The following is a 54,643-nucleotide window of genomic DNA, read 5'->3' on the forward strand; positions in this document are numbered from 1 at the left end:
CATCGCCGCCGGCCGCACCTACCTGCAGACGGCCCGCCACATGGGACTCTCCAAGCACACCGTCGACGCCTACCTCCGCCGCATCCGCGCCAAGCTGGGAATCAACAACACCGCCGAGCTCACCCGACTGGCCATCTCCATGGGTCTGTGACCCCCGACCGCCACCCGCTCGTACGGACTGGCCTAAGGGCTGTCCCGCAATCCCCGGCGGGCGCACGACGTCGGCTACGCCGCCTCGCCGCGTTGTCGGAACGCCCGAATACGCCCAGTATGCGGACGCTCCTCCGCCTTGCGATGCACCGCATCCGACGCCGCGCGCTGTCCGTGCCCGGCCGGCAGCGCTTCCGCCCGGGACGGCGGACCGACGGGCTGGGGGGCGCCGGTCGCGGTGGCGACGCGCAGGGCCGCGACGAATTCCAGGCAGGAGTCGTAGCGGTCCTCGGGGATTTTCGCCAGAGCCTTGGCCAGGACTTCGTCGACGGCGGGCGGGACTCCCGGCCGCCGCTCGGTCAGGGGAGGCGGGGGGTCGTACTGGTGCGCCCACAGCAGCGCGGCATCCTCGTCGCGCTCGAAGGGCGGCCCGCCCGCGAAGGTCTCGTACACGACGCAGGCGAGGCTGTAGAGATCGCACCTGCCGTCCAGCGGCCGGCCGGAGATCTGCTCCGGGGCCATGTAGCCGAGCGTGCCGAGGAACTCGCCGGTGGTGGTGATCCCGGTGGCCGACCGTGCGTTCTTCGTCAGTCCGAAGTCCGTGAGGTAGACGTGTTCGGGGTGCTCGCTGTCGGTGCCCGCGGCGATCAGGATGTTGCCGGGCTTGACGTCCCGGTGCACCAGATCGTGCTCGTGCGCAGCGTCGAGGGCCGAGGCCACCTGGGCGGCGATGCGGACGGCGGTCGGCACGGGGAGCGGACCGTCCCGGTCCAGCATGGCCCGCAGGTCCAGGCCGGAGACGTAGCGCATGGCGAGGTACAGGACGCCGTCGGTCTCACCGGCCTCGAAGATCGGCACGATGTGCGGGTGGTCGATCGACGCGGCGACACGCGATTCCCGGGTGAAGCGGCGCCGGAAGGTTTCGTCGCGGGCGCGTTCCGGGGCGATCAGCTTGAGCGCCACCATGCGGTCCAGATTCAGGTCCCGCGCGCAGTAGACGACGGCCATGCCGCCGCGGCCGATCATGCGCTCGACCCGGTAACCCGCGATCTGCTTCCCGATCAGGCCGGAGGGGCGGCCCGCGTAGAGGCTCAAGTCCGATGCCGTGCCCATCAGGCACCACCCTCACCCGGCCGACCTGGCGACGGCTCGCCGACGCGACGGGCCGCTCTTTCCTACCGGGAATTCTATCCAGCGATCCACCCGAGCGCCCGGTCTACCAAGATCGATTCCCGGCGTCAAGTCACGTGTTCGAGTGGCGTGACGCGTGTTCTCCCGTCGGGTTTATTTGAAGTACGCCCTCACCGGGGAACTCCCGGAGACGGTTTACCAGCCCTTTCTTATTCCGAATGGAGAATTACCATGTTCGAGCTTTTCACGACCCGTCGCATCGTTCTGGCCGGAGCTTCCCTGGCGCTGGTCGGTGGTGGCATCGCCCTCCCGGCGACCGCCATGGCCGCACCCGTCGCCGCTCCGCAGCAGGCCGTCAGCCTCCTCCAGGACGACAGCGCCGACGGCATCGGCACCGGCGGCGACGCCAACGCCGAGAACACCACCGTCGGCGGCGAGGCCACGGGCGGCAACGCCAGCACCGGCGTCGGCAACTGCGAGGGCGGGTGCGAGGTCACCACCGGCAACGCCACCGGCGGCAACGCCAGCGCCGACGCCATCAACACCGGCGACGCCACCGCCGTCGGCGGCGACGGCACCGGCACGGGCGGCCAGGTGAACAAGCAGGACATCAAGCTGCAGCTGAAGGAGAACCTGAAGCAGAAGCTCGGCAAGTGAGGGCAGGAAATCGCCCCGCACGACGGACGCCGGAGAGGCCCACGGCCTCTCCGGCGTCCGTATGTCACGTGGGGCTCGGGTAGACCCGGGACTGTTTCACGCTGCCGAATGCAAAGCTCGACTCGATCGACGCGATGCCGGGGATGGCGTGGATCCGGTGGCGGACCAGGGCCTCGTACGCCTCCAGGCTCTCGATGACCACGCGGAGCAGGTAGTCGCTGCTTCCGGCCATCAGATAGCAGTCCTGGATGTGCTCGATGACCGCGACGTGCTCCTCGAAGACCCGGACCGCCTCCTTCGTGTGCCGGTCCAGGCGTATCCGGACGAAGACGGTGATCGGCAGGCCGAAGGCGACCTGGTCGACCATGGCCGTGTAACCGCGGATCAGGCCGGCCTCCTCCAGGCGCCGCACCCGGCGCAGGCAGGGCGACGGGGACAGCCGGACCCGGTCGGCGAGGTCCTGGTTGGACAGCCGTCCGTCGGCCTGCAACTCACGGATGATCTGCAGATCGACTGCGTCCATCACCACTCCTTGGCAGATTCTGCCCCAAACGTATGCCTGGGAGGCAGAACTGGCAATCGGCTGCCCCGGCAAAAGATCTAGCGTTGCTCCATGGCCGGATCCGGCCCCTGAGGCTGGAGGAACCCCCTTGGTCACCACGAACGCCGGGCCCGCGACGGCGCCCCCACCGGGCCGCGCCACGGGCCGCTTCGGGCTCTCCCCTCAGGCGCAGGGCACCGCGGCCCTGGCCGTGACCGTGCTGATCTGGGCCGCCTTCGCGCTCAGCGCCCGGGCCCTGAGCACCTCCTCCCTGCTGCCCGCCGACGCGGCGCTCCTGCGCTTCGGCGTCCCGCTGCTCGTCCTGGCGCCCGCGCTGTGGCGGCGACGCCGGCGGATCGCCGCCGTGCGCCCGGCCGCCGCGCTCAAGATCGCCTGCGGCGCGGGGGTGCCGTTCTTCCTGGCCGCGATGTACGGCGGCTCCCTGACCTCGGCGGCGTTCGTCGGCTCGATCGTCCCCGGGATGGTCCCGCTGTTCGTCTCCGCCCTCGTGGTCGCCGGCGGCCGCGGCGCGCCCCGGGGCACGCAGGCGGCCGGCCTCGGGCTGATCGCGGTCGGCGTGGTCGCGCTGGTCTGGCGGTACGTGGTCCCGCTGGACACCCAGGTGCTGGCAGGCGCCGGCATCCTGCTCGTCGCCAGCGGGCTGTGGGCCCTGTACACCGTCGGGCTGAGGGAGGTGGACCTCGATCCCGTCGGATCGATCGGCCTGCTCTGCCTGCCCTCGTTCGCGGTGATGGCCCTGCTGGTGCTGACCGGGGTGCTGCCGAGCGGCCTGGCCTCGGCGGCCGGGAGCGACATCGCCCTGTTCCTGGTGGTGCAGGGGCTGGGCGTCGGCCTGTGCGCCGGCCTGCTGTACGCCTTCGCCATCCGCAGCCTCGGCGCCGAGCGCAGCTCCACCGTGGGCAGCCTCAGCCCGGTCGCCGTGGTCCTGCTCGCCATTCCCCTGCTCGACGAATCGCCGACCGTGGCCGTGCTCATCGGCGTCCCGCTCATCACCGCGGGCGTCGCCCTCGCCAACCGGCGCCCCCGTACCCGTACCCGCCCCCAGCCCGAGGTTCCCGTCCATGCTTGAGCTCCTCCTGCCGCCGCCCGTCGACCCGCTGTGGGACCTGACCGAGGCGTACGGCGCCGACGCGCGGCCCGAGCGCCTGAACCTCGTCCTCGGCGTCTACCGCGACCAGACGGGCGGCACCCCGGTCATGGCGGCCGTCCGCGAGGCCGAGATACGCCTGGCGGAGCACTCCGCCTCCAAGGAGTACCGGGGGCTCTCCGGCAACGCCGGCTTCAACCGGGCGATGCTGTCGCTGGTCCTGGGCCCGGGCGGGGCGGCCGAGCGGGCCGTGGCGGTCCAGACGGTCGCGGGCAGCGGCGCGCTGCGCCTGCTGGCCGACCTGATCTGCCGCACCCGGCCGGGCACGACGGTCTGGATCAGCGACCCCGCGTACGTCAACCACCGGCCCATCCTCGAGGCCGCCGGGCTGACCGTGCGGACGTACGGCTGGGTCGACGCCGAGGGCCGCTTCGACACGGCGGGCATGCTGCGGGACCTCGGGGAGGCGCGCCGCGACGACGTCGTCCTGCTCCAGGGCTGCTGCCACAACCCCACCGGGGTCGACCCCTCCGCGCAGGACTGGGAAGCCGTGGCCGGGCTGGCCGCGCGGGCCGGCTGGGTGCCGTTCGTGGACCTCGCGTACCACGGGCTCGGCGACGGACTGGAGGCCGATCTGGCCGCCACGCGACTGCTCGCGGAGCGGGTTCCGGAGATGCTGGTCGCCATCAGCTGCTCGAAGAACTTCGGGCTCTACAGCGACAGGACCGGCTGCGCCGTCGTGCTCGGCACATCGCACCAGTCGCTGCGGCACGTGGAGACGGCGCTGCAGAACGCGGCGCGCACCCTCTACTCGATGCCCCCGGAGCACGGCGCCGCGGTGGTGACGGCGATCCTCGAGGACGAGGGGCTGCGGGCCCTGTGGCGTGCGGAGCTGGACGGGATGCGGACCCGGATCGAGGACAACCGGAAGGGGCTGACCTCCGAGCTGACCGCGCTGGGCTGGGGCGCGCAGGCCGATGTGCTGGCGCGGCAGAAGGGGATGTTCTCGATGCTGCCGCTCACACCGCGCCAGATGCTGCGGCTGCGCAGCGGGTTCGCGATCTACGGGACGACCGCGGGGCGGATCAACATCGCGGGGATCCCGGCCCACCGGATCCCCTGCCTCGCGCAGGGCATCGCGGCGGTCCTCGGCGAGGGCGCCGAGTAGCGCCCCGCATCGTGGCGGGCGCCGGGGTTCCGGCGCCCGCGCACGGCTGCCGCCGCGACGGTCGTCCCGGCGGGCTGCGCCGTCCCCGGTCCTCCCCCGGGCACCTCGCGCCACACCTGACATGCGATCAGGTCATCCGTCCCGGACTCTTGACTCTGTTACCGCCGGTAGCCATTCTCGTCACACTGCCTGCGCGGGACATGACAATCAGCCGGGTCTCTCCGACGGTCTGCGTCCTCGACCGCGCCATCCGCCTCCCGATGACGTGAGTGATGACCATGACCCGAGCCCCCCGCCCCAGGCGCAGGCCCCTCGCGCTGCTCGCCCTGCTCTTCGCCATGGTGGCCATGGCCCTCGGGCCGGCGCCCGGGGCCGCCGCCGAGGGCGAGCCCGGCTGGTGGAACCCCACCGCGCGGCCCGCGCCCGACTCCCAGATCAACGTGACGGGCGAGCCCTTCAAGGGCACCGACGCCCAGGGACAGGTACGGGGCTTCGTCGACGCCCACGACCACATCATGTCCAACGAGGGCTTCGGCGGCCGGCTCATCTGCGGCAAGGCGTTCTCCGACCTCGGGATCGCCGACGCGCTCAAGGACTGCCCGGAGCACTACCCCGACGGCACCCTCGCGGTGTTCGACTTCATCACCAAGGGCGGGGACGGCAAGCACGACCCCAACGGCTGGCCGACGTTCAAGGACTGGCCCGCCCACGACTCGCTCACCCACCAGCAGAACTACTACGCCTGGATCGAGCGCGCCTGGCGCGGCGGCCAGCGCGTACTCGTCAACGACCTCGTCACCAACGGCGTGATCTGCTCGGTCTACTTCTTCAAGGACCGCAGCTGTGACGAGATGACCGCCATCCGCCTCGAGGCGCAGAAGACGTACGACATGCAGGCCCACATCGACAAGATGTACGGCGGCCCGGGCAAGGGATGGTTCCGCATCGTCACGGACTCCGCGCAGGCCCGCGAGGTCATCAAGCAGGGCAAGCTGGCCGTGGTGCTGGGCGTGGAGACCTCCGAGCCCTTCGGCTGCAAGCAGATCCTGGACATCTCCCAGTGCAGCAAGGAGGACATCGACCGCGGGCTCGACGAGCTGCACCGGATCGGCGTCCGCAGCATGTTCCTCTGCCACAAGTTCGACAACGCCCTGTGCGGGGTCCGCTTCGACGGGGGCGCCCTGGGCACGGCGATCAACGTGGGGCAGTTCCTGTCGACCGGCACCTTCTGGAAGACCGAGCAGTGCACCGGCCCGCAGCACGACAACCCGATCGGCCTGGCCCCGGCGCCTTCGGCGCAGAAGGAGCTGCCGGCGGGCGTGTCGGTCCCCTCGTACGCGGCCGACGCACAGTGCAACACCCGGGGTCTCACCGATCTCGGCGAGTACGCCGTGCGCGGCATGATGAAGCGCAAGATGATGCTCGAAGTCGACCACATGAGCGTCAAGGCCGCGGGCCGGGCCTTCGACATCCTCGAGTCCGAGTCCTACCCGGGCGTGATCTCCTCGCACAGCTGGATGGACCTGGGCTGGACCGAGCGCCTCTACAAGCTCGGCGGGTTCGCCGCCCAGTACATGAACGGCTCCGAGGGGTTCAGCGCCGAGGCCGCGCGTACGAAGGCACTGCGCGACAAGTACCGCGTCGGTTACGGGTACGGCACCGACATGAACGGGGTCGGCGGCTGGCCGGGCCCGCGCGGCGCCGACGCCCCGAACCCGGTGAAGTACCCCTTCCGCAGCCCCGACGGCGGCTCCGTCATCGACAAGCAGACCACCGGGCAGCGCACCTGGGACCTGAACACCGACGGCGCCGCGCACTACGGCCTCGTCCCCGACTGGATCGAGGACATCCGGCTCGTCGGAGGCCAGGGGGTCGTGGACGATCTCTTCAAGGGCGCCGAGTCCTACCTGCGCACCTGGGGGGCGTCCGAGCAGCACAAGGCCGGGGTGAACCTCGCCGCGGGCGCGTCCTCCTCGGCCAGCTCCGCCGAGTGGAACCCGTTCGTCAGCTACGCGCCCGGCCGGGCCGTGGACGGCAACACGAGCACCCGCTGGGCGAGCGACTGGAACGACGACCAGTGGCTCCGGATCGACCTCGGGTCCCCCGGCCTCGTCAAGCGCGTCACCCTCGACTGGGAACGCGCGTACGGGAAGTCGTACCGGATCGAGGTCTCCACGGACGACGTGAACTGGCAGACGGTGTGGTCCACGGCCTCCGGTGACGGCGGCCTGGACACGGCGCAGTTCGCCGGCGTTTCCGCCCGCTACGTCCGCGTCCACGGGGCGGGGCGCGGTACACAGTGGGGGTACTCCCTGCACGAGGTCGGCGTCTACAGCAGCTGACGGCGCCGGGGCGGCGGCCGGGGCCGGCCGGATCGGATCCTTCGATCCGGCCGGCCCCGGCCGTCCGCCGCAGTACGCGAAGGAAGGGAACAGAACCGGCATGGCACGGATGCCGTTGGCGCAGCGGCGCCGGCAGCTGACCGAGGCCGCGATCCGCGCGATGACCCGCGACGGCGTCCCCAGGACGACGACCCGCTCCATCGCCGCCGAGGCGGACGTGTCGCTGAGCGTCTTCCACTACTGCTTCGACTCCAAGCAGGCGCTGCTCGAATCCGTCATCGAGACGATCACCGAGCACTACCTGACGGTGGTGAAGGAGGCCGTCCGGCCCCGCACCACCCTCCGGGAGACCGTCCGGGCCGGCTTCCAGGCGTACTGGGACCACGTCTGCGCCCATCCCGCCGAGCACATGCTGACGTACGAGCTCACGCAGTACGCCCTGCGCGAGCCGGGGTTCGAGCATCTGGCCCGGCGGCAGTACGAGCTGTACTGCGCGACGTACGCCGAGCTCATCGAGCGGGTCCGGCTCGGCATGGAGTTCGAACTCCGCGTCCCCGTCCCCGTACTGGCCCGCTATCTGGCGGCGATGACGGACGGGCTGACCCTGAACTTCCTCGTGCTCGGCGACGCCGCCGCGGCGGCGGAGATCCTCGACATGGTCACCGACCACGTCGCGGGACTGGTCCACGCCGAGCGGCTCCGCCCGCACGCCGCAGGCGTCCCCCGCTGAGGGCACCGCCCGCGACGGGCGCCGGCCCTCACCCGAGAACCGGGTGGGACTCCGGGTGGGCATTCCACCAGGTGCGGTGGAAGGGGTTGTTGTCCACGTTGGCCAGGTACGCGCCGGCCGCCGCGCGGTAGAGGGTGTCCGCCTGTCCGGCGGAGACCGACGAGCGGTTCCACGCGAGGCGGATGCGGCCCGTGACCGGGGTGCCGCGCAGCGGGCGCATCACGGTGCCCTCCACCGCGGGGGCCGTGGGCTGGGTGAGGGATATGGCCCGGCCCCCCGCCACCAGGTCGTGGCGCATCTTGCGGTCCGTGATCCGGTAGCGCAGGGACGGGACGAAGCCGGCCTTCGCACAGGCCTCGACCAGGGCTTCGGGGCCGCCGTCGTCGTCCTCCACCAGGGTCATCCACTGCTCGTCGGCCAGTTCGGCGAGGTCCAGGACTTCGCGCCCCGCCAAGGGGTGCCGGGTGGACATCCGGATGCAGAACGGCTCCTTGGGCACCAGGGTCCGGGCCAGGACCCCCTGGGGCAGCGCGACCTCGTGGTCGTTCACCTCGCCGTAGACGATGACGTCGTACCGGCCCGCGCCGAGCATCCGTACGAGCGCGGTCACCGAGTGCTCCACGTCCACGGTGATCTCCCGCCCGGACAGGGTCAGGTCCGTCCGCGCGAGCAGGCCGTCGATCAGGACGAGCAGGATGCAGCCGAGCCGCAGCGGGGCGTCGGTCGCCATGGCGCGGGTCTCGGCACCGAGGGTTTCCATCTCGGTGAGCACGCGGCGCGCCTTGGCCAGGACGAACTGGCCCAGCGGAGTGGGTTCCACGCCGTGCCGGCCGCGAACGAAGAGCTCGCCGCCCGTGACCCGTTCGATCCTGCGCAACTGCGCGGAGAGCGCGGGCTGGGAGACACCCAGCCGGCGGGCCGCGCCGCCCAGACTGCCGGACTCCGCTATCTGGCACACGGCTTGCAGATGCCTCAACTCCAGCTGCATTCCGGCAGCTTACGCAGCGTGACCCCACGGCACCATAACGCGGGTCTTATGCGCGCAGAGATGTCCCAATCTCGCCATGTCCACGCCCATACTCGGCGCCAACACCCAGCCGCACCCCCCACACACGATCGGAGTGGACTCTTGCAGCCCACCAGATGGATGGCTTCCGTGGCGGCCATGGCGCTGACCGCGAGCCTCGCCGGCACGCTGGCCACCGCAGCATCGGCCTCGGCACAGGCCCGGTCCGCACCCTCCCCGCAGGCCAAGTCCGCCGAGCGCGCGGTCGCCGCCGCCGACGCGGCGGTCCGCAGCGGTCTCGACACCCTGGTCAACTCACCCCAGCAGCAGTACGACCGGCGCCTGGTCACCCCCTGGGTACAGGACCTGTACTCCGTCTCCTACGAGCGCAGCTACCGCGGCCTGCCGGTCGTCGGCGGCGACGCGGTCGTCCTCGCCGACGGCGAAGGGCACGTCCGCGCCCTCCAGTCGGCCACGTCCACCGTGATCGACGTGGCGACCACCCCCTCCGTCACCGCGAAGACGGCCGAGGCCACCTCGCGCGCCGAGCTGGCGAAGGTCGACAAGGTGCTCGACAGCCGGCTCGTCGTCAAGATCAAGGACGACAAGCCGGTCCTGGCCTGGGAGACCGTCCTCTCCGGCAACACCAGGACGGCGCCCAGCACACTGCACGTCTTCGTCGACGCCCGCACCGGCAAGCTCGTCGACCGCCACGACGAGGTCGTGGCCGGCAGCGGCACCAGCAAGTGGAACGGCCCGAACCCGCTCACCATCTCCACCACCGCCTCGGGCGGCTCGTACTCGTTGCGCGACCCGAACCGGCCCGGTCTGAGCTGCGCGGACTACAGCACCGGCAGCGTGTTCACGAAGTCCTCGGACACCTGGGGCACGGGCAACGCGACGTCCAGGGAAACCGGCTGTACGGACCTCATGTTCGCCGCCCAGAAGCAGTGGGACATGCTGAGCCAGTGGCTGGGCCGCAACGGCGTCAGCGGCAACGGCCGCAGCTTCCCGGGCAAGGTGGGCCTGGGCGACCTCAACGCCTATTGGGACGGCAGTTCGGTCACCATCGGGCACAACAGCGCCGACGAGTGGATCGCCGGGATCGACGTGGTGGCCCACGAATACGGGCATGCCATCGACTCCAACACCCCCGGTGGCACCAGCGGCCAGGAGTCCGGGCTCGGCGAGGCCACCGGCGACATCTTCGGCGCGCTGACCGAGGCGTACGCCAACGAGCCGGCCCCGTACGACACTCCGGACTACACCGTCGGCGAGATGATCAACCTCCAGGGCAACGGGCCGATCCGGAACATGTACAACCCGCCGGCCGTCAACAACGACCCGGCCTGCTACAGCTCCGCGATACCCGGCACCGAGGTGCACAAGGCCGCGGGTCCGCTGAACCACTGGTTCTACCTGCTGGCCGAGGGCAGCAGCCCGGGCGGCGGCAAGCCGAACAGCCCCACCTGCAACCAGTCCACGGTCACCGGCGTGGGCGTGCAGAACGCCGGCAAGATCTTCTACGGCGGCATGCTCCTCAAGACCAGCAGCATGTCCTACAAGAAGTACCGGACGGCGACCCTCAGCTCCGCCAAGTCGCTCGACCCGACGACCTGCAACCTGTTCACCAGGACCAAGGCCGCCTGGGACGCGATCAGCGTGCCCGCCCAGTCCGGCGACCCGACCTGTACCCCGAGCGGCCAGAACGACGACTTCTCGATGGCGCTGAACCCGGCGTCGGGCACCGTCCGGCAGGGCGCCTCGGTCACCACCACCGTGACCACCAACACCACCACCGGACAGGCGCAGCAGGTGACCCTCACGGCCGCCGGCCTGCCGTCCGGAGTGACCGCATCCTTCAACCCGGCCACCGTGCAGTCCGGCCAGTCCTCGACGCTGACCCTCTCCGCCACGTCCAACGCCGCGCCGGGGTCCTCCACCGTCACGGTCAAGGGCCAGGGCCCGAGCCTCGCGCACACCGTCGACTACGTCCTCAACGTCGGCAGCACCCAGCCCGGGACCGACCCGCCGAACATCGACGTGGCCAACGTCCAGGCCCACCTCGCCCAGCTGAACACCATCGCCTCGCAGAACGGCGGCCACCGCCGGGCCGGCAGCGCCGGATACACCCAGTCCGTGGCGTACATCAAGGGCAAGCTGCAGGCGGCCGGCTTCACCGTCACCGAGCAGAACTGCACCTCCTGCACCTACCCGTCCAGCAACCTGATCGCGGACTGGCCCGGCGGCCCCGCCGACCAGACGGTCATGTTCGGCGCCCACCTCGACAGCGTCTCCGCGGGTCCGGGCATCAACGACAACGGCTCGGGCTCCGCGACCCTGCTGGAGAACGCTCTCGTCCTCGCGCAGAAGAACCCCGCCCTGACCAAGCACGTGCGCTTCGCCTGGTGGACCGACGAGGAGCAGGGCCTGAACGGCTCGGAGTTCTACGTGGGCCGGCTCAGCAGCGCCGAGAAGGCCGCCATCAAGGGCTACTACAACTTCGACATGGTCGGCTCGCCCAACGGCGGCTACTTCATCAACAACGTCAACTCCACCACCGCCGCACCGCTGAAGGCGTACTGGACCTCGCTCAACCTCGCCCCCGAGGAGAACACCGAGGGCCAGGGCCGCAGTGACGACTACTCCTTCCAGCAGGGCGGCATCCCCACCTCCGGCTACGCGGCCGGGGCCAGCGCCCGCAAGACCTCGGCGCAGGCCGCGAAGTGGGGCGGCACCGCGAACGCGGCGTACGACGCCTGCTACCACAGCTCCTGCGACACGACCGGCAACATCAACGCGACGGTGCTGGACCGCAGCGCCGACGGGGTCGCCTACGCGATCTGGAAGCAGGCCGTCGGCGGCGACACCCCGGCGCAGGACTTCTCGATCGGCACCTCCCCGGCCGCCGGCTCCGCCGCCCCGGGCACCAGCGTCACCTCCACGGTGAACACCACCACCGTCAGCGGCAGCCCCCAGACGCTCGCCCTGTCGGTCTCCGGCGCCCCGTCCGGCGTGACGGCGACGCTCAGCCCGGCGTCCGTGCAGTCCGGAAGCTCCGCCACGCTCACCGTCCAGGTCGGTGCGGGCACGGCGCAGGGCACCTACACCCTGACCGTCACCGGCACGGGCACGGTGGCCCACAGCACCACCTACACCCTGACCGTCGGCGGCGGGGGGGCGTGCACCCCGCAGCAGGTCGTGGTCAACGGCGGCTTCGAGAGCGGCAGCAGCCCGTGGACCGCCACGGCCGGGGTCATCACCAACCAGTCCGGCCAGGTCTCGCACAGCGGCTCGTACATGGCGTGGCTGACCGGCTACGGCACCTCCCACACGGACAGCGCCTCCCAGTCGCTGTCCCTGCCCGCCGGCTGCGCCACGGCGCGGCTCGCGTTCTACCTGCACATCGACACCGACGAGGACGAGAACGTGGTCTACGACCGGTTCACCGTCTCGGTGGGCGGCCAGACCCTGGAGACCCTGTCCAACCTGGACGCGGCCCCGGGCTACGTACTCAAGAGCTACGACGTGTCCCGGTTCGCCGGCCAGACCGTCACCCTGAAGTTCCAGGGCGTGGAGGACCCGTCCCTCCAGACCTCCTTCGTCGTGGACGACGTCACCCTCCAGGCGAGCTGACGCCCGCCTGATCCCCTCCCGAGCGGCATGTTCCCCGGCTTCACGGCCGGGGGCGTGCCGCTCGGCCGCGTCGCCGCCGGGCGTCAGTAGTGGCGCGGGGACATGACCTGGGGGTCGGCGTCCGGGGACTCGAGGACGCAGCGCGGCAGGCCCGGACCGGGTGTCGCGCGGACGGACACCGGCATCGGCGGCTCGGTCGGCAACTCCACCTGCACGGTGACGGGCCGGTCGTGGTGCGTGGTGCCGTGTCCGGTCTCCTTGCCGTCGACCAGGATGTCCACCTCGACGTGGTGGCCGGTCTCGACGGTGGCACTGACGGAGTGCCCCGCGTGCTCGATGTGGAAATGATGGCGTCGTCTCATGAGATCGCCTCCGTCGGGGCACTGCGAACCGGCCCCCCGTCCAGCGTAAGCGCGGCCGCCGCCGACAGCAGGTCGACCGCGGTGGCGCCGGGGCGGGCGGGGTTCCCCGGAGCGGTTTGGTTTGGGGGTGGATCCTCAATACGATCCGGCGATGATCACAAGAAAATGGGTGGCGGCCGGGGCCTGCGGCCTGTTGGCCACTCTGGCGGTCGGGCTCTTCCCGGCGAATGCCGCCGCCGGCGAACCGGTGGCGAAGGAGTCCCCCAAGGTCGAGCTGGTCCTCGACGTCAGCGGCTCGATGCGGGCGACCGACATCGACGGCAAGTCGCGGATGGCCGCGGCGAAGCAGGCCTTCAACGAGGTGCTGGACGCCACGCCGGACGAGGTACAGCTCGGGATACGGACCCTCGGGGCCACCTATCCCGGTGACGACCGGCAGCTCGGCTGCAAGGACACCAAGCAGCTCTACCCGGTCGGCAAGCTCGACCGGACCGAGGCGAAAACGGCGGTGGCCACCCTGGCCCCCACCGGCTGGACGCCCATCGGGCCCGCCCTCCTGGGCGCGGCCGAGGACCTCAAGGGCGGCAACGCGACCCGGCGGATCGTGCTCATCACCGACGGCGAGGACACCTGCGCCCCGCTCGACCCGTGCGAGGTGGCGCGGGACATCGCGGCCCAGGGCATCCACCTGGTCATCGACACGCTCGGGCTCGTCCCGGACGCCAAGACGCGCAACCAGCTGATCTGCATCGCCGAGGCAACCGGCGGCACCTACACCTCCGTTCAGCACACCGCCGAGCTCTCCGGCCGCGTCAAGCAGCTGGTGGACCGTGCGGCCACCCCGGTCGTCACCCCGGTGGCGACCGAGGGCGCAAAGCAGTGCGCGGGCGCCCCGCAGCTCGGCCCGGGCCTCTACACCGACCGTGAGACGTTCGGCGAGCACCGCTGGTACCGGGTGGACGTCAAGCCCGGCCAGGAGCTGCGCGCTTCGGTGAGCATCGCCGCCGACCGCGCCGTCAACAACGACTACGGCGTCATGCTGCGTGCGACGACCGTGCACGGGCGGGAGATCGTCCGCGGCTCGGAGGCGGGCGACGGACGCACCGACGTGATCTCCGCCGGCCTGCGCTACCCGAAGGCCGAGCTCGACTCCGACGCCGACGAGGACGGCAAGGCGGCGGTGGAGACCGTCTGCCTGCAGATCAGCAACTCCTTCTCGGCGCCCGCCTCCGTCAAGACCGCCCCGGGCCTGCCCGTGGAGCTCACCATCGACGTGGTCGACGGGCCCGACGACGCGTCCGACGCGGCGGCGTTCGGCCTCGGCCGCGGCTGGTGGCTGCTCGGCGTGCTGGTGCTCGCCGGTCTCGTCGCCGGTCTGCTGTGGGGCTGGATCTCCCGCTGGCGTATCTCGGTCTGGAGGACCAACTGATGCGTACCGTAAGCATGCTGACCGCCGCAGCCCTCGCCGTCGGCGGTGTGCTCGGCCTGGCCGGCGCGGCCGCGGCGGACACCCCGTCGGCGAGCGCGAGCCCGAGCTCCGGCGGCAAGGCGTCCGGGCCGACCGAGGCGGGCACCGCGTTCCGTACCGCCACGGCGATCCAGCCGGGCAGGCGGGCCACGGCCGACGCGTCCACCGGTGACTACCTGTACTGGGTGGTCCCGCTGGACTCGGGGCAGCGGGCCACGGTGAAGGCCACGGTGAAACTGCCTCCGGCGGCGAACCGGCACGGCGCCTCGACCTGGCAGCTCGACGTCTACGACGGGCTGCGCCGCCGCCAGGCGTGCACGTACGGAACGCAGCAGGCCGCGGCGGCCAAGGAGGCCGCCTCGGTCGAGCTGTCCTGCACCCTGCGCACCGTCCGCCCGGGAGCCGAGCCCTGGGCCGACGACCCGCTCCCCGGCAGCTACTACGTCCGCCTGACGGTCGTCGGCGTGGCGGAGGAGGACCTCGGTCTTCCGGTACGGGCCGAGGTCGAGGCCGTCACCCGGGACACGGGAGGCGCCTACGCGGTGGACGGCGCCTTGGCGGCGCCGCTCGTACCCGGCATCGGCAAGACCGCCCAGGCGGCCTCGGGGAGTCCGGCGAAGCCGCAGCCCGCGGCGGTCGGCGAGCCGGCCGACGGCTGGTCCGGCGGCCGCTGGTCCGACCGCTGGGTCTGGACCGCGGCGGGCGGACTGCTCGGCGCCCTCGCCGGCATCTTCGGGTACTCCCTCACCCGCGGCAGGGGCCGCCCCACCCGGGTCCCGCCCCACGCATGACCACCCCGGCGGCCACGGCACCCCGCCGTGGCCGCCGCCGTCCGGGCGTGGGCCCGTGAGGGCACGGCTCTCAGTAGGCCGCCTCGGCACGGCCCGAGTCCGCCGAGATGTCCAGCCGGCCCGGCGCTGCGGGGTCGTGCATACCGGGGGCGACGTCGCAGCGGCCCGTCCCCGCCCGGTCCGTGACCCGGAACCGGGTGGCTGCGGGCACGGTGAGCCGGAGGTGGCCCGCGCCCGCCCGGGCGGTGACCTGCTGCGGCGGGGCGACGAAGCGGGCGACGGCCGAACCCGCCCCGGCCCGGAGGTCGGCCTGCGGCGAGCTGAGGCCCGAGGCTTCGAGCGAGCCGGAGCCGATGCTCGCCCGCAGCGGTCCGCGCAGCGCGGTCAGCCGGAGCTGACCGGCACCGACCTCGGCATCGACGGCGCCGGCCAGCCCGCTGATGTCCACCGTGCCGGAGCCCGCGCTCACCTTCACCGGAATGCCGGCGGGCACGGTGACGCCCAGGTCGACCGAGCAGCCGAGGCCTGATTCCACGACCGCCCCGACCGCCGGGCAGCGCGGCGTCAGCTTCAGGGTGTCGCCGAGCCAGCTCTCCTCTATCTCCGGAGCGGTGAGCGACCAGCGCACCTCGGCCCGGTAGACCACCTGCCGGTCGGAGCGGGGGGTGACGCGTACGTCGGCGCCGCCCGCTTCGATCTCCACGGCGGCCACCGGCCGTTCGCCGCTGCCACCGCTCAGCGTCCCGCTCTCGGTGGACGTGTACGCCCAGACCTGCCAGGCGGCCGGGGCGACGACGAAGACGGCGCTCAGGACCGCGGCCACGATCCACGCCAACCGCTGCGGACGCCAACCGCCTGCGTCGCCGCTTCCGCCGCCGCCTCCGCTCACGAGGTCCCGTCCAGGAAGCGCAGCACCGCCAGCACCCGCCGGTGGTCGCCGTCGGCCTGCGGCAGGTCGAGCTTGGCGAGGATGTTGTTGATGTGCTTGGCGACCGCGCTCTCGCTGATGACGAGCTGCGCCGCGATCCCCGCGTTGGAACGCCCCTCGGCCATCAGCGCGAGCACCTCCCGCTCGCGCGGGGTGAGCCGCTCCAACGGGTCGATGCCCCCGCGGCGCAGCAGCAGCTGCGAGACGACCTGCGGGTCGAGCGCGGTGCCGCCGGCCGCGACCCGCTTGAGGGCGTCGATGAACTCCTCGACATCGGCGACCCGTTGCTTGAGCAGGTAGCCGATGCCCCCGGTCCGGCCGGCCAGCAGATCGGCGGCGTAGCGCTCCTCCACGTACTGGGACAGCAGCAGCACCGAGGTCCCGGGCCACTGCCGGCGGATCATCAGGGCGGCGCGCACGCCCTCGTCGGTGAAGCCGGGCGGCATGCGGACGTCGACCAGGGCCAGGTCGGGCCGGTGTTCGGCAACGGCGGCGAGCAGGGCCTCGGCGTCCCCCGTCTCGGCGGCCACCTCGAATCCGGCCATTTCGAGGACCTTGACCAGTCCTATTCGCAGCAGCACCGAATCCTCGGCGATCACAGCCCGCACGGCAGCTCCACAGTCACGACGGTCGGGCCCCCGTGGGGGCTGTTGATCAGGATGGTTCCGTCGACCGACCCTACGCGTTTGCGCAGGCCCACCAGCCCGGTGCCGCGGGCCGGGTCCGCGCCGCCCACCCCGTCGTCGGTGACGGTGATGCGCAGCAGGCCGGCGTCCCGGCGGGCCTCCACGCGGCAGCGTGAGGCCTGGGCGTGCTTGGCGACGTTGGCGAGGGCTTCGGAGACGACGAAGTAGGCGACCGCCTCGACGGTGGGACCGGGCCGGTCCGCCAGTTCCACGGTCAGTTCGACGGGCAGGGGCGCCCGGGCCGCGATCCCGGAGAGGGCCGCGTCGAGTCCCCGGTCCTCCAGGACGGCCGGATGCAGGCCGCGTACCAGGCTGTTGAGCTCCTCGATGGCCTCTTTGGCCTCGCGGTGGGCCTCGTCGATCACGGCCTTCGCCTCGGGTGGCAGGTCGGTGAGGGTGGCGCGGGCGATCCCGAGGTTCATGGCGAGGGCGACCAGGCGCTGCTGGGCGCCGTCGTGCAAGTCGCGTTCGATCCGGCGGCGTTCGAGGTCGGCGGCGTCGAGGACGCCGGCCCGGCTCTCGGCGAGGTCTTCGACGCGGCGCTCCAGCTCCTTGGCCCGGTTGGGTCCGAGGAGGGCGGCCGCGGCGAAGGCGTCGAGCCGGGCCAGGGCGGCGGCCGCCCAGGGGGTGGCCGCCAGGAGCAGGGCGCCGAGCACGGTGACGACGTCGTAGCCCTGGGTCCAGCCCGGGTCGCGGTCCCCGACGGGCAGCAGCCACGACCAGGCGTACACGGTGACCCCGGCGACCCCGCACGCCCAGGCGAGGACGATCAGGGCCCCGCCGGATCCGGCGAGCGGGCTGACGAGCAGGTGGTACCCGTACTGCCGCCATGTCGACTCGGAGCGCAGCCGTTCGAGCAGCCCGCGCGGATGCAGCGGCCGGTGCGCGTACCCGACGGCGGGTATCTCCAGCTCCACCAGCTCCCGGAACCGGCTGCGTTGGAGCAGGGTGAGCAGCGGGCTCACGAGCAGCATCAGGAGCAGGGCGGCCGCCGCGCGGCCCGGCGCCACGACCACGCAGGTGAAAGCGGCCACGGCGGGCAGGGCCGTCGGGATCCCGGCGACGGTGAAGGCGGTGCTGCGCCAGGCCCACGCCGACCAGGGAGCGTGGGCGGCGATCCAGCTGGTGGTGCGCTGCAGCGTCCCGGAAAGTCCCATGCCCGTACGGTAATCGCACTGGTCAGAGCCGTACCACCACCCTGGTGCTTGCCCGGTGGTGCAGCCAGTGCCACCCCCGGTCCGGACAGTGCCGCTACTGATTTCGCCCTCCCGCGCGACCAGAGTGGTCGCCGTGCCCGGAGGACGGACCACCGGGGCCGGAAGGAGCTCCACCGCCATGACCCTCGTCGCCCCGCGCTTCCCCGCCCGCCGTACGCCCCGGCTGGCCATGCTGCTCAGCGGCGCCGGAGTGGCGCTCCTGCCCTGGATGGCGGTGCTGGCGAAGACGCTGCCGCAGACCGCGGAGGTCTCCAACTGGTCCACCGCCTGGATCGGGCTGGACGCCGTGCTGGCCGCCGGACTCGGCGGTACGGGCCTGCTGCTGAGGCGGCACGATGCCCGCGCGGCGCCCCTGGCCGCGGCGACGGCCGCGCTGCTGGTGATGGACGCCTGGTTCGACGTGACGACCTCGGCTCCGGGCAGCGCCCGGGCGACGGCCCTGGCCCTGGCGGTGTGCGCGGAACTGCCGCTCGCGGCGGCGTGCGCGGTGGTGGCGGCCCGCCGCCCGCACGAGGCCTAAGGCTGCGCCTGCACCGGGTGGCCGTCGGCGTCGGTGGGTTCCTTCTGGGTGGAGAACCTGGAGACGAACACGTCGAAGAGGCCGTCCGGGCGCCGGGTCAGCGTGGCCCCGTCCTGCCAGATGCCGTTGTCCGCCCACCACTGACTGCCGTACGGGTCGCCCTGGTTCTGGTGGATGTTGTGCATGCCGAGCCCCTCGTCGAAGGGCTCGCCGAAGATCAGGGCCGGCCGGCCGGGCACGAGGATCGGCTCCAGCGCCCCGGAGGCCTCCAGGCAGGAGCCGGAGATCCAGGGCCGGGGCGGGCTCAGCCGGTCCAGGATGCGCTGGTACCACTGCGGCGGGTGTCCACCGAGGAGGCAGCCGGGGCGGTCCGAGAGCGCCGGGTGCCGGAGGTAGTCGAGCGCGCCCGATCCGGAGGCCATGGCGAGGTCGTGGTAACCGGGCGACGGCGAGGCGACGGGTTCGAGCACCGAGGCGTGGAGGGTGAACACCTTCCACTGCACGCCGACCGTGGAGTTCTTGCTGTCCACGTCGACGGCACACTCGTAGCGGCCGCCGGGGGTGTCGACCTCCAGATGGACGTGGAACCAGCGGCCCTGGTCGTCGGGCCGGTCGCGGAAGTGGCGGTGCAGGGTTCCGGACAGCACTCCGTAGTTTTCGAGCGGCATCCCGCCAGTGAACCACCCGGCCGGCCCGGCGGCGGACGCCCCCGGGCGTGTCCGTACCGACGCGGCCCCATGGGAAACACTTGACGGAACGTTGACTGCCTCCGGAGCGAGCCGCCCCGGGCACGGTGGCTACGGTCCCTCCCATGCCCCTGCCTCCTCCCCTCCCTGTCCTCCCGTACCGCAAGCCGACCCGCGGGCGCGACTACTGGGTACTGGACGACGTACTGCCGGATCCGGACGCCGTACGCGAGCGCTGCCTGGCCAAGAACGACTGGACCGAGGGCTATCCGCACAAGCCCGAGAGCTGGCCGGGGCTGCGCGCCATGCCGGGTCTGGAGCCCGATGAACTGGCCCTGGTGGAACGGCTGGTGCGCAAGTCGACCGGCGCCCCGAGGATCTGGGCCGAACGGCCCGCGGGCGCCGGCACGTTCAACCACAACTGCGTCCAGGTCGTCGGTGAGGGCGAGTGCGAGCCGCGCCCGCACACCGATTCGCGGACCCTCTGCCGCTACGCCGCCGTGCTCTACCTCAACCCGAAGGCCCCGAAGGACTGCGGGACGAGCTTCTACCGCCAGAGCCTGCCCGGCGGCGCCCTGGGCGGCAACCAGGTGATCGCACCACACAACAACCTGGTCGACGCGCTGGGCACCCGCTTCGTGTCTCCCGACTCCTTCACCGAGGACGTACGGGTCCCCCACCGCGCCAACCGGCTGCTGCTCTACTCCGCGAACCTGATCCACAGCGCCACCGGGTACTTCGGGCAGACCCTGGAGGAGAAGCGGATGACAGCCGTCTTCTTCTGGCAGGCATAGACCGCGGCGCGGGACGCGGACAAGTGTGACGGAAGTCTGACGGACTGCCGCCGGGCCTGGTGCGCGGGCGCCGGCGGTGGTCGAATCGGCCCGTGAGCCCAGCACCCGCACCCCTACCTGCACCACCGCCACCCGACCCCGACGGTCAGGGCGCGCCGGTCGGCCGCCGCCTGGTCCTCGGCATGGTCGGGCTCGGCGCGGCCGGACTGGTCGGCGCCCCGTACCTCCAAGGCGGTCTCGACGGCCTCCTCGGCGCGGCCGCCGGCAAGGACCCCACCGGCCTCACCGGCCTGCTGCCGAACGGCAGCGGGTTCCGCTACTACTCGGTGGCCTCCTCCGTCCCCGGACGCGGCCCCGAGAACTACCGGCTCACGGTCGACGGCCTGGTCGACCGCCCCATGACGTACACCCTCGACGCGCTGCAGCAGCTCCCGCAGACCCGCGTCGTACGGGACGTCCAGTGCGTCACCGGCTGGCGGGTTCCCGGCACCCCCTTCGAAGGGGTGCCGCTGGCGCGGCTGCTCGACGCCGCCGGGGTGCGCCCCGAGGCCCGGGCGATCCGGTTCAGCTGCTTCGACGGCACGTACACCGAGAGCCTCACGCTCCCCCAGGCCCGCCGGGACGACGTCATGGTGGCGCTGCGCATGCAGGACGAGCCGCTGGGCCACTCCCACGGCGGTCCCGTCCGGCTGTACGTCGCTCCCATGTACTTCTACAAATCGGCGAAGTGGCTCTCCGGCATCACCGTCACCCGTGACGTCGAGCCCGGCTACTGGGAGCGCCTCGGCTACGAGGTCGACGCCTGGGTCGGCCGGTCGAACGGACGCGACGATGCCCCCACGGTCTGAGCCCGCGCCGGAGCGCGCCCCGCACCCCGGGCGGGTCCGCCGGTTCAGCCGCGCCGAGCGGTGGATCCACCGGACCACCGCCGCACTGATGGGCCTGTGCGTCGCCACGGCGCTCTGCCTGTACCTGCCGCCGCTCGCCGAACTCGTCGGCCGCCGCTACCTCGTCGTCACCGTGCACGTCTGGTCCGGGCTGCTGCTCGTCGTGCCGTTCCTGCTGGGGCTCGCCTCGCGGGCCTTCCGCGCCGATCTGCGGCGCCTGGGCCGGTTCGGGCCGCACGACCGGGTCTGGCTGCGGGCCGCCCTGCGGCGCGACCGGGTGACGGAGCGGCCCGCCGGGAAGTTCAACGCCGGGCAGAAGGTGTACGCGGGCTGGCTCGCCGGGGCGGTGCTGGTGATGGCCGGCACCGGCGTGCTCATGTGGTGGACCGGTCTCGTCCCGGTCGGCCGACGCACGGCCGCCACCTTCGTCCACGACTGGCTGGCCCTCGCCGTCGGCGTCGTGCTCGCCGCGCACATCGGCAAGGCCCTGGCCGATCCCGAGGCCCGGCGCGGGCTGCGTACCGGGTCCGTCGGCCGCGCCTGGGCCGAGCGCGAGCACCCGCTGTGGCAGCCCGGACGGACCGAAGAGTGAGGGGACCGGCCGACACGGGTCGCGTGCCGGCCGGCGCCGTTGCGGGCCCGGCCTGCCTCAGCCGCCGTCGCGGACCGCGACGATGCCGTTGAAGACGCCGACGTACGCCGTGCCGTCGGGGCCGAGGGTGATCGGCGCCCAGTTGTTGTCGTACAGGGGCCCGGTGCCGGTCAGCTGCCGCCAGCGGCGCTCGCCGGTGCGGAAGTCCACCGCGGTCAGGTACCAGGCGTCGATCCCCCAGGCGTTGGGCTCCTTCTCGTAGAAGTAGAGCAGCCCGTTCGCGGTGGACAGCTTCGGGACGACGGAGGGGGCGCGGATGCCGCTCTGCCACACCGTGTCGCAGCCGCTGCCGTCGGCGCGGACGTCGATCCGGCTGGCGCCGCCGACGACCGACTTGCCGAGCAGCAGGCTGGTGAGGTTCTCGTAGCCGTAGTTGTTCTCGACGACGATGCTGTTGCCCCAGGTGATCAGGGAGTTGTCGGTGGTCGAGGCGCCGCTGGCGAACACCGGGACCGTGCAGACCAGCCGCCGGTCGGCCGGCACGTCCGCGCCCCGCCGGTAGACCAGGACGTTCATGCGGTCGTCGGCGTTGTCGGTGATGGCGACGTAGCCGTTGCCGAACAGGTCCGGGGTGGTTCCCGAACCCTGGTTCACGGAGCCCGGTTTGGTTCCCGTACCGCGGTCGTACGTCTGGCGCCACTGCACCTCGGGGGTGCCGTCGGCGGCGGCGCGGAAGCTGTAGAGGGCGTGGTCGGAGACGATCGACACACCGTCCTCGGCGACCGAGAAGGAGTTCTGGATCTCCTCGCCGGGGAGCCGGATCGAGCGGATCCGGGAGGTCTGCGGGTCCACGGTGCCCACCCGGCCCTGGCGGGTGACCCACCAGATGCGGCCGTTCCAGTCGGGCATCACGGAGGTCACGGGGTCGCAGGTGCCGCTGGGCCGCAGGTTGGTCCAGGTGACGCAGTCGTGCGGGACCTGGCCGGTGAGGTCCCAGTCGTCGTCGACGGCGAACGTCCAGCCGCCGTCCGGCCGCTGCGTGTGCGAGAGGCGCAGGATGTGCTGGCGGGAGTCGGCCAGGACGGCCCGGTCCTCGTTGTCGAGGTAGAAGTAGGCGCCGCCCGAGGTGTCCTTGAAGATCTTCGAGAAGTCGAGGGAGGTGATCGCATCGACCGTCGAGGAACGCTGCGGGAGCTGGTGTTCCGCGAGCGTGGCCAGCGTACGGGGGTCGAGGAGCTTGACCTTGAAACCGGAGAACGTGCCGCACACCGTGACCAGCCTGCCGCCCGCGTCGAAGGTGGCGGTGGCGCATTCGCCGCCGAGGGCCGCGATCTTCTCGCTGGTCACCCGCGGTTTCCTGCCGAGCGGACCGGACCAGGGGGAGGTGGCGCTGCCCCCGGCGTCGGAGTGCATGCCGCTGCGGCCGTTGGGCGCGAGGAAGGGGTGCTGGGGCGGGGCTTCGCCGGGCAGCGGGGCGGCGGCCGCGGGGGCGCCGTCGTAGTGGCTGACCAGCCGGTGGCCGGGGGCCTGGGGTATCGGCTCGGCCTGCGCCGGGGAGATCCCGTACATCGCCGTGAACACGATGAGGGCGGGGACCACGGCGCAGTTCAGCGCTCTTCGGAACATCCGGACTTCCTCCGTTCTCTTCAGTTTTATTGACAGTGCGTATGACATCGCGCCGCCGCCAGACGCTAGATCGCACCGCATGAGGAGTCCATGGAAGAGCCGCATGGTTCACGAAGGCGCAACAGTCGATCGAGCCGGACCGGCCGCCGCCCTACGGGCGCAGACCGGAGACGACTTGGGCGGTGGCCGACAGCCCGTCGTGGATGGTTGCCGCCATGCTGCTGCTCGCGAGGTGGAAGCCGAGCAGCGCGCAGACGAGGGCGTGGGAGAACTTGAGGCCGCCGCTGCGCATGAAGATCCATGCGAGGACGAGGAGCAGTACGACCACGGAGAGCGAAATCACCATCGATACCTCCTGAGAGCGGCGCCCATCGTGGCGCAGGAGGGGGTGCCTTCGGGCGAAACCCGTGTCCGCCGTACGGGTGTTGACCGTCCGTGACGGGCGAGCGGTGCTTGACGATCTCTCCCCGGGGCTTGCCCCGCCGCCCGCGCCCGTGCCATATATGTCTAGACCTTTACGAGGAAGCGGATACGAGGAGGGCCCCGTGCGACGCACCGCCCCCCTGCTCGTCTTCCTGGCCGCCACCGGGCTCGCCGCCTGCACCGCGGCCGACGCCCGGCCACCGGCGGCCCCTGCCGGGATCACCGCGCAGGCCGGCAGCGCCACCTCCGTGCACGTCATGTGGCAGGCGGCGGCCCCTGCCGACGGGGTGACCGGCTACCAGGTGTTCCAGGCGGGCCGGCTGGTGCGCGAACTCCCGGCCGACAAGACGATGGTGGACATCAGCGGCCTCACCCCGCAGACCGCCTACGCCTTCACGGTCCGGGCGCGGGACGCGGCCGGCAACGCCTCCGCCCCGAGCGCGACCGCCGCGGCCACCACCCCGGCGGCCAAGGCCGAGGACCGCGAGGCCCCCACCGCCCCCGCCCGCACCACGGGCCGGGCCGACGGGCCCCGGGCCGCCACCCTGTCCTGGGCTGCCGCGACCGACGACACCGGCGTGACCGCGTACGACGTCTACCAGGGCGGCATCCGGATCCACACGGCCGGCCCCACCGAGACCGGCACCACGCTGACCGGCCTCCAGCCGGACACCGTCTACACCTTCACCGTCCGCGCCCGCGACGGCGCGGACAACTCCTCCCCCGACGGCCCGGCGGTGGACGTGACCACCCCGCCGTCCGCCGGCCAGGGCCCGGGCACCGCGCCCGCCGGGTTCACCGCGACCGCCTCCCCCGGCACCGTCACGCTGACCTGGACCGCGCCGGACACCGGCCGCCCGACCGGCGAGTACGAACTCCACGTCAACGGACGTCCCGTGACCGTCATCCAGTTCGGCGCCGGCGCCGTGCCCCCGTCCGGAGCCGCCGGAGTGGAGCACCGGCTCACGGTGACCGAGCCCGCCGGCACGCAGTGGACGCTCAGGCTGCGCGCCCGGCTGCCCGACGGCAACTGGGGGGCGTTCTCCGCGGAACGGCGCATCGTACTCGTGCCGTGAGGCGGACGGTCGATGTCCCGGCAACGTGACAGCAAAACGGACCGAACGGCACTACCGGACAAGAAGATCGCGCACAATACATCCGTGTTCGGTGAGTACGCGTGCAACAGCAAAGAGTCGGATCCCGCGGAGGCCGACGGCGATCCCGAGCCGGCTCCCGGCGCCCTGCCGGGGAACCTGCCGCCCGACCCCGCGGGCTTCATCGGCCGGCAGGACGAACTCGCCGAACTGCACTGCCTGTTGCGTTCCCGCAGGCTGACCACCCTCACCGGGGTGGGCGGCGTCGGCAAGTCCCGGCTCGCCCTGCGGGCCGCCACCGACCCCGAACAGGCCCGGCCCGACGGGGTCTGGTGGGTGGAGCTCTCGCCGCTGCGCGATCCCGGCCTGCTCACCATGACCGTCGCCCACGCGGTCGGTCTGGCCGACCACTCCGCCCGCCCCCTCGACGAGGAGCTGTGCGCGTGGGTGGCCGACAAGGAGCTGCTCCTCGTCCTCGACACCTGCGAGCACATGGTGGCCGAGTGCCGCCACCTCGTGGGGGAACTCCTCCAGTCCGCACCGGGACTGACGGTCCTGGTCACCTCCCGGGAACCGCTCGCCAGCCCCTGCGAGAAGGTCGTAGAGGTCTGCCCGCTGCCCTGCGACGGACCCGACAGCGACGCCCTCGCCCTGTTCCGCGCCCGCGCCGTGGCCGCGACCCCGCAGGCCGCGGCCGCCTTCGAGGACCCCGAACAGGCCGAGCTCGCGGCCGAGGTCTGCCGGCGCCTCGACGGGATCCCGCTGGCTCTGGAACTCGCCGGCGCCCGGCTGCGCCTGTGGACCCTGGAGCAGACGGCGCAGCGCCTCGGCGCCCGCTTCGCCGTGCTGTCCGACACCCGGCCCGTGCTCCAGCCCCGGCACCGGACGATGCGGACCGCGATCGGCTGGAGCCACGAGCTGTGCGAGCCGGTGGAACGGCTGCTGTGGGCCCGGCTGTCCGTCTTCACCGGGGACTTCGACGTCGCCGCGGCCCGGGCGGTGTGCTCGGGCGGCCCGCTGCCCGCCTCCCGGGTGGAGCGGGTGCTGGCGGGGCTGGTCGCGAAGTCCGTCGTGCGGCGCAGCCGGGAGCGCGGCGCCGGCACCCGCTACCGGATGCTGGACACCATCCGCGAGTACGGCCACGACTGGCTGACCGAACTCGGCGAGGTGCACACGGTCGCCGACCGGCACGCCCACTGGTACGCGGCACTCTCCCAGGCCGCCGACCGGGGCTGGCTGAGCCCGGACCAGGTGGACTGGTACCGCAGGATGACCGCCGAGCACGCGCAGCTGCGGACGGCGCTGGAACACCTCCTCGCCGCCGACCCGGCGGCCGCCCTCGAGATGGCGGGGGCCCTGTGGTTCTTCTGGTTCTCGTGCGGGCACGTCCACGAGGGCCGGGGCTTCCTGGAAAGGGCGCTGAAAACGGCCCCGGGCACGGGTGCCGCCTACGCCCAGGCCGTATGGGCCCTCGGGCTGACCGCCCTGCTCCAGGGGGACATGGAAGCGGCCCGGGAACTGGGCGCGGAGTGCACCCGCGCGGCGGCCCGGCTGGCGGATCCCGAGCCGGAGCTGCGCGCGGCGTATCTCCACGCGGTGTCGGTGCTGATGCCCGGGGATCCCGTACGGGCGCTGGAGCTGGCGGGGCCCCGGGCGCGGGCCGGCCACGGCGGGCGGACCAGCGGACCGGGCTGGCTCCTGTGCCGGCTGGCCACCAGCTACGCCCTGTGCGACCTGGAACGCTTCGAGGAGGCCGCCGAGGAGGCGCGGCGGCTGCGCGAGGCGTGTGCGGAGCTGGGCGAGCGCTGGCTGCGGGCGTACGCGGACTACGTGCTGGCGGTCGCGGCGCTCGGGCTCGGCCACCACGGGGAGGCGGCACACCACGTACGGGCGATGCTCTCGGGCAAGCGGCTGCTCGGCGACCGGTTCGGGATAGCTCTGGGCCTCGACGTGCTCGCGGCGGCGGTGGCGGCGCTGGGCGACGGGGAGCTCGCGGCGCGGCTGCTGGGCACCGGGCACGCCTGGTGGCGCACGGTCGGCCGGCCGCAGATGGGCTCACCCTCGCTGACGGCCCTGCGGGACCGGGGCGAGCGGCAGGCCCGCGCGGCGATCGGCGACGAGGCCTATGAGGCCGCGTTCCTGGGTGGTGCGGCGGCGTCCACCGGCTGACTTCCAGCCGGTGGGGCCGCGTAACGTCGGAGCTCCCGTCAGTACGGGAGGGGTCTGCCCGACGGTGTGCGCAGGTCCAGGTCTCGGGGTGCGGGTTTGGGGACGGGCTTGCGGATCAGCTGCTGGCGCATGCGGCCTCCTCGCTCAGACCAGGGCCGGGCGACGGGGTTCCACCGCGCGGCCGTCGGGGAGCAGCTCACCGGTATCGTCGAAGATCACCAGGCCGTTGCAGAGCAGACTCCAGCCCTGTTCGGGGTGGAAGGCCACGGTGCGGGCGGCGTCGTGATCGGCGCTGTCGGCGGACGGGCAGGGGGGCTGGTGGGAGCACATGGCGCACCTCCTCGCAAAGTGGGGCGGGAGGGCCGGTGGTCACCCGGTCGAATCCGCGATCCACGGTGGCGGTGAGTATTACTGATCGCCGCCCCCGGACGGAACCCATTTCAAGGGTCCAGTTCAGGGTGTGTATGCCCGCTCACCATGCGCTCATGCCCGGTATCCGGTCCGTTCACCCGGCGCCCCCTTGGAGGGGGGCGGCTTCCGTGCCCCGCAACGGGGTTCGGGGGGCGCACGGGCGTGGGCGGGATCACGTCCGGCGCGGATCCGCGCCCGGCCGCCGCGGCCGCCGGGCGGGCTAGGGTGCCGGTGATCACCGACCGCCCGGTGATCACCGCGAGACCCGAGGAGACATCCGTGGCCACTCCGCCACCGCAGCACGGCGCCGGCCCGTACCACCACCCGTACGCCCCACAGCAGGGCGGCCCCCAGAGCCCCTACGGCATGCCGCAGCAGGCGGGCCCGTACGGCCACCCACCGATGCCGCAGGCCCCGTACGGCTGCCGCGTGTGCGGGGCCGGGCCCGCCGTGCGGGCCACCGTACGCGGGCACCAGGGCATGCTCGTCCTGATGCGGTTCCTGCGCCAGGAGGGGCCGTTCTGCCGCGACTGCGGGCTCGCCACCTACCGCACGATGTCCGCGGACACCCTGTGGCAGGGCTGGTGGGGTCCGCTGTCCGTGTTCATCACGCCGGTGACCCTGCTGCTGAACCTCGGAGCGCGCTCGCGCTTCGTCAGGCTCGCTCCCCCGGCGGGCCGCATCCTGCCCTCGCTGCGCCCCGGCAAGCCGCTGTGGCGCCGCCCGCCGGCGCTGGTCTTCCTCGCGGCGACCGTGCTCATCGCCTTCACACCGCCCCTCCTCGTGCTGCTGGGCCTGATGGCCGGGGACGACGAGCTGCCGACCGGCCCGGCCATCGGGACGTGCGTGCGCGACGCGGACAAGCTGCGCAACGAGAAGCTGGTTCCGGAAGCATGCGGTTCCCCGCTGGCCAAGTACCTGGTCACCAAGCAGCGGGGCACCGGCGGCGCGGACTGCGCCGACGGCGACCTGATCAGCGTCCCCGAGAAGTGGGCCGAGGGCGCCCACTCGCTGTGCCTCACGCCCGTGCACTGACGGATCACACGCGTGAGGCGCGGCGGCCCGGCTAGCGGATCGGCATCCCCGAGAGCGTGCGGGCGATCACCAGGCGCTGGATCTCGCTGGTGCCCTCGAAGATCGTGTAGATCGCGCTGTCACGGTGCATGCGCTCCACGGGGTACTCGCGGGTGAAGCCGTTGCCGCCGAGGATCTGGACCGCCTGGGCGGTGACCTTCTTTGCGACTTCGCTCGCGAACAGCTTCGACATAGAACCCTCCGCCGAGGTGAAGGGCTTGCCCGCGACCGCCATCCAGGAGGCCCGCCACACCAGCAGCCGGGCCGCGTCGATGGAGGTCCGCATGTCGGCGAGCTGGAAGGCCACGCCCTGGTTGTCGATGATCGGGCGGCCGAACTGCGTACGGGTCTTGGCGTAGTCGAGGGCGACCTCGTACGCGGCGCGCGCGGTGCCGACGGCCATGGCGCCGACCGCCGGGCGGGAGGCCTCGAAGGTGGCCATGGCCGCGTTCTTCACCCGCTCGCCACCGCCGGCCCTGGCCCGCTCGCGGGCCCGCGCGAGGCGCTCGTCCAGCTTGTCCTTGCCGCCGAGCAGGCAGGAGCCGGGCACGCGTACGTCCTCCAGGACCACCTCGGCGGTGTGCGAGGCGCGGATGCCGTGCTTCTTGAACTTCTGGCCCTGGGACAGGCCCGGGGTGTTCGGCGGCACGATGAAGGAGGCGTGGCCCTTCGAGCCGAGCTCCGGGTCCACGACGGCGACGACGATGTGGACGTTGGCGATGCCGCCGTTGGTCGCCCACGTCTTGGTGCCGTCCAGCACCCACTCGTCCTTGGCCTGGTCGTAGACGGCCCGGGTCCGCATCGAGCCGACGTCGGAGCCGGCGTCCGGCTCGGAGGAGCAGAAGGCGGCGACCTTGACGTCGTCCGGGGTGCCGTACATCTGCGGGATCCAGGTGCCGATCTGCTCCTCGGTGCCGTTGGCGACGACGCCGATGGCGGCGAGCCCGGTGCCCACGATCGACAGGGCGATGCCCGCGTCACCCCAGAACAGCTCTTCCATGGCCATCGGGATGCCGAGGCCGGTAGGGTCGAAGAACTGCTGGGCGTAGAAGTCCAGCGAGTAGATGCCGACCTTCGCGGCCTCCTGGATGACGGGCCACGGAGTCTCTTCGCGCTCGTCCCATTCCGCGGCTGCGGGCCGGATCACGTCGGCGGCGAAGCCGTGGATCCAGTCCCGTACCTGCTTCTGGTCGTCATTGAGCTCCATGGTGAACTCCGCCATGTCCCCTCCAGCTGTGCATCCACCAGTGCGTTACTAGCGGTAACCCTTACGGTGGCCACAGTCTGTTACCGACGAGTAAGCACTGTCAAGCAGAGTCGGCTCCGAGCCGCCGGCGGGGCGGCCGATTCCCTGGCGAGGGTGGGCGGGGTGTTACGTTGCGTGGGCGTCACGCACCATCGCAAGGGCGGGGAGAGAAACACGTCATGGAGACCACTCAGCAGGCCGGCGAACCGGGAGCGGCCGAGCGCCGCAGGCGGGAGCTGCTCGAAGCGGCCGACCGGGTCGTCCTCCGGGACGGCCCCAAGGCCTCCATGAACGCCATCGCGGCGGAGGCCGGCATCACCAAGCCGATCCTCTACCGGCACTTCGGCGACAAGGCGGGGCTCTACCAGGCCCTCGCCGTGCGGCACACCGACGCCCTGCTCGACTCGCTGCGGGCCGCGCTCGACGCCCCGGCCGAGCGCCGCAGCCGGGTGGAGTCCACCCTCGACACCTATCTCACGGCCATCGAGGCCCGCCCGCAGGTGTACCGGTTCCTGATGCACCCGGCCGAGGACTCGCACGCCGCGGAGCGCGGCTTCGACGTGGGCCTGCACTCGGCCCCGCTGCTGCGCCGGCTTGGCGAGGAACTCGCCCAGGTGATCGGCGAGCGGGTGGACCTCGGCCCCGGCGGCGAACGCCTGGCCCGCATCTGGGGCCACGGCATCGTCGGCATGATGCACGCCGCCGGCGACTGGTGGCTCGGCGAGCGCCCGTGCGAGCGTGCGGAGTTGGTCACCGGACTCACCGACCTGCTGTGGGGCCGGCTGGCCACGGCCGGCAACCGCCTGGACGGCCCGGGCTTCTAGCGAACGGGGTCCCCGGCCGGGGACCCCCGCTCAGTTCTGCGCGGCCGCAGCGGCCCGCGCACCCCACGGGGTCTTGCGGATCGCCCGCCGCAGCCGCCGGGCGCGCAGCCCGGTGACCCGGTCCGCGTAGACCGTGCCGTCGAGGTGGTCGCACTCGTGCTGGAGGCAGCGGGCGAAGAACCCCGTGCCGGTGATCCGTACGGGCGCGCCGTCGGAGGTGACCCCTTCTACGACCGCGCGGTCGTACCGGACCGTGCCCGCCTCCAGCCCCGGCAGCGACAGGCAGCCCTCGGGGCCGCGGAACTCGTCCCCGTCGGCCGCCACCAGGCGCGGATTGACGATGTGCCCGACGTGGCGCACGTCCTCGTCGTCGGGGCAGTCGTAGACGAACACCCGCTGTCCGACGCCGATCTGGTTCGCGGCGAGGCCGACGCCCTCGGCGGCGTACATCGTCGCGAACATGTCCTCGATGAGCCGGTCGAGGGCCGGGCCGAATTCGGTGACCTCCGCGCAGGCCGAGTGGAGCACCGGATCGCCCAGCAGGCTCATGGTGCGGACGAGGCCGGTGGTACCGGGAATGGGGCGCTGTCGCATGGCCGTAAGGGTACGACGGGCGAATATATGAGGAGATCGGCGGCGCCCCGGGGGCGCCGCGGTCAGGGCCCCTGCCGGTACTGGATAGGCTGGGGCCGACCGACGCAAGGAGGACAAGGGACGATGGCAGGCAACACAGAGCCGCTTTCGCCGCGGGCCAAGCTGGCCGTGACGGCGGGCAAGGCCGCGGCGGCGGTGTCGCGGGCCGCGGGACGCGGAAGCGGATCGGTGATCGGTGGCAAGGTCGCACTCAGGCTCGACCCCGATCTTCTCGGAGCGCTCGCGCAGCATCTCGACGTCGTCCTCGTCTCCGCGACGAACGGCAAGACCACGACGACCCGGCTGATCGCCGAGGCCCTGCGGGCCAGCGGTCCGGTCGTCTCCAACGCCCTCGGCGCCAACATGCCGGCCGGCATCACCTCCGCCCTCGCGGGCGGCTCGGACGCCAAGTACGGCGTCATCGAGGTGGACGAGAAGTACCTCGCCGGGGTGGCCCGGGACGTCACCCCCAAGGTGATCGCCCTGCTGAACCTCTCCCGCGACCAGCTGGACCGCGCCGCCGAGACCCGCATGCTCGCGGAGAAGTGGCGCGAGGGACTCCAGGGCTCCAAGGCCGTCATCGTCGCGAACTGCGACGACCCGCTCATCGTGTGGTCGGCCTCCTCCTCGCAGAACGTGGTGTGGGTCGCCGTCGGCCAGGAGTGGAAGGACGACGCCTGGTCGTGCCCCTCCTGCGGTGGCGTCATGCAGCGCCCCGGCGACGACTGGTTCTGCGGCGAGTGCGGCTTCCGGCGCCCCACCCCGAGCTGGGTGCTGTCCGGGGACCACGTGCTGGACCCGCACGGCTCGGCCTGGCCGATCCACCTCCAGCTGCCGGGCCGCGCCAACAAGGCGAACGCCGCCACCTCGGCCGCCGTGGCCGCCGTCTTCGGCGTCCCGCCGCAGGTCGCGCTGGAGCGGATGTACCAGGTGCAGGCCGTCGCCGGCCGCTACGACGTGGTGAACTTCCAGGGCCGTGAGCTGCGCCTGCTGCTCGCCAAGAACCCGGCGGGCTGGCTCGAAACGTTTTCGCTGATCGACCCGCCGCCGACCCCGGTGATCCTTTCGGTGAACGCGCGCGGCGCCGACGGCACGGACACCTCCTGGCTGTGGGACGTGGACTACCCGCGCCTGGCCGGCCACCCGATCTTCGTGATCGGCGACCGCAAGCTGGACCTCGCAGTCCGCCTCGAGGTCGCGGGCCTGGACTTCCGGGTGTGCGAGACCCTCGACGAAGCCGTGCAGCTGGCGCCGCCCGGGCAGATCGAGCTGATCGCCAACTACACCGCCTTCCAGGACGTGCGCCGCCGCGTCGGCAACTAGTACTCATACCTCCAGAGGACACAAGAGCATGAGCGACAACAGCCTGCGTCTGGTGTGGGTCTACCCCGACCTGCTGAGCACGTACGGAGACCAGGGCAACGCCCTCGTGGTGGAGCGCCGGGCGCGCCAGCGCGGCCTGGACGTGCAGCGCGTGGACGTGCGCAGCGACCAGCCCATCCCCACCTCGGGCGACATCTACCTGATCGGCGGCGGTGAGGACCGGCCGCAGCGGCTCGCCGCGGAGCGTCTGCTGCGCGACGGCGGTCTGGAGCGGGCCGTCTCGAACGGGGCGATCGTCTTCTCCGTCTGCGCCGGCTACCAGATCCTCGGCAACGAGTTCGTCAACGACATGGGCGAGCGCCAGGAGGGCCTGGGCCTGCTCGACGTGGTCACCGTGCGCGGCGAGGGCGAGCGGTGCGTCGGCGACGTCCTCGCCGACATCGACCCGCGCCTGAACCTGCCGCAGCTGACGGGCTTCGAGAACCACCAGGGCGTCACGCACCTCGGCTCGTCCGCGAAGCCGTTCGCCCGCACCCGCCTGGGCCGCGGCAACGGCACGGGCGACGGCACCGAGGGCGCGTACAACGACACGGTCTTCGGCACGTACATGCACGGCCCCGTGATGGCCCGCAACCCGCAGATTGCGGACCTGCTGCTGAAGCTGGCCCTCGACGTGAACGCACTGCCGCCCATCGACGACCGGTGGTACGAGGCGCTGCGCGCCGAGCGCATCTCGGCGGCGACGCAGCCCGCGTAACACCGCTGCGGGCCGCTCATCGGGGCGGCCCCGCCATCATGTGTTCGGCCCGGTTTTCCCTTGGGGGAACCGGGCCGACGTGGTTTCGTACGACGAGCATGACCAGCATGTGGAGGATGGTTCAGTCCACCTCTCCACCACTTGTAGGGTGGCCGTAGTTCCAACCGGACGACGTGGTCCGGTCGTCGGCCCACGTTGCAAAGGTCTTCCTGCCATGCGCATTGGTGTGCTCACTTCCGGCGGCGACTGCCCCGGCCTCAATGCCGTCATCCGTTCCGTCGTACACCGCGCCGTCGTCGACCACGGCGACGAGGTCATCGGCTTCCACGACGGCTGGCGCGGCCTGCTGGAGTGCGACTACCGCAAGCTGGACCTCGACGCCGTGGCGGGCATCCTGGCCCGCGGCGGCACCATCCTGGGCTCCTCGCGGGTGCAGCCCGCGCACCTGCGCGACGGCGTCGAGCGGGCCCGCGGGCACGTCGCCGACCTCGGCCTGGACGCCATCATCCCGATCGGCGGCGAGGGCACCCTGAAGGCCGCGAACCTGCTCTCGCAGGCCGGTCTGCCGATCGTCGGCGTCCCGAAGACGATCGACAACGACATCGCCTCGACGGACGTCACGTTCGGCTTCGACACCGCCGTCGGGGTCGCCACCGAGGCGCTGGACCGGCTGAAGACCACCGCCGAGTCCCACCAGCGCGTGATGGTCGTGGAGGTCATGGGCCGCCACACCGGCTGGATCGCCCTGCACTCGGGCATGGCGGCCGGCGCGCACGCCATCGTCGTCCCGGAGCGCCCCTTCGACATCGACGAGCTGACGGCGATCGTCGGCGAGCGCTTCTCCGCGGGGAAGCGGTTCGCGATCGTCGTGGTCGCCGAGGGTGCCAAGCCGCGCGCCGGCTCCATGGACTTCCAGGACGGCGGCACCGACCAGTACGGCCACGAGCGCTTCGCCGGCATCGGCAACCTGCTCGCGGTCGAGCTCGAGCGGCGCCTGGGCAAGGAGGCCCGCCCGGTCATCCTGGGCCACGTCCAGCGCGGCGGCACGCCCACCGCGTACGACCGGGTCCTGGCCACGCGCTTCGGCTGGCACGCGGTCGAGGCGGCACACCGGGGCGAGTTCGGGATGCTGACCGCGCTGCGCGGTACCGAGATCGAGATGGTCCCGCTCGCCGACGCCGTGCAGACCCTCAAGACGGTCCCGGCGGAGCGGTACGACGAGGCACAGAACGTTCTGTGACGTTTCCCCCCTTCTGACCCGACCCCCGGACGAGTCCGCGTCCGGGGGCGGCACTACTGTGGTGGGGCACCACGGGTCAAGGGAGTGAACTGATGGATCACAGCGGTCACGGCATGGACATGCACATGGACATGGACCTGCCGCCGTTCACTCTCGGGCGCGGGCTGGAGTTCTCCTTCGACGCCTTCTTCCTGATCGGCTCGCTGGTGGGCCTCGGCCTGTACCTGTGGGGTGTGGTGCGGCTGCGCCGCCGCGGGGACGCCTGGCCGCTGGGCCGGACCATCGCCTTCACCGCCGGCGTGCTGAGCATCGCCCTCATGATGTGCACCAAGCTGAACGACTACGGCATGGTCATGTTCAGCGTGCACATGGTCCAGCACATGGTCATCAGCATGCTCTCGCCGATCCTGCTGCTGCTGGGCGCTCCGGTGACGCTGGCGCTGCGCGCGCTCCCGCCCGCCGCCCGCGGCCGCAAGGGACCGCGCGAGCTGCTGCTGATGCTGCTGCACAGCCGCTACATGAAGGTGATCACGCACCCGGTGTTCACCATCCCGATGTTCATCGCGAGCCTCTACGCCCTCTACTTCACGCCGCTCTTCGACTTCCTCATGGAGAGCAAGCCCGGGCACATCGGCATGATGGTGCACTTCCTGGCCGTCGGCCTGATCTTCTTCTGGCCAATCATGGGCGTGGACCCGGGTCCGCACCGCCCCGGCTACGTGATGCGGATGCTGGAGCTCTTCGCCGGCATGCCGTTCCACGCCTTCTTCGGGATCGCCGTCATGATGGCGAGCGAGCCGATGATCAAGACGTACGCGAACCCGCCGGCCTCCCTGGGCATCGACCCGCTGCTCGACCAGCAGTGGGGCGGCGGCTTCGCCTGGGCCTTCAGCGAGATCCCGTCGGTGCTGGTGCTGATCGCGCTGGTCTACCAGTGGTACCACTCCGAGCAGCGGGCGGCGAAGCGCGCGGACCGGGCCGCGGACCGCGACGGCGACCAGGAGCTGGAGGCGTACAACTCCTATCTCGCCTCGCTCCAAGCGCGTGGCCAGTAGCGGAGGAGCACCTTCGCGCGCGACCATGGGGCATGACCGGATCCGTTAAGGCGATGGCCGTCATGACCTTCGCCGCTCTGGTGGCCGTCGCCACGTACTCTGTGGCCCTCGGCAGCAACGGCTGGCTGTGGTTCGCCTGGGTGGTCCTCGGCCTGCTGACCGCCGGCATGGCCGCGTCCCGCAAGACCTGAACCGGCGCGCCCGCACCACCTTCCCCTCCTCGAGCCTGTCGCAGGCCGGGCTGGCCGCCGCCGTGATCCTGTGCCGGCTGGTCGGATTCTCGTTCGCCATGCCCATCGGGCACCGTGTACGGCACACTGACCTGACCGCCAGGTGAAGGGAAAACGCCCCGGTGTTCTACCACTTGCTCAAGCACGTGCTGCTCGGTCCGCTGCTGCGGCTGCTGTTCCGCCCGCGCATCGAGGGACTGGAGAACATCCCGCCGGAAGGGGCCGCGATCATCGCGGGCAACCACCTGTCCTTCTCGGACCACTTCCTGATGCCCGCCATCCTCAAACGCCGGATCACGTTCCTCGCGAAGGCCGAGTACTTCACCGGCCCCGGGTTGAAGGGCCGGCTGACCGCGTTCTTCTTCCGCAGTGCCGGGCAGATCCCGGTGGACCGCTCGGGCAAGGACGCCGGACAGGCCGCGCTGCGCGAGGGGCTCGGGGTACTGGCCGAGGGCGAGCTGCTGGGCATCTACCCGGAGGGCACCCGCTCCCACGACGGGCGGCTGTACAAGGGCAAGGTGGGCGTGGCCGCGATGGCGCTCGGGGCCGGGGTGCCGGTCGTACCGTGCGCGATGGTCGGCACCTTCGAGATCCAGCCGCCCGGTCAGAAGATCCCGAACATCCGGCGCGTGACGATCCGCTTCGGCCGGCCGCTCGACTTCTCGCGGTACGCGGGGCTGGAGGGCGAGCGGGCCGTGCTGCGGGCCGTCACCGACGAGATCATGTACGCCGTCCTCGAGCTGTCCGGCCAGGAGTACGTCGACCGGTACGCCGCCGAGGTCAAGGCGGAGGCGGAGGAAGCGCGGAAGAAGGCCCGGCGCAAGACGCGCTGAGCCTTCTCCCGTACTGTGACGTGCCGAGCCGTCTGCCTTAGCGGACGGCCGGCAGTTCCTCCAGCGCCGGCAGGGCCGACGACGGGGCCGCGGCGAGGGACTTCGCGGTGGCCGGGGCCGGGGCGACCGGAGTGGCGTGCGGACCGCACTTCACGTCCGCGGCGTCGACCTTGCCCTCGAGCAGGTAGGCGTCCACCCGGGTGTTGATGCAGGGGTTCACCAGGCTGGTGACACCGTGCGAGCCGGCGTTCTGCTCGGTGATCAGGCGGGAGCCGGCGAGGCGGCGGTGCAGTTCGACGCCACCCTTGTACGGCGTGGCCGCGTCACGCTCGGACTGGACGATCAGGACCGGGGCCAGGCCGCGCTTGGCACCGACCTCGATCGGCGTGCTCTGCTTGGACTTCCAGGTCGCGCAGGGGAGGTTCATCCACGCGTTGGACCAGGTCAGGAACGGGTACTTCTCGTGCAGCTTGCTGTTGTCCCTGTCCCACTTGGCCCAGCTGGTCGGCCACTTGGCGTCGGCGCACTCGACCGCGGTGTAGACCGCGTTGCCGTTCTCCGAGGCGATGTTGCCCTGGATGTCGGACATGTCCGGCGAGATCGCCTCGATCAGCGGCTTCTCGTCACCGGCCACGTACGCGCTGAACGCCTGGGCGACGGGCACCCAGGAGGAGTCGTAGTACGGGGCGCCCTGGAAGAAGCCGATGAGCTCGGCCGGGCCGACGACCCCGCCGAGCGGGTTGGCCTTGGCCTTGGCGCGCAGCTCCTGCCACTTGGCCTCGACCTTGGCGCGGGTGTCGCCGATGTGGAAGACGTTGTCGTTCTTGGCGACCCAGTCCTGCCAGTCGTTCCAGCGCATCTGGAAGGCGACGTCCTGCTCGAGGTTCGCCTCGTACCAGATGTTCTCCTGCGCCGGGTTGACGACGCTGTCGACGATCATGCGGCGCACGTGGGTCGGGAACAGGGTCGCGTAGACCCCGCCGATGTAGGTGCCGTAGGAGACGCCGATGAAATTGAGCTTCTTCTCGCCGAGGGCGGCACGGATGACGTCCAGGTCACGCGCGATGTTCGGCGTGGTCATGTACGGCAGCATGTCGCCGCTGCGCTCCTTGCAGCCGTCCGCGTACTCCGCGGCGAGCTTGCGCTGGGCGTCCTTGTCGGCCTTGGTGTCCGGGACCGGGTCGGCCTTGGGAGCCTTGACGAACTCCTGCGGGTCGACGCACGAGATCGGCGCCGAGTGGCCGACGCCGCGGGGGTCGAAGCCCACGAAGTCGTACGCCTTGGAGGTGTTCACCCAGAGGGGGGACTTGGTGGTGACCCGGCGCGGGAAGCGCATGCCGGAACCGCCGGGGCCGCCCGGGTTGTAGAAGAGCGCGCCCTGGCGCTCCTCCTTGGTGCCGGTGCTGACGGCGCGGTCGACCGCGAGGTCGATCGTCTTGCCGAACGGCTTCGAGTAGTCGAGCGGGACCTTGACCCAGCCACACTGGATCGGGGCCTCGAAGCCCCAGTCCGCGGGGCAGTCCTTCCACTCGACCCCGGTGGCGGCGGCGCGGGCGGCGGCGAGCTGGACGCCCAGCCCCTCCGGAAGCCCGCTGTTCTGGCTGGCCGGAGCCGCGGCGGCCGGCGGGGCCAGCAGCAGGCCCGCGGCCAGCGCTCCGGTGATCAGAGTGGCAGCGCTCCCCAGCGCTGCAGTGCGTATCACGTGGTTGTTCCCCCTGCGTCAGGCCCGGCCGGAGGAGGCCGGGTTGGTCGGTGCAGTGTCTGTGCAGGTGGATCCTTTCGTCTGACGTACACCTGACAACAGACCAAGGTCGCGTTCTTTGCCAACCCGATAACCGGAAAGGCGTGTACCGCTGAGCGGTGTCGCATTCGTCCCAAGTTTGCTCAGCAGTTACCAGCCGTAAGTGCGCCACGCCGTGTCGAGTACCTCGCGCAGCCGCAGCGCGTCCGGTGCCAGCGCCGTCACGAGGACGGCGGGACCGGCCAGCGGAGTGACGGCCGCGAACTCCCCGAGCACCGCGGCGGCGGGCGGCGACGCGGCGAATGCCGGGTCCACGACCAGGAGCTGACCGAGCGCCCGGTGTCCCGCCAGCCCCGCCGGCCCGTCCCAGCCGCCGGGTGCGCCCGGACCGCAGGCCAGCTCCTGGTCCAGCAGCGGGGTCCCGCCCCGGCTCACGGCGAGCCTGCTGCGCAGCAGGCCCGGCTCCTCCCCCGTCCGGCCCAGCACCTGCTCCTCGCGCAGCAGCAGCCGGGCGGTGGGGGCGAGTTCGGCCCGGGTGTGCACCCGCAGGTCGCTGCCGCGTACGGAGACCAGCGGCTCCGGCAGCCACCGCAGCGCCGCGTCCTCGGCCAGGGTCAGCCGTACGTCGTACCGCGCGGGCTCCCCACCGCGGCCGGGCAGCGCCAGGGTGGCGGCCGCCGAGGCCAGGGCGAGACGGGCCCCGGGGCCGACGGAGGCCTCCACCGCGAGGTGGTCGCCGCCGAGCGGGGCGCTCATCGCGCCGACCAGCATCACGCCGGCCTCGGCGGGCGTGCCCCGGGTGCGGCGCAGCGCGAGCGGTCCCTCACCGGCCAGCAGCGGCAGGGCGGTACCGCCGCGGCCGTCGGCGACGGCGGAGATCCGGGCGGTGGCCCGTACGCCGGCCGGAGCAGGGGCGGGCCGGGCCGGGGCCGGCGGGGCCGGGTCGGGCGGAACCGGGGCCGGCGGGGCGGCGGGAGGCGCGGGGGCCACCGCAGGGCTCACCGGGCGGCCCAGGCGGCGATCCGCTCGCGCACCCACGCGGCCACCGGTGCCACGCCGTCCTCGCCGCGCAGCGACTGGAAGGCGACGGGCAGTTCGCCGCGCTGCTCGGCGGCGTCGCGGGCCATCCGGTCCAGGTCGGAGCCCACGTAGGGGGCGAGGTCGGTCTTGTTGACGACGAGCAGGTCGGCGGTGGTGACGCCGGGGCCGCCCTTGCGCGGGATGTCGTCGCCGCCCGCCACGTCGATGACGAAGATCTGGGCGTCGACGAGGCCGCGGGAGAAGGTGGCGGTGAGGTTGTCGCCGCCGGACTCGACGAGGATCAGGTCGAGCGGGCCGACCGTCTCCTCCAGCTCCTCGACCGCCTCCAGGTTGGCGGAGATGTCGTCGCGGATGGCCGTGTGCGGGCAGGCACCGGTCTCCACCGCGCTGATCCGCTCGGGCGGCAGGACGGCCTCGCGGAGCAGGAACTCGGCGTCCTCCCGGGTGTAGATGTCGTTGGTGACGACGGCCATGGACAGCTCGGTGCGCAGGGCGCGGCAGAGGGCGGCGACCGTGGCCGTCTTGCCGGAGCCGACGGGTCCGCCGAGGCCGATCCGCAGGGCCCTGCGCGAGCCGTCGGCCCGCACCGGCCCGGCGCTGTGGGTGTGGCGTGGGGGGTAGGTCACGCCGTGGTCGAGATGCATGGGGGTCTCCGGAGTCGATCGTGGAGGCGGTCGGGAAGCGGTGAGGGGGCGGTCACGAGGCGAAGAGCCGTACCGGCCAGTCGGCATGGCTCTCCGCCGCGACGTCCAGCAGCGGGGAGGAGGCCGCGGGCAGAGCGTCCGGGCCCTCCAGCCGTGCCCGGTGCGCGGCCTGGGCGGCCCGGGCGGCGACGGCGTCGAGCTCGGGGGCGAGGCGGGCCAGGACCCCGCTCGCCTCGAAGGGGTCCAGGCCGAGCAGCCGTACGGTCGCGGTCGCCGGTCCGCCGACGCTCTCGTACGCCGCCACGTGCGCGGCGTCCAGCGGACCCAGCCCGGCGGCCCGGGCGGTGAGCCCGAGCACGACCGGCTGGTGCGCCCCGCGGGGGAAGGCCGCGGCGAGCGCGTCGAGTTCGGCGGCGGGCCAGGTGGCCCGGGCGGCCCGCAGCAGCTGCCGGCCCAGCCGCCGCGCCGCGGTGCGCAGCGCGGGCGACGGAGTACGGGCGTCGGCGGCGGTGTCGAGCACTGCCGGGTCGAGCCCGAGGGCTGCGGCCGCGGCGAGTGCGGCGGCGACGAGTCCGGCCGTGTGGAGCCGGCCCCGGCAGAACTCCTCGAGGGTGGCGGCGTCGTGGATCCGGCCCGCCTTGCAGGCGGCCTCGGCCCCGCCGGAGTGGGCGTGCCCGCCCGCGGGGAAGCGGCCGTCGGCGAGCACGAGCAGGGCGGCGAGGCTCATCGGGCCGTGCCCGTCGGAAGGGGACCCATGTCAGAACAGGAAGTAGCGCTGGGCCATGGGCAGTTCTGCCGCGGGCGCAGGTTCCACGGCCTCCCCGTCGATGGTGACCGTGAAGGTGTCGGCGTCGACCTCGACCCTCGGCATGGCGTCGTTGTTGCGCATGTCCGCCTTGCTCACCTTGCGGGTGCTCTCGATGGCCACGAACTGCTTCCCGAGCCCCAGCCGTTCGGGCAGTGCGTCGTCGAGGGCGGCCTGCGCGGTGAAGTTGACCGAGTTCAGCCCGGGGGCCCGGCCGTGGCCGCCGAACATCGGGCGGGGCAGCACCGGCTGCGGGGTGGGGATGGAGGCGTTCGCATCACCCATCTGGGCGTACGCGATCTGGCCACCCTTGATGACCGTTTCGGGCTTGACCCCGAAGAAGGCGGGCGTCCACAGCACCAGGTCGGCGAGCTTGCCGGTCTCCACCGAGCCGACCTCGCGCGCGAGCCCCTGGGCCACGGCGGGGTTGATCGTGTACTTCGCGACGTAGCGGCGGGCGCGGTGGTTGTCGGCGGGTCCGTCGCCGGGCAGGAAGCCGCGCCGCTTCTTCATCACGTGGGCCGTCTGCCAGGTGCGCAGCACGACCTCGCCGACGCGGCCCATGGCCTGGGAGTCGGAGGAGATGATGGAGATGGCTCCGAGGTCGTGCAGGACGTCCTCGGCGGCGATGGTCGCGGGCCGGATCCGGGACTCGGCGAAGGCGAGGTCCTCGGGAACGGCCGGGTTGAGGTGGTGGCAGACCATCAGCATGTCGAGGTGTTCGTCGATGGTGTTGACGGTGTGCGGCCGGGTCGGGTTGGTGGAGCTGGGCAGGATGTTCGGCTCGGAGACCACGGTGATGATGTCCGGTGCGTGCCCGCCGCCCGCGCCCTCGGTGTGGTACGAGTGGATGGTCCGTCCGGCGATGGCGGCGAGGGTGTCGCCGACGAATCCGGCCTCGTTGAGGGTGTCGGTGTGGATGGCGACCTGGGCGCCGGTCTCGTCGCAGACGCTCAGGCAGGCGTCGATGACGGCGGGGGTGGACCCCCAGTCCTCGTGGATCTTGAACCCGAGGGCGCCGCCGCGCAGCTGGGAGTGCATGGCCTCGCGGGACATGGTGTTGCCCTTGCCCAGCAGGCCGATGTTGACGGGGTGGGACTCCAGGGCCGCGAACATCCGGGCGAGGTGCCAGGGTCCGGGGGTGACGGTGGTGGCCTTGGTGCCCTCGGCGGGTCCGGTGCCGCCGCCGACGAGGGTGGTGATGCCGGAGGCGAGGGCCTCGTCGATGACGGTGGGCGAGATGAAGTGCACGTGGGCGTCGATGGCGCCCGCGGTGACGATCTTCCCGTTGCCCGCGATGATCTCGGTCTCGGGGCCGATCACGAGTGCGGGATCCACGCCGTCCATCGTGTCGGGGTTGCCGGCCTTGCCGATGCCGCAGATGCGGCCGTCGCGGATGCCGACGTCCGCCTTGACGATGCCCCAGTGGTCGAGGACGACGACTCCGGTGATCACCGTGTCGGGGGCGCCCTCGGCGCGGGTGGTCCGGGCCTGGCCCATGGACTCGCGGATCACCTTGCCACCGCCGAACACGGCCTCGTCGCCCGAGCGTCCGGGGCCGCCGCTGAGGTCCTGCTCGATCTCGACGAAGAGGTCGGTGTCGGCGAGCCGGATGCGGTCGCCGACGGTGGGCCCGAAGAGGTCGGCGTACGCGCGGCGGTCGAGCTCAGCCATCGAGCGGCCCCCCGGTCTCCCCGCGCAGGCCCGGTACGGTGCGCAGCCCGCCCAGCGGTACGAGCTCCACGGCGACCGGGATGCCCGGCTCGAAGCGCACGGCGGTGCCGGCGGCGACGTTGAGCCGCAGCCCGCGGGCGGCCCGGCGGTCGAAGTCGAGGCCGGGGTTGGCCTCGGCGAAGTGGTAGTGGGAACCGACCTGGACGGGCCGGTCGGCGGCGTTGAGCACCGTGAGGCGGGTGACGGGCCGGCCCTCGTTGAGGCGCACCGGGCCGTCCCCGTGGACGATTTCGCCGGGGATCATGCGGGTACTCCCCTTCAGACGATCGGGTCGTGGACGGTGACGAGCTTGGTGCCGTCCGGGAAGGTCGCCTCGACCTGGACGTCGTGGATCATCTCGGGGATCCCCTCCATCACCTCGGCGCGGCCGAGCACGGTGCGGCCGGAGGCCATGAGTTCGGCCACGGTCCGCCCGTCACGGGCGCCTTCGAGGATGTGCGAGGTGATCAGGGCGACCGCTTCGGGGTGGTTGAGCAGGACCCCGCGCGCCCTGCGCTTCTCGGCCACGTCGGCGGCCACGTGGATGAGCAGTCTCTCCTGCTCGTGCGGTGTCAGTTGCACTCGTAACTCACCAAGCTTCCAGGACAAGATCGACGGCGCGCCGGGCCGACCCTAGCGACCTTCAACACTTTGTTGACCTGCACATATCCGAACCAAGCATGTCTTGCCCAACGCAGAGAAAGGCTTTCCGTCCCGAGCACCGCCGCTTTACCGGCGGATGGGTGATCATTGACGGAAGGCCGTGCCCGCCACGCTAGGCGCCGCGCTTTTCCGCCGCGTTAACCCACGTTTCGGGGAGGCACCCGGTTCAACTCCCGGGCCGCCCGCAGCCGGTTCCGTATACGGACCGGACCGACGGTCCCCCGGCCACTGCCACGGGACCCGCCATCAAGGAGCTGCATGTTCGTCAACCCGGTCCGCCACATCACCTTCAACGCGCTCGAGCCGTACAAGACCGCCGAGTTCTGGTCCGCCGTGACCGGCTTCCCGATCCACCCGGACGACGTCGAGGGCGACGACGAGATCCTGCTGGACCCGGGGCAGCCCGGGGTCCCCGGTCTGTTGTTCGTCCGGGTGCCGGACGCCAAGTCCGTCAAGAACCGGGTCCACCTGGACATCCAGCCGCCCACCGGGACCCGGGACGAGACCGTCGAGCGGCTCATCGCGCTCGGGGCGGAGCTGGTCGACGACCGGCGCCGGGAGGACGGCTCCGGCTGGGCCGTGCTCGCCGATCCTGAGGGCAACGAGCTGTGCATCGAGCGCAGTGCCGGGGAGCGCGGGCAGGGCTGAGCGCGTCTCTAACAGCCGGTGACGCTCTTCGCGGGAGCCCCGACGGGCCAGGGCACGGCGATCCAGACGGTCTTGCCGCCGTCCTCGGTGGGGCTGACGGAGAGCCGGCCACCCGCTTCGGCGGTGAGCCAGCGGATGATGACCATCCCCCGGCCGTTGTCCTGCTGGACGGCGGCCGGGAGGCGCTTGGGCCAGCGCGGGTGACTGTCGGTCACCCCGACGCGGAGCCACTCCCCGCGCTCGAGGCGGATGTCCACGGTGAAGGTGGGCGACTGGCCGAAGGTGTGCTGCACGGCATTGGTGGCGAGCTCCGAGACGATCAGCCGGACACTGTCGGCGGTGTCGGCTTCGTCGGGCAGTCCCCATTCGCCGAGCACCTCCGCGACGTAGCGGCGGGCTGTGGCGACCGAGGCGGGATCGCTCGGCAGAGTGACGGATGCTTCCTGGTGGTCTGTCATGGCGACAGTCCCTTTCCCACCGGGGCGAAACCCCGGATCTGTGCTGGACGCCAGAGTGCCACCCATCGTCCCGCCGGTGCTGCCGTTCCCCCAAGATCTGCATATATCTGTCGCTCAATGCAGTGAACTCTGCTACGGAAGAGCGTATTTGGACGGCAGACTGGTGCGAGCTGTGCCGGTGGAAGGAGGCGGGTATGCAGCACGGTCCCGCGGTGCGCCGGCGCAAGCTCGGCGAGGAACTGCGCGCGCTGCGCGACCGGACCGGACTCACCAGTGGTGAGGCCGCCCGGATCGCGGGGTGGCACCAGTCGAAAATCAGCCGTATCGAGACAGGGCGCAGTGGCGTGAAACCGGAGGACATCCGCCTCCTCCTCGATGTCTACGCAGAGGTCGTCAGCCCCGAGCAGCGGGCGCTGCTGGAGGCCCTGTCGGCCTCCGCAGCCGGCCCCGTTCCCGGCGGCGACGCCGTGCGCGGCCGCCAGTGGTGGCACGACTACCGGGGGCTGCTGCCGCAGGAGTACCGGGATTTCATCAGCCTGGAGGCGGGTGCCCGATCGGCCCGTACGGTCGAACTCTCCGTGGTGCCCGGCCTGTTGCAGACCCCAGAGTACGCGCGGGCGGTGACCCGGGCCGCGCTGGGCGGGCTGCCGGAGCCCAAGGTCGACGCCCTGGTCGACGTACGGCTGGCCCGGCAGTCGGTGCTGCGGGCGGATCCCCCGCTGGAGCTGAGCGCCGTACTGGACGAGGCGGTGCTGCGGCGGCAGATCGGCGGCCCCGGGGTGATGGCGGCGCAATTGCGGCATCTGGTGCAGGTGGCCCGGCTGCCCCAAGTGCGGTTGCAGGTACTTCCGTTCAGCGTGGGGGGGCATCTCGGCCTGACCGGACCGTTCGTTATTTTCTCATTTCCGAACATCGCCGATCTGGATGTGGTGGTACTCGACCATTTGACGAGTAGCCTCTATCTGGAGCGGAAGGAAGACCTCGAGGCGTACAGCGCCGCATTCCGCACCATCCAGGCGCACGCCCTCCCGCCCCAGGACTCGTCGGATCTCATCAGCTCACTCGCTGACGACGCGTAAGGAGGCACCCCCGTGTCCGCAACCCCCCTCTCCACCAGCGGACTTCTGATCAGCGCGCGGTGGCGGCGGAGCAGCCGCAGCACCGGAATGAACAACTGCGTGGAAACCGCCGTGCTCGGTGGCGGCGGCCTGCTGGCCGTCCGCGACTCGAAGCGGACGGACGGCCCGGCCGTGCTCTTCACCGGGCCGGCCTGGGACGGCTTCCTCGCATCCGTACGGGCTGACGCGGACGTACTCGCGTGAGGCCCTAGCGGTCCGTGGCTCCGGCCGGGGCGGTCCGCAGGATCGTCTCGACGGCCCGGTCGATCTCGTCCCCCGTGAGATCGGCCCGTGCGGTCAGCCGCAGCCGGGAGATGCCGTCCGGCACCGACGGCGGACGGAAGCATCCCACGGACAGACCCGCCTCACGGCAGTCGGCGGCCCAGCGCAGTGCCGCCGAAGCCGACGGGGCCCGTACCGACACCACGGCCGCGTCCGGCCGGGCCGCGGTCAGGCCGGACGCGGTGAGCCGCCCGTACAGCCGGTCGGCCACCTCGCGGGCCCGGCCGGCGCGCTCCGGTTCCCTCCGGAGCAGGCGCAGGCTCGCCAGCGCCGCACCCGCGGCGGCCGGTGCCAGCCCGGTGTCGAAGATGAAGGTCCGCGCCGTGTTGACGAGGTGCCGGATCACCTTGGCCGGACCGAGCACGGCTCCGCCCTGGCTGCCCAGGGACTTCGAGAGCGTGAGGGTGGCGACCACCCCCGGCGCGCCCGCGAGTCCGGCGGCGTGCAGCGCTCCGCGGCCGCCCTCCCCCAGTACGCCCAGCCCGTGGGCGTCGTCCACGACCAGGGCCGCACCCTCCTCCCGGCAGGCGGCCGCGTACGCGGCGAGCGGGGCGGCGTCCCCGTCCACGGAGAACACCGAGTCGCTGACCAGCAGCGCCCGGCCCTCGTGCGTGGCGAGCGTCTTGCGCGCGGCGTCCGGGTCGGAATGCGGGATCACCTCGGTCCCGGCGCGCGAGAGCCGGCAGCCGTCGACGATCGAGGCGTGGTTGCCGGCGTCGGACACGACGAGGGTGCCCCGGTCGCTGAGCGCGGTGACGGCCGCCAGGTTGGCGGCGTAGCCGGAGGACAGGACGAGCGCCGCCTCGAACCCGCAGAAGGCCGCGAGCTCCCGCTCGAGCTCCGCATGGAGCTCGGTCGTACCGGTCACCAGGCGCGATCCCGTGGCTCCGGCGCCCCACCGCTCGGCCGCCTCGCGCGCGCCGCGCACGGTCTCGGGGTGCCGGGACAGTCCGAGGTAGTCGTTGCTCGCGAGGTCCAGCAGCGGCGAGGACGCAGGCCGGGGGCGCAGCGTCCGGACGAGCCCGGCCTTCTCACGGGCCCGCTCCGCGTCGTCGATCCAGGCGAACACGTCTTCGGGCTCGGGGCTCTGCTGGGGCATCGGCGGGTCCTCGTGTTTTGTCGGCTGTCCACAGGCGTGCCTGACCCTAACGGCCGTCACCCAAGTGCCAGGTGTGGCGATACACACACTCCGTTCCGGCCATGTTGTGCGATCTCTCCTTGGCCGGGAGTGCTCGTGTGGTCCAGGATCGGCGTCATGGACCTGCTGAACACCCTGGTGGACAAGGGGCTGCGGCGCGAGCTGCCGACCCGCGAAGAGGCGCTCGCCGTACTGGCGACCTCTGACGACGAACTGCTCGACGTGGTGGCCGCGGCCGGCAAGGTGCGCCGCCAGTGGTTCGGGCGTCGGGTCAAGCTGAACTACCTGGTCAACCTGAAGTCCGGGCTGTGCCCCGAGGACTGCTCCTACTGCTCCCAGCGCCTGGGATCGAAGGCGGAGATCCTCAAGTACACGTGGCTCAAGCCTGACGAGGCCTCCCAGGCCGCGGCGGCCGGTGTCGCGGGCGGCGCGAAGCGCGTGTGCCTGGTGGCGAGCGGGCGCGGCCCGACGGACCGCGACGTCGAGCGGGTCGGCAAGACGATCGAGGCGATCAAGGAGCAGAACGAGGGCGTCGAGGTGTGCGCGTGCCTCGGCCTGCTCTCGGACGGCCAGGCCGAGCGCCTGAAGGACGCGGGCGCCGACGCCTACAACCACAACCTGAACACGTCCGAGGCCACGTACGGCCAGATCACCAAGACCCACACCTACGCGGACCGGGTCGACACGGTACAGAAGGCGCACGCGGCGGGCCTGTCCGCCTGCTCCGGTCTCATCGCGGGCATGGGCGAGAGCGACGAGGACCTGGTCGACGTCGTCTTCTCGCTGCGCGAGCTCGACTCCGACTCGGTGCCCGTCAACTTCCTGATCCCCTTCGAGGGCACCCCGCTGGCCAAGGAGTGGAACCTCACCCCGCAGCGCTGCCTGCGAATCCTGGCGATGGTCCGGTTCGTCTGCCCCGACGTGGAGGTCCGGATCGCCGGCGGCCGCGAGGTGCACCTGCGCTCGATGCAGCCGCTCGCCCTGAACATCGCCAACTCGATCTTCCTCGGCGACTACCTCACCAGTGAGGGCCAGGCGGGCCAGGCCGACCTCGACATGATCGCGGACGCCGGTTTCGAGGTGGAGGGCGCCGGTACGACGACCCTCCCGGCGCACCGGGCGGACGCGGTGGCCGCGGCCGCCGCGGCCCAGGGGCCGTGCGGCTCCTCGGCGGCCGAGGCGGGCTGCGGCTCGGCGTGCGGCGGCTGCTCGGGGCACGAGCACGAGGCCGTCCCGGCGCAGGCCGCGGCGCAGGCGCCGGTGCCGGCGTCGGTGCAGGCTCCGGCTCAGGCTTCGGCGGGCGAGGTCCGCTCGGACCTGGTGGCGGTCCGCCGCCGGGGCGCGGGAACGGATCTCGCGCCCAATGCCTGACCAGCACCACGCGATGCCCGCCGCCGAACTGCTCGCGCTGGACCGGCAGCACGTCTGGCACCCGTACGGCCCGATGCCCGGGCGGCAGGAGCCGCTGGTCGTCTCCTCCGCCTCGGGCGTCCGGCTGCGGCTGGCCGAGCCCTCCCAGGGCCAGGACGAGCTGGTCGACGGCATGTCCTCCTGGTGGTCGGCGATCCACGGGTACAACCACCCGGTCCTGAACGAGGCCGTGACCGGCCAGCTCGGCCGCATGTCCCACGTGATGTTCGGCGGGCTCACCCACGAGCCCGCCGTCCGGCTGGCCGCCCGGCTGGTCGAGATCACCCCGCCGGGCCTGGAGCACGTCTTCCTCGCCGACTCGGGCTCGGTCTCGGTCGAGGTCGCGGTGAAGATGTGCCTCCAGTACTGGCGCTCCATCGGCAGGCCCGGCAAGACCAGGCTGCTGACCTGGCGCGGCGGATACCACGGGGACACCTGGACGCCCATGGCGGTCTGCGATCCCGAGGGCGGCATGCACGAGCTCTGGTCGGGGATCCTCCCGCGCCAGTTGTTCGCCGACGTGCCGCCGAGCGGCTTCGACGCGCCGGTGGACCCGGCGTACGTCGACCACCTGCGCTCCCTGCTCTCCGCGCACGCGGACGAGCTGGCCGCGGTGATCGTGGAACCGGTGGTCCAGGGCGCGGGCGGCATGCGCTTCCACAACCCGGGCTACCTGCGGGTCCTGCGCGAACTGTGCGACGAGTACGACGTCCTGCTCATCCTGGACGAGATCGCGACGGGCTTCGGCCGCACCGGCGCGCTGTTCGCGGCGGACCACGCGGGGATGACCCCGGATGTGATGTGCCTGGGCAAGTCTCTGACCGGCGGTTACCTCACGCTGGCGGCGACGCTGTGCACGGAGCGGGTGGCGAACGGGATCAGCAGGGGCGCCGTCCCGGTCCTCGCGCACGGGCCGACGTTCATGGGCAACCCGCTCGCCACGGCAGTGGCGCTGGCCTCGATCGACCTGCTGCTCGGCCAGGACTGGCAGCGTGAGGTCAAGCGCATCGAGGCGGGCCTGCAGGAGGGCCTGGCGCCCGCGCGGAACCTGCCCGGTGTCCGGGACGTACGCGTCCTGGGCGCGATCGGCGTGGTCCAGCTGACCCACGAGGTCGACGTGGCCGCGGCGACCCGGGCAGCGGTCCGCGAAGGCGTGTGGGTGCGCCCGTTCAGGGACCTGATCTACGTGATGCCCCCGTTCGTCACGGGCGACGGCGACGTGGCGCGCATCTGCCGTGCGGTGTGCGCGGCGGCGGAGGAGGGCTGACATGCCGGTACTGATGGTCTCGGGCACGGGCACGGAGATCGGCAAGACGGTCGTCACGTCGGCGATCGCGGCGGCCGCGGTGGCGGCGGGCCGCTCGGTGGCGGTCCTCAAGCCCGCGCAGACCGGCGTGGACGCGACCGAGCCGGGCGACGCGGCGGAAGCGGTCCGCCTGGCGGGCCCGACGGTCACGGCGGTGGAACTGGCCCGCTATCCGGAGCCGTTGGCCCCCGACACGGCGGCCCGCCGGGCGGGACTGCCCACGGTCTCGCCGACCGCCGTCGCGGAGGCGGCGAGCCGGCTCGCCCGGTCCCACGACCTGGTCCTGGTGGAGGGCGCGGGCGGCCTCCTGGTCCGCTTCGACGAGGCGGGCCACACGCTGGCCGATGCGGCCCGCCTGCTCGGGGCCCCGGTGCTGGTGGTCGCCCCGGCGGCCCTCGGCACCCTCAACTCCACGACCCTGACGGCCGAGGCCCTCCGGGCCCGGGAGCTGGAGGCCCTGGGCGTGGTCATCGGCAGCTGGCCGGCCGAGCCGGACCTGGCCTGCCGCTGCAACCTGGCGGACCTCCCGTCGTCCTCGGGGCTGCCGCTGCTGGGCGCCGTCCCGGAGGCTTCGGGGTCCCTGTCCCCGGAGTCGTTCCGTACGGCGGCACCCACCTGGCTGTCCCCCGCCCTGGCGGGCACCTGGTCCGCCGAGTCGTTCCTGACGGCCTGGCAGCCCTGATCCCGGACCCGGACCCCATCGGCCCGGCGGCGCCCAGCGGCCCGCCGGGCTTCCGTCCGCGGTGCGTTCAGTGGCCGCCGCGGGGCTCGTGGCAGCCGCCCTCCATGTACGCCCCGTGCGCCTTCACGCTCATGGGCGGGGTCAGACGGCCCGTCACACACGGGCCGCTCTCCGGGATCGACAGGACGAACGAAAGGTTGCCCGTGCTCGATGCGTACACGTCCCCGGCCTCCGGCTTGTAGCCCATCCCGGTCAGGAGCCCGCTGAGCTCCTCCGTCGACTTCGGTGCGCCCTTCCCGTCGGAACCGCCCAGCGCCTTGTTGATCCGCGCGGCGTGCGCGTCGCCCCGGCACTTGGCCGCAGGCGTGAGCGTGGCCTCGTTCTTGTACGCGTGGTTCTCCGCGTACTTGCGCGCCTCCGGGTCCGTGGGCAGTTCACCCGGCGTGGCCGACCCGGTCGGGGCCGAGCCCGCCTTGCCCCGGCACAGCTCGGCCACCTCGGGGAAGAGCTTGTCGTGGCGGGCCACGGCGGCCGCCGCCCGGGCGGCGTAGTCCGGGGTCTGCCCGGTCGCCGGCACCGGGGACGGGTCCGCAGCAGCGCCGCTCCCGGACACCGTGGTACCGCAGGCGGTCAGTACGAGCAGTCCTGCGGCGAACAGCACCGCGCCGGCGGTGGTGGTACGGGATGTCACAGGTCTCCACTTTCCCTGGGCGGGCCCCGGCATGCGGGGCGGATCCCCCGATTGTCCCCACGTCAGGTCCCGGGCTCCTGAGTACGCGTACTCAATCCCCGTGCGGGCGGTCGTCCCCGACGGGCAGTGACGTGGGGCCGCGTGAGACGGTCCGTCCCGCCGGAGGCGGTTTTGCGGGCCGCCCGGAGGGGGAACAGCCCAGCAGGGCAACCGCACCCGCCGACCCCGCCCCGGAGGCCCGCCATGGCCACACCGCACCAAGGCCCGGATTCCGTCGACCACCCGCTCTTCGCCCGGTTCTACGCCCGGTTCAGCACCACCGCCGACACCCGCGGAGGCATCGCCCGCCTCCGCGGCGAGCTCCTGCACGGGGTGTCCGGCCGGGTCATCGAGATCGGCGCGGGCAACGGCCTCAACTTCGCCCACTATCCCCGCGCCGTCTGCGAGGTCGTCGCCGTCGAACCGGAACGGAGCCTGCGGCGGCTCGCGGCCGACGCCGCCCTGCGCGCCGAGGTCCCCGTCGACGTCGTGCCGGGCGTCGCCGAGGCCCTCCCGGTCAAGAGCGAGGCCTTCGACGCCGCCGTCGCCTCCCTCGTGCTGTGCACCGTACGGGACCTGCCCCGCTCGCTCGCGGAGCTCCACCGGGTGCTGCGCCCCGACGCCGAGCTCCGCTTCTTCGAGCACGGCCGGGCGCCCACCCCCGGCATGTCCGCCGTCCAGCGCACGCTGGACCGGACCGTGTGGCCCCACCTCTTCGGCGGGTGCCACACGTCCCGGGACCCGGTCGCCGCGATCGAGGCCGCGGGCTTCCGGGCCGTCTCGTACCGCAGTTTCCGGCTGCCCGAGCGCGGACCGGCGTTGCCCACCTCGTACTGCGTGATCGGTTCCGCCCGCCGCGGTCCTGCGTAGGGGGTTTGCGGCGCCCGGCGGGCCGGGCCCTGCCCGCCGGGCCTCAGCCGCCCAGCGGTTTGACCCAGCGCGTCCAGTGCTCCTCGGGGTGGTACCCGGCCGCGTCCCACGCCCCGTGCGCCCGCTCGTTGCGGTCCAGCACCATCGCGTCCGCCCGCCGGCCGCCGAGCGCGGCGAAGCGCTCCTCCGCGGCGGCCAGCAGCGCCGATCCGATGCCCCGGCGGCGGTGTGCCGGGTGGACCGCGAGCCGGTAGAGGTGGCAGCGCCAGCCGTCGAAGCCGGCGATCACGGTGCCGACCAGTTCACCTTCGCGCCGGGCGAGCAACAGGGCGTGCGGATCGCGGGCGTGGAGCTGCTCGACCCCGGCGAGGTCGTCGCTGATACTCGTTCCCTCGGCAGCGGTCTTCCAGAAGTCGAGCACGGCGGTGAGATCGGCGGCCGGCGCGGGACCGATGTGAAGATCGCTCATGTCCGGATCCCATCATCCGGGTGCGCTCCGCCAAAAGAATGATCCGCTCTCTTTGCCCGTACTTTACCCTTGTGGACAGCAAGCCGACCGACCCGATCGAAAGGTGTGAGCGTCCGCCCATGGGCGAGCCCCCCAGTACCCGACATCGCGCGATACCCCTCCTCCTGGCTGATCATGGAATGGAGGTGACCGACCGATGACCGAAGTGCTCCTGCTCCTCGTGGCGCTGCTGCTCTGCCTTGCCTGCGGAGCCTTCGTCGCGGCCGAGTTCTCGCTGACCACCGTCGAGCGCAGCGAGCTCGACCAAGCCGTCGAGCGCGGCGAGCGCGGGGCCGAGAGCGCCCGGGCGGCCGTGCGCAGCCTGACGTTCCAGCTCTCCGGGGCCCAGCTCGGCATCACCGTGACCGGCCTGGTCATCGGCATGATCTCCAAACCGTCGATCGCCGCCCTGCTCCAGGGCCCCTTCGAGGCCATGGGGCTGTCGGCCGCAGCCGCCTCCTCCACCGCCCTGATCCTCGGCACGGTGCTGTCGACCGTCGTCCTGATGGTCGTCGGCGAGCTGGTGCCCAAGAACTGGGCGATCTCGTCCCCGTTGGCCATCGCCAAGCGGGTGGCCACCATGCAGCGGGTCTTCAGCCGCGCCTTCCGGCCGTTCATCAGCCATCTCAACAGCACGGCGAACCACATGGTCCGCCGGTTCGGCATGGAACCGGCCGAGGAGCTGGCCTCCGCGCGCACCCCGCAGGAGCTGGTGGCGCTGGCCCGGCACTCCGCCAAGGCGGGCGCGCTGGAGAAGGACACCGCCGAGCTGTTCGTACGGACCCTGAACCTGGCCGACCTGACCGCGGAGAACGTGATGACCCCGCGCGTCCAGGTCACCGCCCTCGACGTGCAGACCACCGCCGAGGACGTGGCGAACGCGACGCTGGCGACCGGCCTGTCCCGCTTCCCGGTCTACCGGGGCAGCCTCGACACCGTCGTCGGCACGGTCCACATCAAGGACGTGCTCGCGCTGCACGCCGAGGAGCGGCGCCGCCGGCCCGTCTCCCAGCTGCTGCGCCAACCGCTGCTGGTGCCGGAGTCGCTGACCGTGGACCGGCTGCTGGACCTGCTGTCCGGCCGCCAGACGATGGCCGTGGTGATCGACGAGTACGGCGGCACGGCCGGCGTCGTCACCCTGGAGGACATCGTCGAGGAGGTCGTCGGCGAGGTGCGCGACGAGCACGACCCGCACGAGACCCCGGATCTGGCCCCGGCCGGTACGGACGCCTCCGGGCGCCGCCTCTACTCCGCCGACGGCGCCGCGCGCACCGATCAGCTGGAGCGGATCGGACTGCGCGTGCCGGACGGCCCGTACGAGACGCTGGCCGGGCTGATAGCGACCGAGCTGGGCCGGATCCCGGCCGTCGGCGACAGCATGGAGCTGGGCGGCTGGCGGATCGACGTGGTGGACGCCAGCGGACGGCGGGCGGCGCGGGTGCTGCTGCACGCGCCCGTCGAGCCGTCGCAGGACAAGGGTGGGGAGGGGGCCCGATGACGGTGCTCCAACTGCTGATCGGCCTGGCGACCCTGGTCGTCAACGCCTTCTTCGTCGGCGCGGAGTTCGCGCTGATCTCGGTGCGGCGCAGCCAGATCGAGCCGTACGCCGACCAGGGCGACCGGCGGGCCCGCGCCGTGCTGTGGGCGCTGGAGCACGTGTCGGCGCTGATGGCGGCGGCGCAGCTCGGCATCACGCTGTGCACCCTGGTCCTGGGCGTGGTGGCCGAACCGGCCATCGCACACCTGCTGACCCCGCTGTTCGACCTGTTCGGGGTGCCGTCCGGGCTGACACACGCGATCTCGTTCGTGGTGGCGCTGGCGCTGGCGACGTACCTGCACATGCTCTTCGGCGAGATGCTGCCGAAGAACGTGGCCCTCTCCGAGCCGGTGCGCACCGCGCTGCTGCTCGGTCCGCCGCTGGTGACCCTGACGCGGGCGCTCAAGCCGGTGATCTTTGCGATCAACGCCTTCGCCAGCCTCCTGCTGCGGCTGCTGAGGGTGGACGTGAAGGACGAGGTCTCGGCGACCTTCACGGACGACGAGCTGGCGCGGATCGTGCAGGACTCCAGCGAGGCGGGGCTGATCGACGGCCGGGCGAGCGAGCGGCTGCACGACGCCCTGGAGCTGGGCCGCCGGCCGGTCAACGACGTGGTGCTGCCGCTGCACGGGGTCGTCGTGGCCCGGGAGGGCCTCACGCCGGCGGGGCTGGAGCGGTTGTCGGCCGAGTCCGGGTACTCCCGCTTCCCGGTGATCGACGCCCAGGCGAGGATCCTCGGATACCTGCACGTCAAGGACGCCTTGGACGCGAACGGACCGGAGCGGGACGAGGCGTTCCCGGTGTCCGCGCTGCGCCCGATCGCCCAGGTGCGGACGCAGACGCCGCTGGACGACGTGCTGACCGCGATGCGGCGCAGCCGGACGCACCTGGCGGCGGTGCTCGGGGCGGACGGGGCGATGACGGGGCTGGTGACGATGGAAGACGTGCTGCGCGAGCTGTTCGGCAGGCCGGCCTCCGCCTGACACGGCTTGCGCGCGCGGGTTCGACCCG

The 54,643-nt window shown here is 72.4% G+C and carries 56 protein-coding genes; 32 read left to right on the plus strand and 24 right to left on the minus strand.

Annotation, left to right across the window (positions count from 1 at the left end):
* The first annotated feature begins 1 nt into the window (after position 1).
* Positions 2-151, plus strand: coding sequence for a response regulator transcription factor (locus tag IF09_RS43550; protein ID WP_078613495.1), 150 nt, complete (start codon positions 2-4; stop codon positions 149-151).
* A gap of 74 nt (positions 152-225) precedes the next feature.
* On the opposite strand, the gene IF09_RS0127685 is transcribed toward IF09_RS43550, so the two are convergent.
* On the minus strand, positions 226-1,263 hold the full coding sequence (locus tag IF09_RS0127685) for a serine/threonine-protein kinase (protein ID WP_078613496.1): 1,038 nt from the start codon (positions 1,261-1,263) through the stop codon (positions 226-228).
* A gap of 249 nt (positions 1,264-1,512) precedes the next feature.
* Here IF09_RS0127685 and IF09_RS0127690 point away from each other — a divergent pair, with 249 nt between their 5' ends.
* Positions 1,513-1,938, plus strand: coding sequence for a hypothetical protein (locus IF09_RS0127690; RefSeq protein WP_030300084.1), 426 nt, complete (start codon positions 1,513-1,515; stop codon positions 1,936-1,938).
* Between the two features lie 64 nt (positions 1,939-2,002).
* Here the strand turns inward: IF09_RS0127690 and IF09_RS0127695 are convergent, their stop codons facing one another.
* Complete coding sequence (locus tag IF09_RS0127695) at positions 2,003-2,461, minus strand: Lrp/AsnC family transcriptional regulator (protein ID WP_030300086.1); 459 nt, start codon at positions 2,459-2,461, stop codon at positions 2,003-2,005.
* Positions 2,462-2,588: 127 nt separating this feature from the next.
* Between IF09_RS0127695 and IF09_RS0127700 the strand changes: the two genes are divergently transcribed.
* The 4 genes from IF09_RS0127700 to IF09_RS0127715 all read left to right on the plus strand — a co-directional run bounded on the left by IF09_RS0127700 (position 2,589) and on the right by IF09_RS0127715 (position 7,827).
* Positions 2,589-3,569, plus strand: a complete 981-nt coding sequence (locus IF09_RS0127700) for a DMT family transporter (protein WP_030300088.1) — start codon at positions 2,589-2,591, stop codon at positions 3,567-3,569.
* The gene (locus tag IF09_RS0127705) at positions 3,562-4,755 is read left to right on the plus strand and encodes an aromatic amino acid transaminase (protein ID WP_030300090.1); all 1,194 of its coding nucleotides are present in this window, start codon (positions 3,562-3,564) and stop codon (positions 4,753-4,755) included. Before IF09_RS0127700 ends, IF09_RS0127705 begins: the two co-directional genes overlap by 8 nt.
* A gap of 338 nt (positions 4,756-5,093) precedes the next feature.
* Positions 5,094-7,097 (plus strand): discoidin domain-containing protein, encoded by a 2,004-nt coding sequence (locus IF09_RS0127710; protein WP_418953079.1) that lies wholly within the window; start codon positions 5,094-5,096, stop codon positions 7,095-7,097.
* Positions 7,098-7,197: 100 nt separating this feature from the next.
* Positions 7,198-7,827, plus strand: coding sequence for a TetR/AcrR family transcriptional regulator (locus tag IF09_RS0127715; RefSeq protein ID WP_030300094.1), 630 nt, complete (start codon positions 7,198-7,200; stop codon positions 7,825-7,827).
* A 28-nt stretch (positions 7,828-7,855) separates the two neighbouring features.
* On the opposite strand, the gene IF09_RS0127720 is transcribed toward IF09_RS0127715, so the two are convergent.
* A complete protein-coding gene (locus IF09_RS0127720; RefSeq protein WP_030300097.1) occupies positions 7,856-8,815 on the minus strand; it encodes a LysR family transcriptional regulator in 960 nt (319 codons plus the stop codon).
* 159 nt (positions 8,816-8,974) lie between these two features.
* Between IF09_RS0127720 and IF09_RS0127725 the strand changes: the two genes are divergently transcribed.
* The gene (locus tag IF09_RS0127725) at positions 8,975-12,469 is read left to right on the plus strand and encodes a M28 family peptidase (RefSeq protein WP_030300098.1); all 3,495 of its coding nucleotides are present in this window, start codon (positions 8,975-8,977) and stop codon (positions 12,467-12,469) included.
* Between the two features lie 83 nt (positions 12,470-12,552).
* Here IF09_RS0127725 and IF09_RS0127730 read toward each other — a convergent pair whose 3' ends face one another.
* Positions 12,553-12,831 carry a hypothetical protein gene (locus tag IF09_RS0127730; RefSeq protein ID WP_030300099.1) on the minus strand — a complete coding sequence of 93 codons (279 nt, stop codon included), beginning with the start codon at positions 12,829-12,831 and terminating at the stop codon, positions 12,553-12,555.
* 151 nt (positions 12,832-12,982) lie between these two features.
* On the opposite strand from IF09_RS0127730, the gene IF09_RS0127735 reads away from it, so the two are divergent.
* A complete protein-coding gene (locus IF09_RS0127735; RefSeq protein WP_030300100.1) occupies positions 12,983-14,260 on the plus strand; it encodes a VWA domain-containing protein in 1,278 nt (425 codons plus the stop codon).
* Positions 14,260-15,090: a hypothetical protein gene (locus tag IF09_RS0127740; RefSeq protein ID WP_030300102.1), complete on the plus strand. Its 831-nt coding sequence runs from the start codon at positions 14,260-14,262 to the stop codon at positions 15,088-15,090. Before IF09_RS0127735 ends, IF09_RS0127740 begins: the two co-directional genes overlap by 1 nt.
* A gap of 70 nt (positions 15,091-15,160) precedes the next feature.
* Here IF09_RS0127740 and IF09_RS0127745 read toward each other — a convergent pair whose 3' ends face one another.
* From IF09_RS0127745 to IF09_RS0127755, 3 genes are all read right to left on the minus strand, one after another.
* Positions 15,161-15,913 carry a hypothetical protein gene (locus IF09_RS0127745; RefSeq protein WP_158710075.1) on the minus strand — a complete coding sequence of 251 codons (753 nt, stop codon included), beginning with the start codon at positions 15,911-15,913 and terminating at the stop codon, positions 15,161-15,163.
* 62 nt (positions 15,914-15,975) lie between these two features.
* Positions 15,976-16,626: a response regulator gene (locus IF09_RS0127750; RefSeq protein ID WP_030300109.1), complete on the minus strand. Its 651-nt coding sequence runs from the start codon at positions 16,624-16,626 to the stop codon at positions 15,976-15,978.
* Positions 16,614-17,861 carry a sensor histidine kinase gene (locus IF09_RS0127755; RefSeq protein WP_051832975.1) on the minus strand — a complete coding sequence of 416 codons (1,248 nt, stop codon included), beginning with the start codon at positions 17,859-17,861 and terminating at the stop codon, positions 16,614-16,616. The genes IF09_RS0127750 and IF09_RS0127755 overlap by 13 nt, the downstream gene beginning before the upstream one ends.
* Before the next feature lie 178 nt (positions 17,862-18,039).
* On the opposite strand from IF09_RS0127755, the gene IF09_RS0127760 reads away from it, so the two are divergent.
* Positions 18,040-18,441 carry an LPXTG cell wall anchor domain-containing protein gene (locus IF09_RS0127760; protein ID WP_051832976.1) on the plus strand — a complete coding sequence of 134 codons (402 nt, stop codon included), beginning with the start codon at positions 18,040-18,042 and terminating at the stop codon, positions 18,439-18,441.
* Here IF09_RS0127760 and IF09_RS0127765 read toward each other — a convergent pair.
* Positions 18,438-19,109 (minus strand): DUF2278 family protein, encoded by a 672-nt coding sequence (locus tag IF09_RS0127765; protein ID WP_030300112.1) that lies wholly within the window; start codon positions 19,107-19,109, stop codon positions 18,438-18,440. The two genes, IF09_RS0127760 and IF09_RS0127765, sit on opposite strands and share 4 nt — an antisense overlap.
* A 143-nt stretch (positions 19,110-19,252) precedes the next feature.
* Between IF09_RS0127765 and IF09_RS0127770 the strand changes: the two genes are divergently transcribed.
* The 3 genes from IF09_RS0127770 (at position 19,253) to IF09_RS0127780 (ending at position 21,400) form a co-directional block, all read left to right on the plus strand.
* Positions 19,253-19,921, plus strand: coding sequence for a DUF6445 family protein (locus IF09_RS0127770; RefSeq protein ID WP_030300115.1), 669 nt, complete (start codon positions 19,253-19,255; stop codon positions 19,919-19,921).
* A gap of 182 nt (positions 19,922-20,103) precedes the next feature.
* Positions 20,104-20,769 (plus strand): molybdopterin-dependent oxidoreductase, encoded by a 666-nt coding sequence (locus tag IF09_RS0127775; RefSeq protein WP_078613497.1) that lies wholly within the window; start codon positions 20,104-20,106, stop codon positions 20,767-20,769.
* Positions 20,753-21,400 (plus strand): cytochrome b/b6 domain-containing protein, encoded by a 648-nt coding sequence (locus IF09_RS0127780; protein ID WP_030300117.1) that lies wholly within the window; start codon positions 20,753-20,755, stop codon positions 21,398-21,400. Before IF09_RS0127775 ends, IF09_RS0127780 begins: the two co-directional genes overlap by 17 nt.
* A gap of 57 nt (positions 21,401-21,457) precedes the next feature.
* On the opposite strand, the gene IF09_RS0127785 is transcribed toward IF09_RS0127780, so the two are convergent.
* Both IF09_RS0127785 and IF09_RS0127790 read right to left on the minus strand, forming a co-directional pair.
* Positions 21,458-23,026, minus strand: coding sequence for a hypothetical protein (locus IF09_RS0127785; protein ID WP_030300118.1), 1,569 nt, complete (start codon positions 23,024-23,026; stop codon positions 21,458-21,460).
* Between the two features lie 151 nt (positions 23,027-23,177).
* Positions 23,178-23,372 carry a hypothetical protein gene (locus tag IF09_RS0127790; RefSeq protein WP_030300119.1) on the minus strand — a complete coding sequence of 65 codons (195 nt, stop codon included), beginning with the start codon at positions 23,370-23,372 and terminating at the stop codon, positions 23,178-23,180.
* A gap of 199 nt (positions 23,373-23,571) precedes the next feature.
* On the opposite strand from IF09_RS0127790, the gene IF09_RS48065 reads away from it, so the two are divergent.
* Both IF09_RS48065 and IF09_RS0127800 read left to right on the plus strand, forming a co-directional pair.
* Positions 23,572-24,525, plus strand: a complete 954-nt coding sequence (locus IF09_RS48065; RefSeq protein ID WP_030300120.1) for a fibronectin type III domain-containing protein — start codon at positions 23,572-23,574, stop codon at positions 24,523-24,525.
* Between the two features lie 84 nt (positions 24,526-24,609).
* A complete protein-coding gene (locus tag IF09_RS0127800) occupies positions 24,610-26,712 on the plus strand; it encodes an ATP-binding protein (RefSeq protein ID WP_234321176.1) in 2,103 nt (700 codons plus the stop codon).
* Between the two features lie 144 nt (positions 26,713-26,856).
* Here the strand turns inward: IF09_RS0127800 and IF09_RS0127805 are convergent, their stop codons facing one another.
* Complete coding sequence (locus IF09_RS0127805) at positions 26,857-27,042, minus strand: DUF5999 family protein (RefSeq protein WP_030300124.1); 186 nt, start codon at positions 27,040-27,042, stop codon at positions 26,857-26,859.
* A 360-nt stretch (positions 27,043-27,402) separates the two neighbouring features.
* On the opposite strand from IF09_RS0127805, the gene IF09_RS0127810 reads away from it, so the two are divergent.
* A complete protein-coding gene (locus tag IF09_RS0127810) occupies positions 27,403-28,158 on the plus strand; it encodes a hypothetical protein (RefSeq protein ID WP_030300126.1) in 756 nt (251 codons plus the stop codon).
* Positions 28,159-28,189: 31 nt separating this feature from the next.
* Here IF09_RS0127810 and IF09_RS0127815 read toward each other — a convergent pair whose 3' ends face one another.
* Positions 28,190-29,419, minus strand: coding sequence for an acyl-CoA dehydrogenase family protein (locus IF09_RS0127815; RefSeq protein WP_030300128.1), 1,230 nt, complete (start codon positions 29,417-29,419; stop codon positions 28,190-28,192).
* Between the two features lie 203 nt (positions 29,420-29,622).
* Here IF09_RS0127815 and IF09_RS0127825 point away from each other — a divergent pair, with 203 nt between their 5' ends.
* Complete coding sequence (locus IF09_RS0127825; protein WP_030300130.1) at positions 29,623-30,267, plus strand: TetR family transcriptional regulator; 645 nt, start codon at positions 29,623-29,625, stop codon at positions 30,265-30,267.
* Between the two features lie 30 nt (positions 30,268-30,297).
* On the opposite strand, the gene def is transcribed toward IF09_RS0127825, so the two are convergent.
* Positions 30,298-30,861, minus strand: coding sequence for a peptide deformylase (gene def / locus IF09_RS0127830; RefSeq protein WP_030300132.1), 564 nt, complete (start codon positions 30,859-30,861; stop codon positions 30,298-30,300).
* A gap of 123 nt (positions 30,862-30,984) precedes the next feature.
* Here def and IF09_RS0127835 point away from each other — a divergent pair, with 123 nt between their 5' ends.
* The 6 genes from IF09_RS0127835 (at position 30,985) to IF09_RS0127860 (ending at position 36,338) form a co-directional block, all read left to right on the plus strand.
* Positions 30,985-32,223 carry a MurT ligase domain-containing protein gene (locus tag IF09_RS0127835; RefSeq protein ID WP_030300134.1) on the plus strand — a complete coding sequence of 413 codons (1,239 nt, stop codon included), beginning with the start codon at positions 30,985-30,987 and terminating at the stop codon, positions 32,221-32,223.
* 28 nt (positions 32,224-32,251) lie between these two features.
* Positions 32,252-32,980 (plus strand): type 1 glutamine amidotransferase, encoded by a 729-nt coding sequence (locus tag IF09_RS0127840; RefSeq protein ID WP_030300136.1) that lies wholly within the window; start codon positions 32,252-32,254, stop codon positions 32,978-32,980.
* A gap of 214 nt (positions 32,981-33,194) precedes the next feature.
* A complete protein-coding gene (locus IF09_RS0127845; protein ID WP_030300138.1) occupies positions 33,195-34,220 on the plus strand; it encodes a 6-phosphofructokinase in 1,026 nt (341 codons plus the stop codon).
* 92 nt (positions 34,221-34,312) lie between these two features.
* Positions 34,313-35,275 carry a cytochrome c oxidase assembly protein gene (locus tag IF09_RS0127850; RefSeq protein ID WP_030300140.1) on the plus strand — a complete coding sequence of 321 codons (963 nt, stop codon included), beginning with the start codon at positions 34,313-34,315 and terminating at the stop codon, positions 35,273-35,275.
* Positions 35,276-35,307: 32 nt separating this feature from the next.
* On the plus strand, positions 35,308-35,466 hold the full coding sequence (locus IF09_RS46415; RefSeq protein WP_030300142.1) for a hypothetical protein: 159 nt from the start codon (positions 35,308-35,310) through the stop codon (positions 35,464-35,466).
* 161 nt (positions 35,467-35,627) lie between these two features.
* Positions 35,628-36,338: a lysophospholipid acyltransferase family protein gene (locus IF09_RS0127860; RefSeq protein ID WP_030300144.1), complete on the plus strand. Its 711-nt coding sequence runs from the start codon at positions 35,628-35,630 to the stop codon at positions 36,336-36,338.
* 37 nt (positions 36,339-36,375) lie between these two features.
* Here IF09_RS0127860 and IF09_RS0127865 read toward each other — a convergent pair whose 3' ends face one another.
* The 7 genes from IF09_RS0127865 to IF09_RS0127895 form a co-directional block, all read right to left on the minus strand.
* The gene (locus tag IF09_RS0127865; RefSeq protein ID WP_051832978.1) at positions 36,376-38,040 is read right to left on the minus strand and encodes an alpha/beta hydrolase; all 1,665 of its coding nucleotides are present in this window, start codon (positions 38,038-38,040) and stop codon (positions 36,376-36,378) included.
* A gap of 189 nt (positions 38,041-38,229) precedes the next feature.
* A complete protein-coding gene (locus IF09_RS0127870; RefSeq protein ID WP_051832984.1) occupies positions 38,230-38,958 on the minus strand; it encodes an urease accessory protein UreD in 729 nt (242 codons plus the stop codon).
* 119 nt (positions 38,959-39,077) lie between these two features.
* The gene (gene ureG / locus IF09_RS0127875) at positions 39,078-39,764 is read right to left on the minus strand and encodes an urease accessory protein UreG (protein ID WP_030300154.1); all 687 of its coding nucleotides are present in this window, start codon (positions 39,762-39,764) and stop codon (positions 39,078-39,080) included.
* A 52-nt stretch (positions 39,765-39,816) separates the two neighbouring features.
* Positions 39,817-40,491, minus strand: a complete 675-nt coding sequence (locus IF09_RS0127880; protein WP_030300156.1) for an urease accessory protein UreF — start codon at positions 40,489-40,491, stop codon at positions 39,817-39,819.
* Between the two features lie 30 nt (positions 40,492-40,521).
* Entirely contained in the window at positions 40,522-42,243 is a 1,722-nt protein-coding gene (locus IF09_RS0127885; protein WP_030300158.1) for an urease subunit alpha, read from the minus strand.
* Positions 42,236-42,547: an urease subunit beta gene (locus tag IF09_RS0127890; RefSeq protein WP_030300159.1), complete on the minus strand. Its 312-nt coding sequence runs from the start codon at positions 42,545-42,547 to the stop codon at positions 42,236-42,238. Before IF09_RS0127890 ends, IF09_RS0127885 begins: the two co-directional genes overlap by 8 nt.
* Positions 42,548-42,561: 14 nt before the next feature.
* Entirely contained in the window at positions 42,562-42,864 is a 303-nt protein-coding gene (locus IF09_RS0127895; protein WP_030300160.1) for an urease subunit gamma, read from the minus strand.
* Positions 42,865-43,203: 339 nt separating this feature from the next.
* Between IF09_RS0127895 and IF09_RS0127900 the strand changes: the two genes are divergently transcribed.
* On the plus strand, positions 43,204-43,593 hold the full coding sequence (locus IF09_RS0127900) for a VOC family protein (RefSeq protein WP_030300162.1): 390 nt from the start codon (positions 43,204-43,206) through the stop codon (positions 43,591-43,593).
* Positions 43,594-43,601: 8 nt separating this feature from the next.
* On the opposite strand, the gene IF09_RS0127905 is transcribed toward IF09_RS0127900, so the two are convergent.
* The gene (locus IF09_RS0127905) at positions 43,602-44,051 is read right to left on the minus strand and encodes an ATP-binding protein (RefSeq protein ID WP_030300164.1); all 450 of its coding nucleotides are present in this window, start codon (positions 44,049-44,051) and stop codon (positions 43,602-43,604) included.
* A 194-nt stretch (positions 44,052-44,245) separates the two neighbouring features.
* Between IF09_RS0127905 and IF09_RS0127910 the strand changes: the two genes are divergently transcribed.
* Both IF09_RS0127910 and IF09_RS0127915 read left to right on the plus strand, forming a co-directional pair.
* Entirely contained in the window at positions 44,246-45,130 is an 885-nt protein-coding gene (locus tag IF09_RS0127910) for a helix-turn-helix domain-containing protein (RefSeq protein ID WP_030300166.1), read from the plus strand.
* Between the two features lie 12 nt (positions 45,131-45,142).
* A complete protein-coding gene (locus IF09_RS0127915) occupies positions 45,143-45,373 on the plus strand; it encodes a DUF397 domain-containing protein (protein ID WP_030300167.1) in 231 nt (76 codons plus the stop codon).
* Between the two features lie 4 nt (positions 45,374-45,377).
* Here the strand turns inward: IF09_RS0127915 and IF09_RS0127920 are convergent, their stop codons facing one another.
* A complete protein-coding gene (locus IF09_RS0127920; protein WP_030300169.1) occupies positions 45,378-46,550 on the minus strand; it encodes an 8-amino-7-oxononanoate synthase in 1,173 nt (390 codons plus the stop codon).
* 156 nt (positions 46,551-46,706) lie between these two features.
* Between IF09_RS0127920 and bioB the strand changes: the two genes are divergently transcribed.
* Genes bioB through bioD form a run of 3 tightly spaced genes read left to right on the plus strand, consistent with a single transcriptional unit; the run spans position 46,707 to position 49,987 of the window.
* Positions 46,707-47,960 carry a biotin synthase BioB gene (gene bioB, locus IF09_RS0127925; RefSeq protein WP_030300171.1) on the plus strand — a complete coding sequence of 418 codons (1,254 nt, stop codon included), beginning with the start codon at positions 46,707-46,709 and terminating at the stop codon, positions 47,958-47,960.
* A complete protein-coding gene (locus IF09_RS0127930; RefSeq protein WP_030300173.1) occupies positions 47,953-49,266 on the plus strand; it encodes an adenosylmethionine--8-amino-7-oxononanoate transaminase in 1,314 nt (437 codons plus the stop codon). The genes bioB and IF09_RS0127930 overlap by 8 nt, the downstream gene beginning before the upstream one ends.
* 1 nt (position 49,267) lies before the next feature.
* Entirely contained in the window at positions 49,268-49,987 is a 720-nt protein-coding gene (bioD, locus tag IF09_RS0127935; protein WP_030300175.1) for a dethiobiotin synthase, read from the plus strand.
* Positions 49,988-50,054: 67 nt separating this feature from the next.
* Here the strand turns inward: bioD and IF09_RS0127940 are convergent, their stop codons facing one another.
* Entirely contained in the window at positions 50,055-50,678 is a 624-nt protein-coding gene (locus IF09_RS0127940) for a hypothetical protein (RefSeq protein ID WP_030300177.1), read from the minus strand.
* Between the two features lie 243 nt (positions 50,679-50,921).
* Between IF09_RS0127940 and IF09_RS0127945 the strand changes: the two genes are divergently transcribed.
* Entirely contained in the window at positions 50,922-51,587 is a 666-nt protein-coding gene (locus tag IF09_RS0127945; RefSeq protein WP_030300179.1) for a class I SAM-dependent methyltransferase, read from the plus strand.
* A gap of 43 nt (positions 51,588-51,630) precedes the next feature.
* Here the strand turns inward: IF09_RS0127945 and IF09_RS0127950 are convergent, their stop codons facing one another.
* Positions 51,631-52,056 carry a GNAT family N-acetyltransferase gene (locus IF09_RS0127950; protein WP_030300182.1) on the minus strand — a complete coding sequence of 142 codons (426 nt, stop codon included), beginning with the start codon at positions 52,054-52,056 and terminating at the stop codon, positions 51,631-51,633.
* A 196-nt stretch (positions 52,057-52,252) separates the two neighbouring features.
* Here IF09_RS0127950 and IF09_RS0127955 point away from each other — a divergent pair, with 196 nt between their 5' ends.
* Positions 52,253-53,593 carry a hemolysin family protein gene (locus IF09_RS0127955; protein WP_030300183.1) on the plus strand — a complete coding sequence of 447 codons (1,341 nt, stop codon included), beginning with the start codon at positions 52,253-52,255 and terminating at the stop codon, positions 53,591-53,593.
* A complete protein-coding gene (locus tag IF09_RS0127960) occupies positions 53,590-54,615 on the plus strand; it encodes a hemolysin family protein (RefSeq protein ID WP_030300185.1) in 1,026 nt (341 codons plus the stop codon). The genes IF09_RS0127955 and IF09_RS0127960 overlap by 4 nt, the downstream gene beginning before the upstream one ends.
* Positions 54,616-54,643: the final 28 nt, after the last annotated feature.

This window comes from Streptomyces katrae (genome assembly GCF_000717655.1).
Lineage (GTDB): Bacteria > Actinomycetota > Actinomycetes > Streptomycetales > Streptomycetaceae > Streptomyces > Streptomyces katrae_B.

Bases quoted from the DNA above. Each gene is read 5' to 3' on its own strand.
- IF09_RS0127685 (WP_078613496.1), bottom strand. From the start codon at position 1,263: ATGGGCACGGCATCGGACTTGAGCCTCTACGCGGGCCGCCCCTCCGGC.
- IF09_RS0127690 (WP_030300084.1), top strand. From the start codon at position 1,513: ATGTTCGAGCTTTTCACGACCCGTCGCATCGTTCTGGCCGGAGCTTCC.
- IF09_RS0127695 (WP_030300086.1), bottom strand. From the start codon at position 2,461: ATGGACGCAGTCGATCTGCAGATCATCCGTGAGTTGCAGGCCGACGGA.
- IF09_RS0127705 (WP_030300090.1), top strand. From the start codon at position 3,562: ATGCTTGAGCTCCTCCTGCCGCCGCCCGTCGACCCGCTGTGGGACCTG.
- IF09_RS0127710 (WP_418953079.1), top strand. From the start codon at position 5,094: ATGGTGGCCATGGCCCTCGGGCCGGCGCCCGGGGCCGCCGCCGAGGGC.
- IF09_RS0127715 (WP_030300094.1), top strand. From the start codon at position 7,198: ATGGCACGGATGCCGTTGGCGCAGCGGCGCCGGCAGCTGACCGAGGCC.
- IF09_RS0127720 (WP_030300097.1), bottom strand. From the start codon at position 8,815: ATGCAGCTGGAGTTGAGGCATCTGCAAGCCGTGTGCCAGATAGCGGAG.
- IF09_RS0127725 (WP_030300098.1), top strand. From the start codon at position 8,975: ATGGCTTCCGTGGCGGCCATGGCGCTGACCGCGAGCCTCGCCGGCACG.
- IF09_RS0127730 (WP_030300099.1), bottom strand. From the start codon at position 12,831: ATGAGACGACGCCATCATTTCCACATCGAGCACGCGGGGCACTCCGTC.
- IF09_RS0127735 (WP_030300100.1), top strand. From the start codon at position 12,983: ATGATCACAAGAAAATGGGTGGCGGCCGGGGCCTGCGGCCTGTTGGCC.
- IF09_RS0127740 (WP_030300102.1), top strand. From the start codon at position 14,260: ATGCGTACCGTAAGCATGCTGACCGCCGCAGCCCTCGCCGTCGGCGGT.
- IF09_RS0127755 (WP_051832975.1), bottom strand. From the start codon at position 17,861: ATGGGACTTTCCGGGACGCTGCAGCGCACCACCAGCTGGATCGCCGCC.
- IF09_RS0127760 (WP_051832976.1), top strand. From the start codon at position 18,040: ATGACCCTCGTCGCCCCGCGCTTCCCCGCCCGCCGTACGCCCCGGCTG.
- IF09_RS0127765 (WP_030300112.1), bottom strand. From the start codon at position 19,109: ATGCCGCTCGAAAACTACGGAGTGCTGTCCGGAACCCTGCACCGCCAC.
- IF09_RS0127770 (WP_030300115.1), top strand. From the start codon at position 19,253: ATGCCCCTGCCTCCTCCCCTCCCTGTCCTCCCGTACCGCAAGCCGACC.
- IF09_RS0127775 (WP_078613497.1), top strand. From the start codon at position 20,104: ATGGTCGGGCTCGGCGCGGCCGGACTGGTCGGCGCCCCGTACCTCCAA.
- IF09_RS0127780 (WP_030300117.1), top strand. From the start codon at position 20,753: ATGCCCCCACGGTCTGAGCCCGCGCCGGAGCGCGCCCCGCACCCCGGG.
- IF09_RS0127785 (WP_030300118.1), bottom strand. From the start codon at position 23,026: ATGTTCCGAAGAGCGCTGAACTGCGCCGTGGTCCCCGCCCTCATCGTG.
- IF09_RS0127790 (WP_030300119.1), bottom strand. From the start codon at position 23,372: ATGGTGATTTCGCTCTCCGTGGTCGTACTGCTCCTCGTCCTCGCATGG.
- IF09_RS0127805 (WP_030300124.1), bottom strand. From the start codon at position 27,042: ATGTGCTCCCACCAGCCCCCCTGCCCGTCCGCCGACAGCGCCGATCAC.
- IF09_RS0127815 (WP_030300128.1), bottom strand. From the start codon at position 29,419: ATGGCGGAGTTCACCATGGAGCTCAATGACGACCAGAAGCAGGTACGG.
- IF09_RS0127825 (WP_030300130.1), top strand. From the start codon at position 29,623: ATGGAGACCACTCAGCAGGCCGGCGAACCGGGAGCGGCCGAGCGCCGC.
- def (WP_030300132.1), bottom strand. From the start codon at position 30,861: ATGCGACAGCGCCCCATTCCCGGTACCACCGGCCTCGTCCGCACCATG.
- IF09_RS0127835 (WP_030300134.1), top strand. From the start codon at position 30,985: ATGGCAGGCAACACAGAGCCGCTTTCGCCGCGGGCCAAGCTGGCCGTG.
- IF09_RS0127840 (WP_030300136.1), top strand. From the start codon at position 32,252: ATGAGCGACAACAGCCTGCGTCTGGTGTGGGTCTACCCCGACCTGCTG.
- IF09_RS0127845 (WP_030300138.1), top strand. From the start codon at position 33,195: ATGCGCATTGGTGTGCTCACTTCCGGCGGCGACTGCCCCGGCCTCAAT.
- IF09_RS0127850 (WP_030300140.1), top strand. From the start codon at position 34,313: ATGGATCACAGCGGTCACGGCATGGACATGCACATGGACATGGACCTG.
- IF09_RS46415 (WP_030300142.1), top strand. From the start codon at position 35,308: ATGACCGGATCCGTTAAGGCGATGGCCGTCATGACCTTCGCCGCTCTG.
- ureG (WP_030300154.1), bottom strand. From the start codon at position 39,764: ATGCATCTCGACCACGGCGTGACCTACCCCCCACGCCACACCCACAGC.
- IF09_RS0127880 (WP_030300156.1), bottom strand. From the start codon at position 40,491: ATGAGCCTCGCCGCCCTGCTCGTGCTCGCCGACGGCCGCTTCCCCGCG.
- IF09_RS0127885 (WP_030300158.1), bottom strand. From the start codon at position 42,243: ATGGCTGAGCTCGACCGCCGCGCGTACGCCGACCTCTTCGGGCCCACC.
- IF09_RS0127890 (WP_030300159.1), bottom strand. From the start codon at position 42,547: ATGATCCCCGGCGAAATCGTCCACGGGGACGGCCCGGTGCGCCTCAAC.
- IF09_RS0127900 (WP_030300162.1), top strand. From the start codon at position 43,204: ATGTTCGTCAACCCGGTCCGCCACATCACCTTCAACGCGCTCGAGCCG.
- IF09_RS0127905 (WP_030300164.1), bottom strand. From the start codon at position 44,051: ATGACAGACCACCAGGAAGCATCCGTCACTCTGCCGAGCGATCCCGCC.
- IF09_RS0127910 (WP_030300166.1), top strand. From the start codon at position 44,246: ATGCAGCACGGTCCCGCGGTGCGCCGGCGCAAGCTCGGCGAGGAACTG.
- IF09_RS0127920 (WP_030300169.1), bottom strand. From the start codon at position 46,550: ATGCCCCAGCAGAGCCCCGAGCCCGAAGACGTGTTCGCCTGGATCGAC.
- bioB (WP_030300171.1), top strand. From the start codon at position 46,707: ATGGACCTGCTGAACACCCTGGTGGACAAGGGGCTGCGGCGCGAGCTG.
- IF09_RS0127930 (WP_030300173.1), top strand. From the start codon at position 47,953: ATGCCTGACCAGCACCACGCGATGCCCGCCGCCGAACTGCTCGCGCTG.
- bioD (WP_030300175.1), top strand. From the start codon at position 49,268: ATGCCGGTACTGATGGTCTCGGGCACGGGCACGGAGATCGGCAAGACG.
- IF09_RS0127945 (WP_030300179.1), top strand. From the start codon at position 50,922: ATGGCCACACCGCACCAAGGCCCGGATTCCGTCGACCACCCGCTCTTC.
- IF09_RS0127950 (WP_030300182.1), bottom strand. From the start codon at position 52,056: ATGAGCGATCTTCACATCGGTCCCGCGCCGGCCGCCGATCTCACCGCC.
- IF09_RS0127955 (WP_030300183.1), top strand. From the start codon at position 52,253: ATGACCGAAGTGCTCCTGCTCCTCGTGGCGCTGCTGCTCTGCCTTGCC.
- IF09_RS0127960 (WP_030300185.1), top strand. From the start codon at position 53,590: ATGACGGTGCTCCAACTGCTGATCGGCCTGGCGACCCTGGTCGTCAAC.